Annotated in this window: 49 protein-coding genes (2 of these 49 cut by a window edge); 17 read left to right on the top strand and 32 right to left on the bottom strand. The window is 71.7% G+C overall.

Annotation, left to right across the window (positions count from 1 at the left end; genetic code table 11):
- Positions 1–569, top strand: partial view of a C40 family peptidase gene (locus CP978_RS20570; protein WP_043443160.1) — the final stretch only. 607 nt of this gene lie to the left of the window's left edge; only the last 569 of its 1,176 coding nucleotides appear in the window; its start codon lies off the left edge, out of view; the stop codon is at positions 567–569.
- 106 nt (positions 570–675) lie between these two features.
- Positions 676–1,662, top strand: a complete 987-nt coding sequence (locus CP978_RS20565; RefSeq protein WP_043443158.1) for a tellurite resistance/C4-dicarboxylate transporter family protein — start codon at positions 676–678, stop codon at positions 1,660–1,662.
- On the opposite strand, the gene CP978_RS20560 is transcribed toward CP978_RS20565, so the two are convergent.
- Positions 1,640–1,993, bottom strand: a complete 354-nt coding sequence (locus CP978_RS20560; RefSeq protein ID WP_043443157.1) for a hypothetical protein — start codon at positions 1,991–1,993, stop codon at positions 1,640–1,642. The genes CP978_RS20565 and CP978_RS20560 overlap by 23 nt on opposite strands.
- Positions 1,994–2,430: 437 nt before the next feature.
- Here CP978_RS20560 and CP978_RS20555 point away from each other — a divergent pair, with 437 nt between their 5' ends.
- Positions 2,431–3,498 (top strand): C40 family peptidase, encoded by a 1,068-nt coding sequence (locus CP978_RS20555; RefSeq protein WP_043443155.1) that lies wholly within the window; start codon positions 2,431–2,433, stop codon positions 3,496–3,498.
- 96 nt (positions 3,499–3,594) lie between these two features.
- Here CP978_RS20555 and CP978_RS20550 read toward each other — a convergent pair whose 3' ends face one another.
- Both CP978_RS20550 and CP978_RS20545 read right to left on the bottom strand, forming a co-directional pair.
- Entirely contained in the window at positions 3,595–4,320 is a 726-nt protein-coding gene (locus CP978_RS20550; RefSeq protein WP_043443153.1) for a LuxR C-terminal-related transcriptional regulator, read from the bottom strand.
- Complete coding sequence (locus CP978_RS20545) at positions 4,317–5,606, bottom strand: ATP-binding protein (protein WP_043449082.1); 1,290 nt, start codon at positions 5,604–5,606, stop codon at positions 4,317–4,319. Before CP978_RS20545 ends, CP978_RS20550 begins: the two co-directional genes overlap by 4 nt.
- Positions 5,607–5,795: 189 nt before the next feature.
- Between CP978_RS20545 and CP978_RS20540 the strand changes: the two genes are divergently transcribed.
- Positions 5,796–7,553 carry a PspC domain-containing protein gene (locus tag CP978_RS20540; protein ID WP_311775020.1) on the top strand — a complete coding sequence of 586 codons (1,758 nt, stop codon included), beginning with the start codon at positions 5,796–5,798 and terminating at the stop codon, positions 7,551–7,553.
- Positions 7,540–7,782 (top strand): hypothetical protein, encoded by a 243-nt coding sequence (locus tag CP978_RS20535; RefSeq protein WP_043443151.1) that lies wholly within the window; start codon positions 7,540–7,542, stop codon positions 7,780–7,782. Before CP978_RS20540 ends, CP978_RS20535 begins: the two co-directional genes overlap by 14 nt.
- A gap of 4 nt (positions 7,783–7,786) precedes the next feature.
- Here CP978_RS20535 and CP978_RS20530 read toward each other — a convergent pair whose 3' ends face one another.
- Both CP978_RS20530 and CP978_RS20525 read right to left on the bottom strand, forming a co-directional pair.
- Positions 7,787–8,341, bottom strand: coding sequence for a TQO small subunit DoxD (locus CP978_RS20530; RefSeq protein ID WP_043443149.1), 555 nt, complete (start codon positions 8,339–8,341; stop codon positions 7,787–7,789).
- A gap of 193 nt (positions 8,342–8,534) precedes the next feature.
- Positions 8,535–9,821 carry a hypothetical protein gene (locus tag CP978_RS20525; RefSeq protein WP_043443147.1) on the bottom strand — a complete coding sequence of 429 codons (1,287 nt, stop codon included), beginning with the start codon at positions 9,819–9,821 and terminating at the stop codon, positions 8,535–8,537.
- Positions 9,822–10,155: 334 nt separating this feature from the next.
- On the opposite strand from CP978_RS20525, the gene CP978_RS20520 reads away from it, so the two are divergent.
- Together CP978_RS20520 and CP978_RS20515 are read left to right on the top strand one after the other, a co-directional pair.
- Positions 10,156–10,728: a hypothetical protein gene (locus tag CP978_RS20520; protein WP_052454207.1), complete on the top strand. Its 573-nt coding sequence runs from the start codon at positions 10,156–10,158 to the stop codon at positions 10,726–10,728.
- Positions 10,729–10,795: 67 nt separating this feature from the next.
- Complete coding sequence (locus tag CP978_RS20515; protein WP_043443145.1) at positions 10,796–11,314, top strand: pyridoxamine 5'-phosphate oxidase family protein; 519 nt, start codon at positions 10,796–10,798, stop codon at positions 11,312–11,314.
- A 9-nt stretch (positions 11,315–11,323) separates the two neighbouring features.
- Here CP978_RS20515 and guaA read toward each other — a convergent pair whose 3' ends face one another.
- Positions 11,324–12,913, bottom strand: coding sequence for a glutamine-hydrolyzing GMP synthase (gene guaA, locus CP978_RS20510; RefSeq protein ID WP_043443143.1), 1,590 nt, complete (start codon positions 12,911–12,913; stop codon positions 11,324–11,326).
- 408 nt (positions 12,914–13,321) lie between these two features.
- Between guaA and CP978_RS20505 the strand changes: the two genes are divergently transcribed.
- Positions 13,322–13,627, top strand: a complete 306-nt coding sequence (locus CP978_RS20505) for a chorismate mutase (protein ID WP_043443141.1) — start codon at positions 13,322–13,324, stop codon at positions 13,625–13,627.
- A gap of 571 nt (positions 13,628–14,198) precedes the next feature.
- Complete coding sequence (locus tag CP978_RS20500) at positions 14,199–15,263, top strand: LAETG motif-containing sortase-dependent surface protein (protein ID WP_043443139.1); 1,065 nt, start codon at positions 14,199–14,201, stop codon at positions 15,261–15,263.
- A 182-nt stretch (positions 15,264–15,445) separates the two neighbouring features.
- Here the strand turns inward: CP978_RS20500 and CP978_RS20495 are convergent, their stop codons facing one another.
- From CP978_RS20495 to CP978_RS20465, 7 genes are all read right to left on the bottom strand, one after another.
- A complete protein-coding gene (locus tag CP978_RS20495; protein ID WP_043443137.1) occupies positions 15,446–17,224 on the bottom strand; it encodes a GMC family oxidoreductase N-terminal domain-containing protein in 1,779 nt (592 codons plus the stop codon).
- A gap of 29 nt (positions 17,225–17,253) precedes the next feature.
- Positions 17,254–18,894, bottom strand: coding sequence for a succinic semialdehyde dehydrogenase (locus CP978_RS20490; protein WP_150478265.1), 1,641 nt, complete (start codon positions 18,892–18,894; stop codon positions 17,254–17,256).
- Between the two features lie 142 nt (positions 18,895–19,036).
- The gene (locus CP978_RS20485) at positions 19,037–20,716 is read right to left on the bottom strand and encodes a serine/threonine-protein kinase (RefSeq protein ID WP_043443135.1); all 1,680 of its coding nucleotides are present in this window, start codon (positions 20,714–20,716) and stop codon (positions 19,037–19,039) included.
- Positions 20,717–20,903: 187 nt separating this feature from the next.
- Positions 20,904–22,577: a serine/threonine-protein kinase gene (locus CP978_RS20480; RefSeq protein ID WP_043443132.1), complete on the bottom strand. Its 1,674-nt coding sequence runs from the start codon at positions 22,575–22,577 to the stop codon at positions 20,904–20,906.
- A 259-nt stretch (positions 22,578–22,836) separates the two neighbouring features.
- Positions 22,837–24,486 (bottom strand): serine/threonine-protein kinase, encoded by a 1,650-nt coding sequence (locus CP978_RS20475; protein ID WP_043443130.1) that lies wholly within the window; start codon positions 24,484–24,486, stop codon positions 22,837–22,839.
- A 219-nt stretch (positions 24,487–24,705) separates the two neighbouring features.
- Positions 24,706–27,300 (bottom strand): protein kinase, encoded by a 2,595-nt coding sequence (locus CP978_RS20470; protein WP_150478264.1) that lies wholly within the window; start codon positions 27,298–27,300, stop codon positions 24,706–24,708.
- A gap of 170 nt (positions 27,301–27,470) precedes the next feature.
- Positions 27,471–29,480, bottom strand: coding sequence for a serine/threonine-protein kinase (locus tag CP978_RS20465; protein WP_043443124.1), 2,010 nt, complete (start codon positions 29,478–29,480; stop codon positions 27,471–27,473).
- 273 nt (positions 29,481–29,753) lie between these two features.
- Between CP978_RS20465 and CP978_RS20460 the strand changes: the two genes are divergently transcribed.
- The gene (locus CP978_RS20460) at positions 29,754–30,815 is read left to right on the top strand and encodes a serine hydrolase domain-containing protein (RefSeq protein ID WP_043443122.1); all 1,062 of its coding nucleotides are present in this window, start codon (positions 29,754–29,756) and stop codon (positions 30,813–30,815) included.
- Between the two features lie 133 nt (positions 30,816–30,948).
- Here CP978_RS20460 and CP978_RS20455 read toward each other — a convergent pair whose 3' ends face one another.
- The gene (locus tag CP978_RS20455) at positions 30,949–32,655 is read right to left on the bottom strand and encodes a glycerol-3-phosphate dehydrogenase/oxidase (RefSeq protein ID WP_043449073.1); all 1,707 of its coding nucleotides are present in this window, start codon (positions 32,653–32,655) and stop codon (positions 30,949–30,951) included.
- A gap of 258 nt (positions 32,656–32,913) precedes the next feature.
- Between CP978_RS20455 and CP978_RS20450 the strand changes: the two genes are divergently transcribed.
- On the top strand, positions 32,914–34,122 hold the full coding sequence (locus tag CP978_RS20450; protein WP_043443120.1) for a nucleotide sugar dehydrogenase: 1,209 nt from the start codon (positions 32,914–32,916) through the stop codon (positions 34,120–34,122).
- Positions 34,123–34,679: 557 nt separating this feature from the next.
- Here the strand turns inward: CP978_RS20450 and CP978_RS20445 are convergent.
- From CP978_RS20445 to CP978_RS20430, 4 genes are all read right to left on the bottom strand, one after another.
- Entirely contained in the window at positions 34,680–35,804 is a 1,125-nt protein-coding gene (locus CP978_RS20445; RefSeq protein ID WP_043443118.1) for a GuaB3 family IMP dehydrogenase-related protein, read from the bottom strand.
- A gap of 148 nt (positions 35,805–35,952) precedes the next feature.
- The gene (gene guaB, locus CP978_RS20440) at positions 35,953–37,458 is read right to left on the bottom strand and encodes an IMP dehydrogenase (RefSeq protein WP_043443116.1); all 1,506 of its coding nucleotides are present in this window, start codon (positions 37,456–37,458) and stop codon (positions 35,953–35,955) included.
- A gap of 158 nt (positions 37,459–37,616) precedes the next feature.
- A complete protein-coding gene (locus tag CP978_RS20435) occupies positions 37,617–38,192 on the bottom strand; it encodes a sigma-70 family RNA polymerase sigma factor (protein ID WP_043443114.1) in 576 nt (191 codons plus the stop codon).
- Positions 38,193–38,449: 257 nt separating this feature from the next.
- Complete coding sequence (locus tag CP978_RS20430; protein WP_003948568.1) at positions 38,450–39,061, bottom strand: response regulator transcription factor; 612 nt, start codon at positions 39,059–39,061, stop codon at positions 38,450–38,452.
- Between the two features lie 379 nt (positions 39,062–39,440).
- Here CP978_RS20430 and CP978_RS20425 point away from each other — a divergent pair, with 379 nt between their 5' ends.
- A complete protein-coding gene (locus tag CP978_RS20425) occupies positions 39,441–39,773 on the top strand; it encodes a WhiB family transcriptional regulator (protein WP_043443111.1) in 333 nt (110 codons plus the stop codon).
- Positions 39,774–39,977: 204 nt separating this feature from the next.
- On the opposite strand, the gene CP978_RS20420 is transcribed toward CP978_RS20425, so the two are convergent.
- Positions 39,978–40,925, bottom strand: coding sequence for a LysR family transcriptional regulator (locus tag CP978_RS20420; protein ID WP_052454206.1), 948 nt, complete (start codon positions 40,923–40,925; stop codon positions 39,978–39,980).
- 80 nt (positions 40,926–41,005) lie between these two features.
- Between CP978_RS20420 and CP978_RS20415 the strand changes: the two genes are divergently transcribed.
- From CP978_RS20415 to CP978_RS20405, 3 genes are all read left to right on the top strand, one after another.
- Positions 41,006–41,674 (top strand): MOSC domain-containing protein, encoded by a 669-nt coding sequence (locus CP978_RS20415; protein ID WP_043443109.1) that lies wholly within the window; start codon positions 41,006–41,008, stop codon positions 41,672–41,674.
- Positions 41,675–41,769: 95 nt separating this feature from the next.
- Complete coding sequence (locus CP978_RS20410; RefSeq protein ID WP_043443107.1) at positions 41,770–42,543, top strand: SDR family NAD(P)-dependent oxidoreductase; 774 nt, start codon at positions 41,770–41,772, stop codon at positions 42,541–42,543.
- 150 nt (positions 42,544–42,693) lie between these two features.
- Positions 42,694–43,401, top strand: coding sequence for an ester cyclase (locus CP978_RS20405; protein ID WP_043443106.1), 708 nt, complete (start codon positions 42,694–42,696; stop codon positions 43,399–43,401).
- A gap of 122 nt (positions 43,402–43,523) precedes the next feature.
- On the opposite strand, the gene groL is transcribed toward CP978_RS20405, so the two are convergent.
- The 4 genes from groL to CP978_RS20385 all read right to left on the bottom strand — a co-directional run bounded on the left by groL (position 43,524) and on the right by CP978_RS20385 (position 47,590).
- Complete coding sequence (gene groL, locus CP978_RS20400) at positions 43,524–45,149, bottom strand: chaperonin GroEL (RefSeq protein WP_043443105.1); 1,626 nt, start codon at positions 45,147–45,149, stop codon at positions 43,524–43,526.
- 147 nt (positions 45,150–45,296) lie between these two features.
- Complete coding sequence (groES, locus tag CP978_RS20395; protein WP_043443103.1) at positions 45,297–45,605, bottom strand: co-chaperone GroES; 309 nt, start codon at positions 45,603–45,605, stop codon at positions 45,297–45,299.
- A 306-nt stretch (positions 45,606–45,911) separates the two neighbouring features.
- Entirely contained in the window at positions 45,912–46,706 is a 795-nt protein-coding gene (locus CP978_RS20390; protein WP_174498654.1) for a polysaccharide deacetylase family protein, read from the bottom strand.
- Positions 46,703–47,590, bottom strand: a complete 888-nt coding sequence (locus CP978_RS20385) for a polysaccharide deacetylase family protein (protein WP_052454599.1) — start codon at positions 47,588–47,590, stop codon at positions 46,703–46,705. Before CP978_RS20385 ends, CP978_RS20390 begins: the two co-directional genes overlap by 4 nt.
- Positions 47,591–47,965: 375 nt before the next feature.
- Between CP978_RS20385 and CP978_RS20380 the strand changes: the two genes are divergently transcribed.
- The gene (locus CP978_RS20380) at positions 47,966–49,174 is read left to right on the top strand and encodes a class I SAM-dependent methyltransferase (RefSeq protein ID WP_043443100.1); all 1,209 of its coding nucleotides are present in this window, start codon (positions 47,966–47,968) and stop codon (positions 49,172–49,174) included.
- On the opposite strand, the gene CP978_RS20375 is transcribed toward CP978_RS20380, so the two are convergent.
- The 8 genes from CP978_RS20375 to tsaB all read right to left on the bottom strand — a co-directional run bounded on the left by CP978_RS20375 (position 49,171) and on the right by tsaB (position 56,380).
- Positions 49,171–50,472, bottom strand: coding sequence for an RNA polymerase sigma factor (locus CP978_RS20375; RefSeq protein WP_052454205.1), 1,302 nt, complete (start codon positions 50,470–50,472; stop codon positions 49,171–49,173). The two genes, CP978_RS20380 and CP978_RS20375, sit on opposite strands and share 4 nt — an antisense overlap.
- A 44-nt stretch (positions 50,473–50,516) precedes the next feature.
- Positions 50,517–50,873 (bottom strand): YciI family protein, encoded by a 357-nt coding sequence (locus tag CP978_RS20370; protein ID WP_043443098.1) that lies wholly within the window; start codon positions 50,871–50,873, stop codon positions 50,517–50,519.
- Positions 50,874–51,106: 233 nt separating this feature from the next.
- Positions 51,107–52,477, bottom strand: coding sequence for a glycoside hydrolase family 10 protein (locus CP978_RS20365; RefSeq protein WP_079162227.1), 1,371 nt, complete (start codon positions 52,475–52,477; stop codon positions 51,107–51,109).
- Positions 52,478–52,589: 112 nt separating this feature from the next.
- Positions 52,590–53,651: a LacI family DNA-binding transcriptional regulator gene (locus CP978_RS20360; RefSeq protein WP_043449058.1), complete on the bottom strand. Its 1,062-nt coding sequence runs from the start codon at positions 53,649–53,651 to the stop codon at positions 52,590–52,592.
- Positions 53,652–53,786: 135 nt separating this feature from the next.
- Positions 53,787–54,044, bottom strand: a complete 258-nt coding sequence (locus CP978_RS20355; protein WP_043443096.1) for a hypothetical protein — start codon at positions 54,042–54,044, stop codon at positions 53,787–53,789.
- Positions 54,041–55,204 carry a tRNA (adenosine(37)-N6)-threonylcarbamoyltransferase complex transferase subunit TsaD gene (gene tsaD, locus CP978_RS20350; protein ID WP_043443094.1) on the bottom strand — a complete coding sequence of 388 codons (1,164 nt, stop codon included), beginning with the start codon at positions 55,202–55,204 and terminating at the stop codon, positions 54,041–54,043. The genes CP978_RS20355 and tsaD overlap by 4 nt, the downstream gene beginning before the upstream one ends.
- Positions 55,197–55,730 (bottom strand): ribosomal protein S18-alanine N-acetyltransferase, encoded by a 534-nt coding sequence (gene rimI / locus CP978_RS20345; protein WP_043443092.1) that lies wholly within the window; start codon positions 55,728–55,730, stop codon positions 55,197–55,199. The genes tsaD and rimI overlap by 8 nt, the downstream gene beginning before the upstream one ends.
- Positions 55,727–56,380 carry a tRNA (adenosine(37)-N6)-threonylcarbamoyltransferase complex dimerization subunit type 1 TsaB gene (gene tsaB, locus CP978_RS20340; protein ID WP_043443090.1) on the bottom strand — a complete coding sequence of 218 codons (654 nt, stop codon included), beginning with the start codon at positions 56,378–56,380 and terminating at the stop codon, positions 55,727–55,729. Before tsaB ends, rimI begins: the two co-directional genes overlap by 4 nt.
- Before the next feature lie 182 nt (positions 56,381–56,562).
- Here tsaB and CP978_RS20335 point away from each other — a divergent pair, with 182 nt between their 5' ends.
- The gene (locus CP978_RS20335) at positions 56,563–57,114 is read left to right on the top strand and encodes a hypothetical protein (RefSeq protein WP_043443088.1); all 552 of its coding nucleotides are present in this window, start codon (positions 56,563–56,565) and stop codon (positions 57,112–57,114) included.
- 530 nt (positions 57,115–57,644) lie between these two features.
- Here CP978_RS20335 and tsaE read toward each other — a convergent pair.
- On the bottom strand, positions 57,645–57,671 hold the 3' portion of the coding sequence (gene tsaE, locus CP978_RS20325; protein ID WP_043443086.1) for a tRNA (adenosine(37)-N6)-threonylcarbamoyltransferase complex ATPase subunit type 1 TsaE. It continues 498 nt past the right edge of the window; the window shows 27 of its 525 coding nt (coding positions 499–525); its start codon lies beyond the right edge, outside the window; it ends in the stop codon at positions 57,645–57,647.

The raw sequence follows: 57,671 nt of genomic DNA, 5'->3' as shown, positions 1-57,671 counted from the left end.
TCACCGCGGAGGAGAAGGCCCGGCTCGCCGAGATCGAGAAGAAGAAGCAGGAGGAGGCCCGGCGCCAGGCGGAAGAACTGGCCCGACAGCAGGCGGCGGCCCAGCAGGAGGAGGCAGCCCGGAAGGAAGCCGCCCAGCAGCAGCCCTCGCAGTCGCCCTCCCCCACGACGACCGGCTCGACGGGATCCACCGCCGCGGACCCCTCCTCCACGTCGAAGGCGTCCCAGGCCCTCGCGTTCGCCCGCGCCCAGGTGGGCAAGCCCTATGTATGGGGTGCGACGGGACCCGATTCCTACGACTGCTCGGGCCTGACCCAGGCCTCCTGGAAGGCCGCCGGGGTGACACTGCCGCGCACCACCTACGACCAGGTGAACGTCGGGACGACGGTCCCGCTCGCCTCCGCCCGGCCCGGTGACCTGATCTTCTTCTACGACGACATCAGCCATGTCGGGCTCTACATCGGCGACGGCATGATGATCCACGCCCCGAAGCCGGGGGCCTACGTCCGCGAGGAGTCGGTCTACTACGACGGCACCTCGGCGATCCACAGCGTCGTACGGCCCGCCTGACGTTCCCTCCCGCTCTCCGCACGCCCCGCGCGCGAGCGGGGGCGATTTCGGGTGGCGCGCGCGTGCCCCCTGCGCAACTGGTGCGGGCGTCCCTAGCATCGGGCGCATGTCAGGCACCCCTGTGTTCCGGAGCCGGTGGGCGCGGCGCCCGCCCGCCACCGGCGCCGCCGCGATGGCCACCGGCGTCCTGTCGATCGGGCTGCGCCTGGCCGGGCACGAGGTCCTCTCCGCCGTCGCCCTGGCCCTGACGGTCGTCGCCTGGCTGGGGCTCGTCGGTGATGTCGTGCTGCGGCTGCTCCCGCCGCACGATCTCCAGCCGGCCGATCCGGTCTCCCCGGCCTCGCTCGCCGCGGTCGCGGCGACCACGGTGCTCGGAGCACGGCTGTCGTCCGCGGGGCAGCCGTCGCTCGCCGAGGCGCTGCTCGCCCTGGCCGTCGTGCTGTGGGTGGTCCTGCTCCCGCCCGTGCTACGGCGGTGGAGGCGGCGCCGCACCTCCGGGGCGGTGTTCCTCGGCTGTGTGGCGACGGAGGGGATCGCGGTGCTGGGGGCGGTGCTCGCCACGGCCCTGTCGGTGGCGTGGCTCGCGCACACGGCGCTGGTGTTCTTCTGGCTCGGCCTGGTGTTCTATCTGATCGGCCTCCGGTGCTTCGACCGACGGCAGGTGGCGACCGGCGCAGGAGACCAGTGGATCGCAGGCGGCGCGCTCGCGCTCTCGGCGTACGCCGGGTCGAGGCTCGTCGCCGCCGGTCGCGGCGGGCCCTACCTCTGGGACGGCGACGACGATGGCGTTCTGCGGGTCGTCACCCTCGCCCTGCTCGCCCTCGCCCTCGCCTGGTACTGCGTGCTGGCCGCGGCCGAGCTGATCCGGCCGCGGCTCGGCCACGACGTACGGCGCTGGTCGACGGTCTTCCCGCTCGGGATGACGGCGGTGGCGGCCCTGTCCGTCGGCATGGAACTCGGGGTGCCCTGGCTGCGCGCGCTGGGCCGGGTGCTGCTGTGGATCGCGGTGGCCGCCTGGTGCGCGGTCCTCGCATCGGCCGCCGTGTCCGCCCCGAGGGGGCCGGAGAGCATCAGGTCCAGAGCACCGCGATGAAGATGTTCACGGTGGTCAGCGCACCGACGATGCCGAAGAGTGGCTTCTCGACCCGCTCCTCGTCGCGCTTGACGTAGACCAGACCGAGGATCACGATCAGCAGGGCCAGCTTGATCCCGATCTTGATGTTGTTGACGGTGTGGCCCTCGGCCTGATGCAGACCGACCAGCGCCACGCCCGTGACGAGCATGGTCAGCGCGCCGTGCAGCATCCCGGGGACGAAACGGGCCGTGCCCTTGCCCATCGCCTTCATCTGGGTGAGGAAGCCACCGAGAAGCGCGGCGATACCGACGATGTGCAGGCCGACGAAGAGATGGATGAGTACGTCCATGGCCCGGAGCCTAATCAAGGTGCGGACACACCCCGACACCGCCCCCGGGAACAGGACACTGCCCGCGCCGCGTCCGGAGCATGCATATATGCGGCCATAGCACTCCGTGACGATGCCGCACCCGAAAACCGCCTCTTCGGTCATCTCAGGGTGCACAGTCGGCGCTTCCGGGCCGGAATCACGGTCACATGCGGTCACCGACGGTCTGGTGGGGTCAGTTCCGTACATCACGGCACCGGACCGTGACACCGAGACCTAGCGTCCTCCACCAGGTGACCGGCTCCCCGTCGCCGCCCGGGCCAGGGGCGGCCGCCGGACACCACCGCCGAGAAGGTCCGGCGGCGGCCCGCTGCTCTGTGCGGGCCCCGCCGGACGCCGTGACAGGGCCGCGCCGCGGTCCGCGGCCCGGCGGTCGACGAAAGGAACGAGACGTCCAGGTGGCAGCGCACCGCAAGCCCAGGCAGCGTTCGCTCGGCGGCAGCACGGCCAGGACCGCCGCCACGATCGCCCTCGCGGGAGCGGCGACCGCGACCGGCTTCGACGGGACGGGGCACGCCGCGCCGCCGCCGTCACCGGACGAGGTCAAGGCCAGGGTCGACAGGCTGTACCGGGAGGCGGAGACCGCCACCGAGAAGTACGACGGGGCGCGGGAGCAGGCGGGCAAGGCCCAGGAACGGCTCAACACCCTGCGGGACGAGGCGGCCCGCCGCACCGACCGGCTCGACTCGGCACGCGCGGCCCTGGGTTCCGCCGCGGCGGCCCAGTACCGCAACGGGGGCATCGACCCCGCGGCGCAGCTTCTGCTGTCCTCGGACCCCGGCCGCTATCTCGACGACGCCGCGTTCGCCGAGCGGGCCGGCGACCGCCAGGCCGCGGCCGTGCGACACGTGCGCACCCAGATGCGGGAGATCGCGCTGCTGCGCGGGGCGGCGCGGGTGGAGCTGGCCTCCCTGAAGTCGCGGCAGACGGAACTACGCCGGCAGCGGCGGACCGTCGACCGGAAGCTGGACGAGGCACGCCGGCTGCTGTCCCGGCTGACAGGGGAAGAGCGGGCCCGGCTCATGGGGGACGGGGGCACGGGACGGGCGTCGCGCTCGTCCGGCCGGGACCTGCCGGACTGGATGCCCCCCTCCCTGGCGACCGCGCAGGCGCCCGGCGCGCGGGCCGCGGCCGCGGTGGCGTACGCGTACGCCAAGCTCGGCAGCCCCTATGTCTGGGGCGCCACCGGCCCCCACGCCTTCGACTGCTCGGGGCTGGTGCAGGCCGCGTACCGCTCGGCGGGCGTCGCACTGCCCCGGACGACCTACGCCCAGATCGGCGCGGGCCGGCGCGTCTCACGCGCCGAGCTCCGCCCCGGCGACCTGGTGTTCTTCTACTCGGGCGTCAGCCATGTCGGGATCTACGTCGGACGCGGCCAGATGATCCACGCGCCGAACCCGTCGGCGCCGGTGCGGCTGGCGCCGGTCGACCAGATGCCGTTCGCGGGGGCCGCCCGGGTGGCGTGACCCGCACCGCCACCGCCGTACGTCCCGCACCGTCACCGTCGTATGTCCCGGAGTGCCTCCCCGACGACGCCCGGCGGACGCATCACACCGGTCGGATCACACCAGTCGGCGGGCCGTCGCCCAGCGGGTCAGTTCGTGCCGGTTCGACAGCTGGAGCTTGCGCAGCACCGCCGAGACATGCGACTCGACCGTCTTCACCGAGATGAACAGCTGCCTGGCGATCTCCTTGTACGCATAGCCGCGGGCGATGAGGCGCAGCACCTCGCGCTCGCGCTGGGTGAGACGGTCGAGGTCCTCGTCGACGGGCGGGGCGTCGGTGGAGGCGAAGGCGTCGAGGACGAAACCGGCCAGGCGCGGCGAGAACACCGCATCGCCGTCCTGGACACGGAAGATCGAGTCGACCAGGTCCGCCCCCGTGATCGTCTTGGTCACATAGCCCCGCGCGCCGCCGCGGATCACACCGATCACGTCCTCTGCGGCGTCCGACACGGACAGCGCCAGAAACCGGACCGGCCGCTCGGCGTCGGCCATCAGCGGGGCGCAGCGGCGCAGCACCTCGACACCGCCGCCACCGGGCAGATGGACGTCGAGGAGGACGACCTCGGGGCGGGCGGCGGTGATGACACTCACCGCCTGGTCGACGTCCGCGGCCTCGTCGACGACCTCGACGCCGGTCCGCTCGGTCTGCCCGATCTCCGCTCGCACGCCCGTACGGAACATGCGGTGGTCGTCGACGAGCACGACCCGCACGCGCCGCTCCCCCGCGCCGTCCCCGGCGTGCTCCTGTGCCACCGGGCCGGCCGACTCGTTCGCGTCGCTCATGCCGTCTCCTCCACCCTCTCCATCTCCAGTTCGACCTCCGTGCCGCCGTCCGGGACGGCCCGCAGCCGTGCCGTACCGCCGTTGCGCTCCATCCGGCCGATGATCGATTCTCTGACACCCATACGGTCGGCGGGTATCGCGTCGAGATCGAAGCCGGGGCCGCGGTCACGGACGGACACAAAGACCGATCTGCCCTCGACCTCGGCGTAGACCTGGACGGCGCCGCCCTCGCCACCGTACTTGGCGGCGTTCACCATGGCTTCGCGTGCGGCCTGCATCTGTGCGCCGAGCCGTTCGTCCAGGGGGCAGTCGCCCACGACGACGACCTCTATGGGGACGCCGTGCTTGTCCTCCACCTCCGCCGCGTTGCGCCGGACCGCCTCCGCGAGGGTGGCGGGTTGCTCGTCCTCGTCCTTGCCGGTGCCCTCCGGCTTGTAGAGCCAGGCGCGCAGGTCACGCTCCTGGGCACGGGCGAGACGGCGTACCTCGCCCGCGTTCTCCGCATTGCGCTGGATCAAGGTCAGGGTGTGCAGGACCGAGTCATGGACATGGGCCGCGACCTCGGCGCGCTCCTGGGCGCGGATGCGCATCAGGCGCTCCTCGGACAGGTCCTGGGTCATCCTGATGACATAGGGGCCGGCGAGCAGGGTGATGCCGACGAGGACGGCGAGCGTGGCCTGGAGGACCGAACCGAGATGGGCCGTGGAGCCCTGCAGCACGAAGATGGCGGAGACGCCCGCGGTGACCAGCAGCACCCCGGCCGCGGAGCGCAGCAGGGTGAGGGTGCGCCGACGGCCGCCGACCTCCATCCAGCGGGCCCGGCGCGCATTGTCCGCCTGACGCCAGACCAGGGCGACACCCGCGGCGACGAGGACGGCGGGTATGAGATACGCCTTGGCCCCGCCGCCCATGTTCACACTGCCCACGAAGGTGAGCGCCAGGACGACCATGAGCAGCAGCGCGACGATCTGCCCCCGGTCGGGTCTGCGGGCGACCAGTCTGCGCCGGCCGTCCTGTGTCTCGGTGGTGACCAGGGGCGGGGGGCGCCGGTCGTCGACGCCGCCGACGCCGAGCGGGACGAAGAACCAGAACGCGGCATAGACCAGCGCGCCGAGGCCGTCCGCCGTCATCAGGCCGATGAAGACGAGGCGCACCCAGATCACGGGAAGGCCGAGATGCCCGGCGAGCCCCCGCGCCACGCCCCCCAGCCAGCGTCCGTCGCTGCTGCGGTAGAGCTTGCGCGGTGCCCACGGGTCGGCGAGGGGTGCTGTCGAGGCGTCCGGCATGACATCGATGGTCACATGACTGGCGCACCCGGACATCAGGGTCCGCCCCTTAGACTCCCCTGATCTTCGAATCCGGTGGTCGAATCCGGTGGTCGAACACTTCCCCCGGCAACTGTCAGGGCAGATTTCAGGGTCGGGCCAGGGTCGTCCCGACTGCCGCCGGGCGTCCGGGGCGGAGACCATGGACACATGACAGATCAGCAGCGCGGGGCGGAAGGACAGGGCCTCGACGCCGGTCACGCACCCGACACCGGCCGTGCCGCCGGTGCGGGCCCCGGTCCGGGCGCGGCCCGGAGCGTCCCGGCGCCGGGCGACGGTCCGCTCCGGGCCGGCGCGCTCGGTCCTCAGGGGATCGGCCCGCGCGAGGGCGGGGTGCGGCAGGCCGGGGTCCCGGACGCCGAACCCGGCTCCGGCGGCACCGTGCCCCCCGCCCGGGAGAGGGAGCCGCACACACCCGTGGACACTGCCGTAGGGCAGGATGCGCCCGTGCGGGAGAACGGGACCGAGGACGAAGCGGCGACCGTGCGGGCCGACGGCGCCGTGGGGGAGGACACCGCCGCGCCCGGGGGCGCGGGCGGACACACGGACGGACGGCGGTCGGCCGGGCGGCCCGGCACGGTCGGTGACCCGCCCCGGGGCGGGGGCGCCCCCACGGACGAGGACACGGACCTGACCCGGGACCAGGGGCCCTTCCGTCGTGACCGCCGGTACAAGGTGCTGGGCGGGGTCTGCTCGGGTCTCGCCCGGCACTGCGACATGGACCCCGTGATCTTCCGGATCGTGCTCGCGGTGCTCTCCGCGACCGGAGGCATCGGACTCATCTTCTACGGCTTCGTCTGGCTGCTCGTCCCCTACGAGGACGACGAGGAGAACGAGGTCCGCAAGCTGCTGACGGGCCGGGTCGACGGCCCGGGCCTGGCCGCGGTCCTCTTCGCGCTGGTGGGTTGCGGGGCCTTTCTGTCGATGCTCAGAAACGGCGGTCTGCTGACCTTCGCCGCGATTCTGTCCCTGCTCCTGGCGGGCGCGGGCTACTGGTCACGGCAGCGCGGCGCCCCGGACCCGGATCCGCTGGCCGCCCAGGCGGCGGCCGAGGCCCCGCCGGAGGCCACGGCACCGCCCGCTCCCACCGCCCGTCCGTCCTGGTGGCGCGATCCCATCGTCAAGGACGGCACCCATGTGGGCGGCACCGGCTATCTCTGGGGCCCCAGTGACCTGGACGGCCGTGACGCCACGACGGCGGTCGCCGATCCTCCAGACCCGCCGTTCGGACAGCGGACGGAACGCAGGGCCACCCCGCGCCCGCCCGGACGGCGGGGGCCTCGCTGGATCGGCGGCTGGGTGACCCTGCTCGCACTGCTCGCAGGCGCTCTCGGCACCGCTCTGACCTGGCAGGTCCGACCGCTCGGCACCAGCCTCGAGACGGGCCTGGCGAGCGCGCTCGTCGTCCTCGGTCTGGGCATCGCGGTCAGCTCGTTCCTGGGGCGTACGGGGGCGGGCTCCATCTTCCTGGCGATACTCACGGCAGGGCTGCTCGCGACGGCGGCCGCCCTGCCGAAGGACATCGGGACGCACTGGTCGCGTACGACCTGGACACCGGCCTCGGTGGCGGCCGTGCGGGAGTCGTACGACTTGGGGGCCGGCGTCGGCACCCTGGACCTCAGCCATATCCGGCTCTCCGAGGACCGGACGGTGACGACCCGGGCGGAGGTGGGCGTGGGCCGGCTCAAGGTGGTGCTCCCGAAGGACTCCACGGCCGAGCTGAAGATCGACACGGGCATCGGCGACATCCAGTTGCCGGGCGACGCCCAGAAGGACGTGGATGTGCAGCCCGGCAGGCACCGGCAGATCACCCTCCGGCCCGCGCCGGGCACGAAGAGCGTGGCCACGTTCGAGCTCAGCCTCAACGTCGGTCTGGGCCAGGTGGAGGTGACCCATGCTGCGTCATGAGTTCCAGCCGGGTCGGCTGATGGCCGGTACCGCCCTGATCGCCGCGGGTGTGATCGCGCTGGGCAATACGGCCGGCGTCTGGAAGACCCCGTGGTACGTGATCATCCCCGTGGTCAACGGGGGTCTCTGCCTCGCGGCGGTGACCGGACTGCTGGCCCGGGCGATACGCAGGGACCGTTCGGCCCGCGGGCGCCCGGGGGCCGAACGGGACGAGGTACCGACCCGATAGCCCGTCAGCCCTGGAAGTTCCGCCCTACCGGTCCTCGCCCACGCTGCCTCCGCCGGGCGCGGAGGACGGCGTCCAGGGAGAGGAACGGGGCGCCGACGAGAATCAGGGGAGTCCAGGCCATCAGATAGGCCAGGTCATTGCCGTAGTAGTAGGGGGTGGCCGCCCAGCTCATGGTCAGCCAGAGGCTCAGCGAGATGAGCGCCCCGCCCAGCGCGGCAAGCCTGCCGAACAGTCCCAGCAGCACGCCCAGGCCGACGGCGATCTCTCCGAAGGCGATGGCGGTGCCGAAGCCGACCGGGTTCTTCAGCGCCACGTCTACCAGGGCCGGGATCGCCGACGAGTCACGCACGGAACGCATCAGATCACCGATGGAACCGGAACCCGAGTCATGCATGAACGCGCTGTCGGTGAGCTTGTCCAGGCCCGCGTAGACAAAGGTGACACCGAGGAAGGCGCGCAGCGGGAGCAGCGCGTACCGGGCGGCGGTGTCCCGCCATGAGCGGTCCTCGTCGAGATGGAAAGGAGAAGTAGGGGAGTCCGTACGAATGTCGTGAGCCATCGTGTCGCCGCCTCTCGCCCGCCATGCCGTTGGCCCCTCGACAGACCATACGTACGAAAGGGGGCGGGCGCTCAACCGCTGTGCGCCGACTTTTCCCGCTTTCAGACGCCAGGGAGTGCCACTGTCGGATCCGAGGGGCCGCGCCCGCGGGACGAAGAAAACGGCTCCCCCGACTCGTCCGTTGGAACGTCCGTCACTCCGTCACATCGATCGTCACCCGGTTCGTCTCCACTCCCGCGGCCGTCACCACCTGGACCTCCACCCGTCCGGGCTCCACGTCCGCCGGTACCGGGACGGTCAGCAGGCTGTCCGTCGGGTTGCTGAAACCACCCGCGACCGGTACCAGGGGGACATGGACATGGACCGCGCCGATGCGGACCACCATCCGGGACAGACGATCCGCCGTCCGGGCACCCGGCGGCAGAAAACCGGCGCCGCGGATCTCGATGTCGTCGCCCGTGCGGATCGGGGCGTCCAGGTCGCCCGCCTCCCGGGCCCGGACCACCGAGAGCACCACCGGACGGCCACCCTCCGCGTACTTCCCGGCGAGATAGGTGGCGGCGGAGACCAGCACCAGCAGCGCAAGACCCCACGGCAGATCGGGGAGCTGATCGGGGCGCCGGGCAAGACGCACCATCGCGAAGACCAGGGCCACCACGCTGATCACCACATACTGCGTGTCCGCGAAGTCGCCCCGCCCGGAGTCGTCCGTCAGCAGGTCCGCCGCCCGCGGACGGTCGGCCCGTGTCTTCTGCAACCGCTGTCCCAGCACCCGGGTGCCGACCACCCGCCGCACCAGGACCGCGACCATGGACACCACGGCGACCACGGTCACCGCCCCGGCCCCGCGCGCGAGGCCGAGCCCGGCGATCAGTTCGTCGCGTCGGCCGGGCGCCGAGGCCGTCGCCAGCTCACCGACCAGCACCAGTACCGCATAGACCAGGAACAGCACCCAACTCGCTGCCATCGCCCGGGAGGTGGACAGCCGGTTGTCCTCGCCGACGACGGGCGCCAGCGCCCCGCCGCGGGCCCGGTGCAGCCGTGCCGCGGCGGTCAGTGCCGCGGCCATCAACACGGCCGCGACCAGTCCCGCGGTCCGGGCCGCGGTCCAGCCCACGCCGATCGCCGTGAGTGCCTGGGTCAGCAGCAGCACGCCCACCATCACCCACACCGTGACCGCCGTACGCCGCCACAGCAGCCCCAGCCAGGCCGCGCCGTCGGCCCGGCTGCGCTCGGCGACCACGTCCGCGGACTGGGTCAGTTCGTCGGACACCCACTGGCGGGACGCGGACACGGAGTGCGCGACCGCCACGGGCAGCCCCCGCCCGGATGCGAACTCCTCCCGTTTCGCGAGGAATGCGGCGACCGCGCGCCGATGCCCCTCGCGCGCACCGTGCGGGCAGTCGCCGCAGGTGCAGCCACCGTCGTGGGCACCGGGACCGCCCTCGCGCCCCACGCCCTGCCTCGCCTGCACCGCCACGTTCGCCGCCGCCTTCCCCGCGCCAGATCACCACGCCGCACCGCTGCCGCAACCAGCGTGCCCCGAAAGCGAATTGTGCCGTACGGGACACGGCCCTCGTCCGTCAGGTCGGGTCAGCGCGGGTGAAAGAACGGCCCCCCGGTTGACGACCCCCCGGCATGCCCCCGACGCCCCGCTCGAACCGGCCGTGCGCAGGTGCGCGGCAGAGCGGAACCGTTGGAGGAGGGGAGTGCACAACCGTTGTGCGCGGTGATGGGTCTGCCTTGTCGGAACCACCGGGCTTCCTTTGCCGGAACCCTCAGGGTCCATGCGAACCGAAGGTGTGAGGAGGGACATGAACGGCGCGGAGAAGCAGATCGCCGAGCTGCTGGGACAGATCGAACGGCGCGACTTCGCCGTCGTGGACGATCCGCGCATCGGCCGGCTGGCCTCGCTGGTGCACATCGCCGAGCAGTACGGATTCCGGTACGAGCAGTCGCGTCATGTGGGCAAGGTGATGCAGGTCCATATGGTGCGCGATCCACGCCCGGAGGCGGCCGAGCGGGCCCTGGCCACACGGGCGGCCTTCCCGTCGGCCGGGCGGGCGAGCGGCACCGTGCCGGGGATGCGCCCGCGCAGGCTCACCCCGCTGCCGGAGGCGGCCGAGCGGGTGCGGGCCCTCGGCAGACGGATCGAGTACGACGCGATGGACGATCCCGAGCTGCGTGCGAAGGCGGCCATCGTCGGCGTTCCCGCCGTGGTGTCCGCCCTGCTGGTCCTGCCCGCGGGTACGGGACCGGCACTGCTGGTCGGTGCGCTCATGGCCGGCTTCGCGGCGGCCGTCCTCGGCTGGACGGCGGTCCGGAAGAACTGGCTGAAGCAGCGGCTGCGGGAGACCGAACCGGAGTGGGTGGCCGCACCGAAGTAGGGGAAGCTCCGCACCCGTGCGCCGATACCCGACAGAAGATGTCCGGTATCGCCACCACACTCGCCCCATGACTTCGCGCCGCACGCCGTGGAACTGGGCGGCCTTCGCCGCCGCCGAACCCGCCCTCGCCGGGACGGTCGAGAAACGCTTCGGCGGCGGCACGCCGCGGTCCCCCTCGGAAACCCATGGCCCCCACCACGTCCTGGCGACGCTCCGCAGGGACGGCTCGCCGCGCACCTCCGGCCTGGAAGTGCGTTTCCTGGCCGGCGAGTTGTGGCTCGGCATGATGCCGGACTCGCTCAAGGCCCGCGATCTGCTCCGCGACCCGCGCTTCGCGCTCCAGGCGAATCCCGGGCCGGGCACCGGGATGGGTGGCGGCGACGTACGGATCAGCGGGCGGGCGGCCGAGGTGGCGGACGCCCCGACGAAGGAGGCGTATGTGAAAGAGGTGGAACCGCCGCAGCCGTTCCACCTCTTCCGCACCGAACTGACGGAGGTCGTGAGGACCTACGTCGAGGACGACGCCTTTCTGGTCGTCCAGGTCTGGAAGCCCGGAGAGCCGGTGCGCACTCTCAGGCGGAGATGAGCCGGGGGCTCACTCCCACTCGATGGTCCCCGGCGGCTTCGAGGTCACATCGAGCACGACACGGTTGACGTCCCGCACCTCGTTGGTGATCCGCGTGGAGATCTTCCCGAGCAGGTCGTACGGCAGCCGGGACCAGTCGGCGGTCATGGCGTCCTCGGACGAGACCGGGCGCAGCACGATCGGGTGGCCGTAGGTCCGGCCGTCGCCCTGGACACCGACACTGCGGACGTCGGCGAGCAGCACCACAGGGCACTGCCAGATCTCACGGTCGAGACCGGCCGCGGTCAGCTCCTCGCGGGCGATGGCGTCGGCCTCGCGGAGCAGGTCGAGCCGCTCCTTGGTGACCTCGCCGACGATCCGGATGCCGAGGCCGGGGCCCGGGAAGGGCTGGCGCTGGACGATCTCCTCCGGCAGGCCGAGCTCCTGGCCGACCATGCGAACCTCGTCCTTGAAGAGCTGGCGGAGCGGCTCGATGAGCTGGAACTCCAGGTCGTCGGGCAGACCGCCCACATTGTGGTGGGACTTGATGTTGGCCGTCCCGGCGCCGCCGCCGGACTCGACCACATCCGGGTAGAGGGTGCCCTGGACGAGGAACTCGACCGGCTCCCCGCTCTCGCCGGCCTCGGCGATGATCTCCGCCTGGGCCTGCTCGAAGACGCGGATGAACTCCCGCCCGATGATCTTCCGCTTCTCCTCGGGGTCGGAGACGCCCTGCAGCGCGGTAAGGAACCGCTGCTCCGCGTCGACGACCTTCAGCCGCACCCCGGTGGCCGCGACGAAGTCCTTCTCGACCTGCTCGGTCTCGCCCTTGCGCATCAGGCCGTGGTCGACATACACGCAGGTCAGCTGGGAGCCGATGGCCTTCTGCACAAGGGCGGCGGCGACGGCGGAGTCCACACCGCCGGACAGGCCGCAGATGGCGCGCCGGGTGCCGACCTGCTCACGGATCGCCTCGACCTGCTCCTCGATCACATTGCCGGTGGTCCAGGTGGGGGTGAGGCCCGCGCCGCGGTACAGGAAGTGCTCCAGCACCTGCTGGCCGTGCGTGGAGTGCATGACCTCGGGGTGGTACTGGACGCCGTACAGCTTCTGCTCGTCGTTCTCGAAGGCGGCGACCGGGACGACCTCCGTGGACGCGGAGACGACGAAGCCCTCGGGGGCGGCCGAGCAGGCGTCCCCGTGGGACATCCAGACGGACTGCTCGGCGGGAGTGCCCTCGAAGAGGGTGGAGGAGGGCCTGGAGACGTTCAGCGCCGTTCGGCCGTACTCGCGGGCTCCGGTGTTGTCCACCGTGCCGCCGAGGGCGCGGGCCATCAGCTGGAAGCCGTAGCACATGCCGAAGACCGGGACCCCGGCCTCGAACAGGGAGCGGTCGACGGTCGGGGCGCCCTCCTCGTAGACCGACGAGGGGCCGCCGGAGAGGATGATCGCTGCCGGGTTCTTGGCGAGCATCTCCTCGACCGGCATGGTGCTCGGCACGATCTCGCTGTAGACCCGGGCCTCACGGACGCGACGGGCGATGAGCTGGGCGTACTGCGCGCCGAAGTCGACGACCAGAACGGTGTCGGGGGCGGCGGCAGCGTGAGTCGCTGATGACACGGGTTGCCTTCCGGCGGCTTGACAGGGGGCTGTGGGACCGATTCTAACGGGGTGGCCGGGAGTGACCTCCGTCTCCGTCCGGGCCACCGCTCCGGCACGAGGTCCGGCCGGCGCAAGGACCGGTTCACCGGCCCCGAGGCGCACCGGCCGGCACCGCAGGCACCCGTCTCGGCATGCGAGCCGCCTTGGACACCGCCCTCCCGCGCGGCATACTGGCCCCATGCTCATGCACACGATCTTCGTCTTTACCTATGGCAACCGGCCCGCCGGCTGCCATGGTCGTGCTGCTTGAACTGACAAGCGACTTCCCAGGCGCCCCGGGCCGATACGGTCCGGGGCGTTCTGTGTGCGCGGACCGTGTCGCTCCGGGGCACCTCATCCCGACCATGAACCCGAGGAGCCCCCGCCATGACCACCACCACCGAGAAGTCCGCCACCACCGCCGAGAAGACCGGCGCCCGCACCCCCGAGGCCGCCTCGGTGATCACCGGTGCCCGTGAACGCATCGACACGCTCGACGACCGCATCATCGGCCTCATCCAGGAGCGCATGGCGGTCTCCGCCGTCATCCAGGACGCCCGAATCACCTCCGGGGGCCGGCGGGTGAACCTCTCCCGTGAGATGGAGGTTCTCGGTCACTACCGGGACGCCCTCGGCAAGCCCGGCACCGGCCTGGCGATGACCCTGCTCGAACTGTGCCGGGGCCGTGTCTGACGGCGCGCGGACCGGCCGCTACGGGTGTCCGGCGCACCCACGTTCGCATGCCCTCTCACCCGTACGGCGGATGACCGGGGCCGTGCGGACTTCGTTGGTCCCGATGTCCGCGCCAGCCAGGGGCGGGCCCGAAGAACCACGCGTGGCTCCGCTGGAGCGGTGAGGCGTACGGATCGCCGTGCGCCGTGGGACCCCGCTCCAGGGGTGTGACCGGACGGCAGGGGACAGCAGTCCGGTCACCTGAGAACGGCCGGCTCCGGGGACGCCCGGGGCCGGCCGGCGGACCCCGTCGCCGCACCACCCGAGCGAGCCGAGCGCCCCCGGGAGATCGCGCAGCCCCACGGCGCGCCCCGGCGTCGGTGCCGGACGCCCCCATCGGAGGCCTTCACCGAACCTCCATCGATGTGACCGGGCTCACATAAGGAACCTGTGAGTACCCCACAACCCTTCAGGGATTTCACAGGTCACACGTAGCGAATCCAGGGCCATAACCCCGCGCCCCACACGCGGAGGCCTCCTTCAATGAGATGCGCCGCCACCGTCGTGGCGCACCAAAACTTTCGAGGTCTTCATGAAGCTTCGCCGCGCAGTGGTCGTCACTGCGGCCACGGCTGTCATAGCCCCGCTCGCGCTGCTGTCGGCGCCGGTCGCGTTCGCCTCGGACGGGCCGGCGAGCACGGTGGTCGAGGAGAGCGACAAGGGCACCTCGGACACCCCCGAGGACACGACTCCGGCCACGGAGGAGGACACGGACACCACCGGGACCGCCACCCCGCCGGCCGACGACGAGGAGAAGGGCGAGGAGCCCACCGGGACCGCCACCCCGCCGGCCGACGACGAGGAGAGCCCCTCCCCCACCGCGACGCCGAGCAGCTCCGCGTCGCCCAAGCCGAGCCCGACCACCGGTGGGGACGACTTCGACCCGTACACCGACTGCCAGTCGGTCAAGCTGGACGACAACCTCTCGGCCTCGATCTCCGGGCTGCCGAACAAGGTCGTCGCCGGTTCGGGTTGGCACAACTTCAAGTTCGTCGTGACGAACAACTCCGACAAGGCCCTGAAGAACGTCTGGGTCAACGCCTTCACGGAGTACAACGACGACGTCAACCTCGACGACTCGCTGGCGCTGAACCTGGCCACCATCCAGGTCAAGCAGGACGGCAAGTGGAACGACTCGTACCACGAGGCCTTCGGGGACACCACCCTCACGGGTACCTTCACCGCCCTGTTCGGCAACCTCGACGCGCACACCACGGCCGAGCTCGACCTCCGGGTGAGCGTCAAGGCGTCGGCCCCGGCGGGCTCCTCGTTCGCGATCAGCCAGGCTGTGTACGCGGGCAAGGGCAAGACCTGCTACATGAACGGTGACTACTACGACTTCGAGATCGTCGCGGCCGGCAGCAAGGCGCCGGGCGGCGTCGGCGACTCCAAGCCGAACGGCAAGAAGCCCTCGGGCGTCGTCAACCAGGACGTGAAGCCGCAGGGCGGGGTCAAGGAGGTCACCGGCAGCCTCGCCGAGACCGGTTCCTCCTCGGCGCTGCCGACCATCGCCCTCGTCGGCGGTATCGCCGTGGTCGTCGGCGGCGGTGCGGTCTTCGCGATGCGGCGCCGCAAGTCGGCCGGTCAGCTCGCCTGAGACCCGAGGTTCCGTGACCGGGCCGCCAGGTCGCCCATGATCTGACGGCCCCGCGGGTCACGTCAGGCGTCGCGCACGCCTCGCACCACACACAGGAGAAGGACCTGAGCTCGGAGGGGGGCACAGGTCCTTCTTTCTGTGTACGGCCGCGCCCGGGCCTCTTGGGCGCGGCCACCCCCCGATCACCGCTTCGGCGGCAACGGCGGCATCCCGAGGAACGGCAGCCGCAGCTCCCCGAACGCCCCCGCGGGCACCGCCGGATGCCGTGGTTCCACCGGCCTGAGGCGCCGGTACGCCGCCCCCTGCTCCGGACGCGGGTCCGGCTCACCCTGGTTCGGCCAGTACGACATCGCCCGCTCCGCCTGCGCCGTGATGGTCAGCGACGGATTGACCCCCGGATTGGCCGAGACCGCCGCACCGTCGACCACCGAGATGCCGGGATGACCGTAGAGCCGGTGGTACGGGTCGATCACACCCGTCTCGCGGGAGGCGCCGATCGGGCAGCCGCCGAGGAAGTGCGCGGTCAGGGGCATGCCCATCAGTTCGCCCACATTGCTGCCCGCGAAGCCGTTGATCTCCGCGGCGATCGCCGACGCCGCCTCCGAAGCCGCCCTGATCTGCTGGGGGTTCGGGGTGCCGTGTCCCTGGCGGGCCGTCAGCCGGCCCTTCCCGGCTCCCCTCGGCTTCAGATAGGTGGTCAGCGAATTGTCCAGCGACTGCATCACCAGACCGATGATGGTCCGCTCCGACCAGTGGTGGTTGGACAGGGACCGGACCAGCAGCCAGGGATGTCGTGCCGCGTGCGCCAGCCAGGCCAGGAACCGCGAGGAGCCCTCGGCGTAGGGCACCTGAAGGATGGACAGACTGCCCATCGCGTTCGATCCCCTGCCGTAACGGACCGGCTCGACATGGGTGTTCTCGTCCGGGTGGATCGAGGACGTGATCGCCACACCCCGGGTGAAGTCGGCCTTCGCCGCGCCGTGCGCCCTGCGGTAGCGGCGGTCGTCGGTCTGCGCGCCCACCAGCGCCTCGGAGTTGGTGCGGGTCAGTTCGCCCAGCCGGTCCGAGGTGTGCGGCAGCAGGCCGTTCGCCTTCATCCGGTGCAGCAGGGTCTGTGTGCCGTAGGTGCCGGCCGCGAGGACGACCCGCCGGGCCGTGAAGGTCCGCCCGTCCCGCTTGCGCCACCCGTCCGTCGGCAGGGTCGCCACCGCATACCCGCCCCGCGAGTCGTCCGTGACCGACACGACCGTCGTCAGGGGGTGGACGACCGCGCCCGCCTGCTCGGCGAGGTGGAGGTAGTTCTCGTTGAGGGTGTTCTTCGCACCGTGGCGGCAGCCCGTCATGCACTCCCCGCACTCGGTGCAGGCACGGCGCGCCGGTCCGGCCCCGCCGAAGTAGGGGTCCGGGACCTCCTCGCCGGGCCGGGCCCCGGCCGTGCCCCCGGCGTCGTCACCGTCGCCGAAGAAGACACCGACCGGCGCCATGTGGAAGGTGTCGGCCACGCCCATCCGCCGGGCGGCCGCCTCGAGATGGACGTCCGAGGGCGTGCGGGTCGGGTTGAGCCGTACGCCCAGCATCCGCCGCGCCTGGTCGTAGTACGGCTTCAGCTCCTCCTGCCAGTCGGTGATCTCCTTCCACTGCGGGTCGTCGAAGAACGCCTTCGGCGGTACATAGAGGGTGTTGGCGTAGTTGAGGGAGCCGCCGCCGACCCCGGCGCCCGCGAGCACCATCACACGGCCCAGCAGATGGATGCGCTGGATGCCGTACAGGCCGAGGGCGGGCGCCCACAGATAGTTTCTGAGGTCCCAGGAGTTCTTCGGCAGGGACCCGCGTGTGAAGCGACGGCCCGCCTCCAGGACGCCCACGCGATAGCCCTTCTCGGTCAGGCGCAGGGCGGTCACCGAGCCGCCGAAGCCGGAACCCACGACGAGGACGTCGTAGTCGTAGCCGTCCTGTGCCACGTGCCTTCTCCCCCTCGTATGTCACAGCACTAGCGGAGCCCCAGCGCCTTCATCAGGCGCAGCCCGCGGCTCATCAGCGCCGCGTAGGCCTCGTCGTCCATGCCGAACGACGGTGCCATCGGCAGCAGCCGCTGCTGGGCGACGGTCTGGGCCTCGGTGTATTTGAGGATCCCCTCGGAGCCGTGGCGGCGGCCGAGGCCGGAGTCCTTCATGCCGCCCATCGGTGACCCGACGCTGCCGTAGGCGGCCGCATAGCCCTCGTTGACATTGACCGTGCCGGTGCGCAGCCGGGCGGCGATCGCGCGACCGCGCCGTCCGTCGCGGGTCCACACCGAGGCGTTCAGTCCGTACGGCGTGGCGTTGGCGCGCTCGACGGCCTCGTCCTCCGTCCTGAAGCGATGGATCGACACCACCGGTCCGAAGGTCTCCTCCGTGCACACCGCCATGGGCGGCTCGACGCCGTCGAGGACGGTGGGCTCGAAGAAGTACGGGCCGATGTCCGGACGGGCGACCCCGCCGGCCAGTACCCTCGCGCCCTTGGCCACGGCCTCCTCCACATGCCGGGTCACGGTCTCCAGCTGCCGCGCTCCGACCAGCGAGCCCATGTCGGCGCCATAGGCGAGGGAGGTGCCCAGCCGCATCGCCCTGGTGCGGGCCACGAACCGCGCCACGAAGGAGTCGGCGATCGCCTCATGGACATACAACCGTTCGATGGAGATGCAGAGTTGTCCCGCGGACGAGAAACATGCCCGCACCGCGCCCGCGGCGGCCTTCTCGATGTCGGCGTCCTCCAGGACCAGCATGGCGTTCTTGCCGCCCAGTTCGAGCGAGACACCGACGAGGCGGGCGGCGGCGCCCTGTGCCACCTCGCGACCGGTGCGGGTGGAGCCGGTGAAGGAGACATAGTCCGCGTGTTCGACCACCGCGGGGCCGACGACCGGTCCTTCGCCGATGACGACCTGGAAGACCTCGGCGGGCAACCCGGCCTCGATCAGCAGATCGCGGGCCCACAGCGCGGTCAGACAGGTCTGGGTGTCGGGCTTCATCACCACCGCGTTGCCCGCGACGAACGCCGGGAGCGCGTCGCCGACCGACAGTTCTAGCGGGTAGTTCCAGGGGGCGATCTGGCCGATGACCCCGCGCGGGTGACGCAGCTCGGTGACACGGGTGAGCGACGGCAGCGCGCCCTGGTGCCGCCTGGGCCTCAGATACCAGGGCGTCTTGCGGCCGTAGTGGCGAGCCGCCACCGCGACGGCCTGCACCTCCTCATGGGCGTGCAGCCGGGCCTTGCCCGTCTCCAGCTGGATCAGGTCGAGGACCTCGGCCTGACGGGCCAGCACCAGGTCGTGGAAACGGAGCAGTACGGCCGCGCGCTGCCGCACGGGAGTGGCGCCCCAGGCGGACTGGGCCTTCCGGGCCCGCGCGAAGGCCCCCGCCACGTCCTCGGGCGTGGACTCGGGCAGGTCCGCCAGCTTCTCGCCGGTGAAAGGCGTCCGGTTGGCGGTGCGTCCGGAGCCGGCCACCCCCTTGGTGAGCTGGGCGATCAGCTGGGGCGTGACCACATCGACGGCGGTGCGGACGCCGGCGGGGGCGGGGGCGAGCGGGTTGGTGCCGGCCGTGCCCGTACCGGCCTGGTCGGTGGTGTTCTCCGGGGCCTGCGAGTCCGTCATGAGGCGCAGGGTATGCCGGGCCGGGGGCTTTGGGTACCCGTCGGTAACGACGATTCACCGGGTGCTCACATGCCGCCAGCGATCACTGGCGGCAAAGGCCTGATCAGGGCGTTGTTCGAAGACGTCCCGGCCCCGTGCCGTCCTAGAGCTTGTCGATGCCCAGGTTGTCGATCGCCGTCCTCGCCACCTCGCGCCCCCGCTCGGTGAAGTCGCCCTTGCCCGGATAGCTGATCATGAGCTTGTACATATTGCCCGCGGAGTCCTTGTAGTAGAAGATCCTCAGCTCGCGGGGAAGCGGGTTCCGGCTGTCGTCGGTCGGATAGGTGACCGTGTTCTCGGCTGCCGGTCTGCCCTGGTACGTACTCTGCTGCGGATCCGTCTTCGGCCCCTTGGGCATGTCGAGCGCATAGGCGCCCCGGTCCTTGAAGTCGCCGTTGTCGGCGTACATCTCTGCCGCCGCCGAGTCCTTGATCTGGTGCAACGAGTCCTCGGACTTCCGTGCGAGGCGCAGGCCGACCGAGATGCTGCCGCTCCAGTCGGTGTAGGTCACCCAGTTCTTGTCGGTGTCGTCCTTCTCGGGCCGGCTCACGTGATACTTCGCGGGCACCGCGAGCGTCGCACCCAGCGCCTTCTCCGGGCGCTTCGTCCAGCCGTCCGGCAGCGGCCCCGCGAACGGGTCCGCGACGACCACATAGGCCACGACCGCCGCGGCGACGACCGCCGCGCCGATCCCGAGCAGCGTCCCACGGCCGAGACGGACGCCCTTGGTGCCGGGGACGGCAAGCTCACCAGGCGCGGTGAGCTGGACCGGCTGGGTCTGCTGCGGCGGACGCGCCGCCTCCTCCAGCAGCCGGCGCACCTCGGCGGCGGCCGGGCGGCGCGCCGGGTCCTTGTCCAGCAGGCGGTTGATGGCGTCGGCGAGCGGACCGCGGGCCGAGGCCGGGGCGGCCGGGACGGAGTTGAGGACGGACTGGAGCGTCGCGGGCGTGTTGGTGCGGCGGAACGGCGACACGCCCTCCGTCGCCGCGTACAGCACCACACCCAGGGACCACAGGTCGGACGCCGGGCCCGGTCTCCGGCCCAGCACCCGCTCCGGCGCCACGTACTCGGGCGAGCCGACGAAGCCGCCCGTGTCCGTGAGACTGGTCTCGCCCTCGATCTGCGCGATGCCGAAGTCGGTGAGAACGACCCGGTCGTACCGCCCGAGCAGGACGTTGTCGGGCTTCACATCGCGGTGCAGGATGCCCGCGGCGTGCGCGGCCTCCAGCGCGCCCAGCACCTGAAGACCGATCCGCGCCGCCTCGCGCGTCCCGAGCGTGCCCTCCCGGAGGACATCGCCCAGGGAGCGGCCCTGCACCAGCTCCATCACGATCCACGGTCGGCCGTCGACCACCGCCACGTCATACACGTTGACGACGGCCGGGTGGTCCAGACGCGCGGCGGCCCGCGCCTCACGGCGCATCCGTTCATAGGCGTTGGCCTGTTCACGCTCGGGAAGGTGATCGGGGACCCGGGGCTCCTTGACCGCGACCTCGCGGTCCACCGTCTCGTCCTTGGCCCGCCACACTGTGCCCATGCCTCCGTGGCCGAGCTTGGCGAGCAGCCGGTAACGCCCGGCGACGAGCCGCCCGGCCCCGGGGTCCCTCGGCTCCTCGGGCACGGCCTGGGTGGGGAGCCCCTGGGGTCGGGGGTCCGCCTGTGCGGGCTCCGGCTGCGGCTGGGCATAGGGGTTGCCCGGATACGGGGCGGCCGGTTGCGGCGGTTGCAGTCCGAAGGTCGTCGGCTCGTCGGACCGGTTCGGCCCTCCCCCGTGGTTGCTCATGGCTCATGCATACCGTGCACGACTTCCGGTCAGCCACCCCGGTCCCGCACCGGTCACACATCCGTGACGCACCGTGCGGCGTTTTTCCCCTTTGACCCCGTACGCATCGGACCGACGGCATGTGCACCCGGCCACCGCATCGGTGCCGTCAGGCCGTCACGACCCGCCGTGCGAACAGGCCCGGTGACTACGCCGGTACGAACGTGCCGACCGCCACGTCGAAGTACTCCTTGGCCTCCCGGGCCCTCCCGACCGGTGCCGACACCCATACGTCGTACATCCGTCCGTTCTGCTCCCAGCACAGGTCGTAGGTGTGCCGTGGGCCCTCGGCGGCGCTGAAGCCGTTCCAGGTGAACTCCCAGAGTGCGGCCGGGTGTCCCTCGTGCGAGGTCTCGGTGACCCGTCCGTCGCGGTAACCGGGGTTGTCGGCCGGGCCGTCGGCGTCGGCCTTCCGCATCACCGCGAGCGGTCCCCCTTCGTCGGGTTCCGCCGTCCTGACGCCGATGCGGAAGGTCTCCCCCGGCGACATGTAGAAGATCCGCACACCTTGCGGACTGCGGGTGAACCCCTCCGGCACGGCGAGCGAGAAGCCGTCCGGATCCCGCACCGACCGGTAGCCCGAGGGGGCCCGGCGCGCCGTACCGGTCGTGGACTCCGACGCCGGGGCCGAGTCCGGCGGGCGGGTCACCGTCACCGTGGGCGCGGGTCCCGGCGCGGACCGGCCCGGGGTGTGCCCCGGACGCGACACGCCCGTACTCGCCGTCGCGCTCGGCGGCCCCGGACTCGCGTGCGGATCGTCGCCGTCGCCGCCGTCGCTCATCAGCAGCACCGCCGTCGCCACACCCGCGCCCGCCAGGGCCGCGACCAGGGCGGCGGCGACGAGCACGCCCCGGGCCGGAAGCCCTCCGGGCCGCGGTGCCGCGGTGGCCGGCGGTGCCCCGTCGGGCGCCTCCCGCGAGGAGGACGGCGCCGGGTGCCGGAGCACATTCCGCTGAGTCGGCGTGTACACCGCGGGCACCCTCGGGGTGCGGCCCGTCTCCAGGAACTCCCGCAGCAGACGCTCGGCCTCCGCCGCGTCCAGGCGTCGGCGCGGATCGCGTTCCAGCAGCCCTCTGACGACGGGCAGGATCGGCTGTGCCTGCGCGGGCGGGCGGATCTCGTCGACGACCACCGCATGCAGGATCCCGCCCAGCGAGTCGCGACGGAACGGCGACTCGCCGCTCAGCAGGGCGCACAGCAGCGCACCCAGCGACCACAGGTCGGACTCGGGGCCGGTCCGGTCGCCGGACATCCGCTCGGGTGCGGTGTACTCGGGCGAGCCCACGAAGGACCCGGTCTCGGTGAGCGTCGTGGCGCCCGCGATCCGGGCGATGCCGAAGTCGGTGAGGACGACCCGGTCGGTGTCCGCCTCCACCAGCACGTTCGCGGGCTTCAGATCGCGGTGCAGCACACCGGCGTCATGGGCGCGGCGCAGCGCGCCCAGCAGGGCGATGCCGATCCGCGCGGCCTCCTGTGCGTCGACGGGGCCGTGCTCGGCGATCCGTTCGGCGAGCGAGCCTCCTTCGATCAGCTCCATCACGATGTAGGGGCGTTCGCCGTGCTCCACGACGTCATGGACGACCACGATGTGCGGGTGGTGCAGCTGTGCGACCGCTCGCGCCTCGCGCAGGGTGCGCTCGCGCTGCGACCGGGATTCCTGTGCCGAGAGCGTGTCGTCGAGGAGGAGTTCCTTGACCGCCACCGGCCGGACGAGCAGCTGGTCGGTCGCCCGCCAGACCACGCCCATGCCACCTCGGCCGATCCGCTCCTCCAGCCGGTAACGGTCCGCGATGACACGGACGTTCTCCCCCTGGCTCCCCATGCGCCCCATCATGCCCCACCGCGTGTCGCCCCTCGGGGACGCCGCTGCCCCGGTGGCCGACAAGCGACGTACAGGGGCGTACGAGCGGGTACGGCCGGCATGCCGGGGCGTACGAGCGGGTACGGCCGGCATGCCGGGGCGTACGAGCGGGTACGGCCGGCATGCCGGGGCGTACGAGCGGGTACGGCCGGCATGCCGGGGCGTACGAGCGGGTACGGCCGGCATGCCGGGGCGTACGAGGGGCGCGCCGGTCGGGCCGTCAGGCGGCCGGCGGGCGCCACGCCCGCAGCAGCACGTCGAACTGCTCGCGCGTGACGCTCCAGTCGTCCGCGGGTCCCGACATATAGATGGCGTACTCGGTTCCGTCGCGGGCGGTGTACATCTCCTCGACGGCATGACGTGGCCCGGGGAACGGCGTGTCCTTGGCCAGCGCGGTCCAGGTGTACTCCCACAGAGAACCGGGACAGTCACGGTAGACGTTGTTCTGGAGTGTCACCCGCTCGTAGTCGACCAGTCGCTGGAGCTGCTGTTCCAGGTCGACCTGGTGCGCGTACGCGTCGTCGAAGTCCGGTGCGGTGTCGAGCGCGATGCGGATGAAGTGCTTGCCGCCGTCGGGCGTGTAGTCGGTCTGGAAGGCGCCGAACGGCTCCCGCTTCCACCCCTCGTCGGGAAGGGCGAGGGTGAAGCCCGCCGGATCCTCCGTGCGCACCCAGCCGTCGGGGATGCTGTTCGCGGTCTTCCGTGGGGCCGGGGTGGACGCGTCGGACTGTGGCGTGGACGCATCGGACGGCGAGGTGGACCCGTCGGGCGGCGAGGTGGACGCGGACGTGCCGGTACCGGTGTCCCTGTTCTCGAACCGGTTCGCGGCCACCGCGCCCCCGGCACCGACGACCGCGGCCATCGCGAGGACGAGGGCGATCTTGCGGCCGTTCCGTCGGCCCCAGGGCGCGGCCGACGGAGCGGGCTGGGGCTGGGTGCCCCCGGAGGCCTGCGGATCGGGCGCCTCCCCCGGGTGCGCCACGGTCGGGGTCCTGTCCTCTTCGCCGCCGAGGTCCATGCGCAGCGTCGCCACGTGTTCCTGCGCCGCTTTCGGCCGACGGCCCTCCGCGGCCTCGGCCAGCATCTGTTCGAGCTGTTCCGCCCCGGGCCGCTGCGCCGGGTCCTTGTGCAGCAGCGCCGCGATCACCGGCTCCAGGGCGCCCCCGAACTGCGGCACCGCGGGCTCGTCGTCGACGACGGCCTGCATGGTGGTCAGCGGCGAGGTCCGCCGGAACGGTGACCTGCCCTCCACCGCCGTGTACAGCGTGGCCCCGAGCGCCCACAGATCGGATGCGGGGCCCGGGTCGTGACCGCGGACCCGTTCGGGCGCCAGGTAGTCGACGGACCCGACGATCTCTCCCGTACGGGTGATCGTGGTGTCGCCCTCCACCTGTGCGATGCCGAAGTCGGTGAGCAGCACCCGTCCGTCGGCGGCGAGCAGGACGTTTCCCGGCTTCACGTCCCGGTGCAGCACGCCCGCCGCATGCGCGGCGCGCAGAGCGCGCGTCACCCACAGCCCGATACCCGCCGCCTCCGCGGCGTCGAGCCGACCGCGCTCCTTGACCGCGTCGGCGAGCGAGTTGCCCTCGACCAACTCCATGACGATCCAGGGCCGGTTGTCGTGCTCGAGGACGTCATGGACGGTGACGACGGCGGAGTGGTTGATGCGTGCGGCGGCCCGTGCCTCTGCATGCGTGCGGGCCAGAAGTACGGCACGATCGCTCTCCATGGCGTACAGGGCGGCCGTCAGTTCCTTGATGGCGACATCCCGGTGCAGAATCTGGTCGTGGGCGCGCCATACCCGGCCCATGCCGCCGCTGCCTATGGATTCGACCAAGCGGTAGCGGCCCGCTAGGAGCAGGCCCTGCATCTGATTCACGTTCCCCCGCAATGCTCTTGACGAGGCCAGACTAAAGAGCGGTTCCCGGCCGGGGAACGGGCGGGGCCCTAACGGAGATCGCACTGTGACGGATCTCCCCTCGTGCACGGGACGGAACCACCGCACTTTCAGCGCAATCGGACTCCGGTGCACGCCTGTTGAGCCGGCGGCCCGGCGGGTGACACCGAGGCGCGAGACGCCGCGGAGCGGTCAGCCGGTCGCCCGGTAGCTCTGTTCCGCCTGCTCGTACAGCCGGGTCACCTCGTCGCGTTCGGCCTCCGGGCCACGCACCTGCACCACGTGATAGGCGCCGCCGACCACCACGGCGAGGTTGCGCACGTACAGCTGGCGTCCGTCGCTCCCGGTCCAGGTGAACTGCCCCTCGGCCATGGTCAGTCCGCCGACGTCGATGCGCCGCATCCCGCTGGAGGTGGCCCAGGTCGAGTCGCGGAACGGCTGCAGTTCCGGCTCCGACTCCCGCTGGTAGCTCAGCGGATCGCCGCCGAACGTCCGGGTGTTGTCGCGTCCCGGCACCACGATCAGCTGGAAGTCGCCCTGGGAGTAGATCACCTGGCCCCGGCCGTTCTGCGGTGTGCGGTTCCAGCCGTTCGCCACGGCCACCCGGAAGCCCGCGGGGTCCTCGCGCAGGGTGAAGCCCTGCGCCACCCGGGTCTCGCCGGCCCCCGTCTGTGCGGCACCGGAGGACGGGGAGCGGCTCCCGGAGCCCTCCTCGGCGGGCTGCCGGGTGCTGGTCTCACCGGAGGGGCGCGGGGCGGGACCGGCCTCTCCGGCGGCGCCGGTGCGGTCGGCCACCGCGCCGCTGCCACCACCGCCGTCGCCGTTCCCGGAACCGGATCCGGCCTTCGGCATGAACACCATCGCGTAGACGACCACGGCGGCCAGGGCGAGCAGGATCAGCAGAAGCAGACTGCGGCCGAGCCGGTGCGGACGGGTCCGGCGGTCGTCCCTGGCCCGCTTGTGGCGAGCCGGACCGGCCGCGGACTGCCGGGTACGGCGCCTGCGGACCAGCTCGCCCCGGCGCCGTACGATCGGCAGCCGTCGAGGGTCGACGGGCGGGGCCATGACCACATGCGCGCCCGCCTCGGGCTCGGGTGCGGACCGGACGAGGGAGCGCAGCCAGCCGCGCAGCTCCTCCACATCGGGCCGCTCGGTGGGGTCCTGGCGCAGCAGCGACTCCACGACCGGGCGCAGCGGCCCGCACTCCTCGGCGAAGGCGGGCGGTTCGGCGCAGACGACCTGGACCAGCTCGGCGGTGTTCTCCTCGGGGTACGGGGCGTGCCCCTGCACGACCCGGAACAGCAGCGCGCCCAGCGCCCACAGATCCGTCGCGGGCCCGATCGGCGCGGCCAGCTGCCAGTTCTCGTGCACCGGACCGGCCTGCTCGGGCGCCCACCTCTCGGTGACGGGTCCGACGACGGTCATCCGCACCTGCCGCGCACGCTCGGCGGCCAGGGGGGTGGCGGGCCCCCCACGGCTCCAGGGGTCCGCGGGGGCGCCGTGCGCCGTGCCCTCGTACCCGCCGGGGGCCGTCCCCGGACCGGGCGTGTCGCCTCCGGTGCCCTGGGGCGCGGGCGCGCCGCCGGGCGGTGCGGCGGCGCCCCGCTCGTCGGGGACGGGCGCCGCGGGGCGTGGCACCGCGCCGTGCCAGGAGGCCGTGCCGCCCACCCCGTACGGGTCGGCGATCTGCCCCGGCGGTGTGCCGGGGGCGCCTTCCGTTCCCTGCCCGGGCACCTGCGGCGGTGGCGCCGCGCCGGTGCCGGCCGGGCGGGGTGGCGGCAGCGCCGTCCGGCCGCCGCGCTGTTCCTCCTGCACCCGGGCCGCGGCCCGGGCACCGGCGCGGTACGCCGCGATGGCCCCAGCCCGTGCCGCCCGTACGTCCGAGGCGGAATCGAGCGCACGGGGTCCCTGCGCGGGGACACCCCCACCGGGTACGCCGGTTCCGGGCGCGCCTCCGGCGGGGGTACCGCCACCCGGCGCCCGGCCACCGGCCCGGGCCTCTATCGCGGCACGCCGCGCTGCCTCCGGATCCAGGGCCCCCGCGGATCCGGCCGGACCGGCCGGGCCGACGGCGGGGACACCGGTGCCCACCCCACCGGGGCGGTCGCCCGCGGCGGCCCCGGGAGCGTCACTGCCCGGCCGGAATGTCCCGTCCCGGTCCTCGAACTCCTGCTCGGGCACCGGGTCGTACCCGCACAGCGCCTCCTCCGCCGCCCCGGCGGCCAGGCCGGTCAGCATCACCCGGCCGTCGTCGCAGATCAGCACCGTGTGGGTGGTGATGTTCCGGTGCACCCAGCCATGGGCGTGCAGCACCCGCAGCGCCATCAGCACATCGGAGGCGACCTCGGCCGCCCGGTACGGCGTCAGCGGCTCCTCCGCCAGCAGGGCGGCCAGCGGCCGGGCGGGAAGCCGTTCGCTCACGATCCACAGCGAACCGCCCTCCGCGAACACATCGAAGACCTGGTCCAGCCGTGGGTGGTCGGGTATCTGCGCGGCCGCCTGCGCCGCCTCGACGGCCCGCCGTACGAGCGGGTCGGCGGGTCGGCGTGTCGCCGTACGGGAGGACATGCCGCGCACCCTGCCGTCCCGTGCCACGAACCCCTCGGGCAGCCCGTCCGCGTCGAGCACCTCCGCCTCGACGACCTCGGGCAGCGGCACCTGCCGCACGGACACCTCCTGCCCGCTGTAGGTGTCGAAGGCCCGGGTCTCGGCGAGTTCAGGCTCGTCGGAGGGGGGCAGCGGCAGTCGATAGCGGTCGGCCAGTACCCGTCCCGCGTAGTCGTCCATGACGCCTCCCCCGGCCGCTCGGTCCATCAATTCCGTTCGCCCAGCGTCCCGTTGTGGATGCGCCCGGTCCGCGAACCCTCACGATACGTGCCGGAGGCAACCCGCAACCCGGGGATGTCATATCTCCCCGCGACACGCCCGTGGAGAAGGCCGGCCGGGCGTGCGATACGTCATGGCTTGGACTGGAAGGTCTCGGTCAGCGTCTTCCAGGTGTCCTTGCGCAGATCGCCGTCCCAGCCGGACGCCTTCGCCTGGTACATCAGCGCGTACCCCTGGTGGGAGTTGACGACGAATCCGCGGTCGATCACCCGGTAGGTGGTGCCGCCGTCGGCATAGGTGAACTCCCAGTCGGCGGTGTTCCAGTCGTGGTAGTCCACCTTGCGGATCTCGATCCGCTTGTACTGGGGGCGCGTCATGCCGCGCTCCTGGTTGTTCCAGTCCGCCACCGGGTCGCCCTTGGGCGTGGACGTCCAGGCGATCAGCAGCCGCTGCCCCTCGGGACCGGTGAACCGGTCCCCCGCGGAGTCCGACGACCGGTACGACCATCCGGCCGGCAGCCCTATCGAGTACCCCTGGCCGCCCTTGTAGGTCGTCACGGCGTCGTCGCCGCCCGGCGTGTCGTCCGAGGCGCCGGACGACTTCCCGGGGTTCGCGTCGGCCCCCGCGGCGGGCGTGTTGTCGTCGGCCTTGTGCTCGTCCGACCCCTTGGCCGCCGTGTCGTCGGTGCCGCCGCCGTCGGTGTGCGAACCGCCGCCGGCCCCGTTCCGGCTCCCGGTACCGGCCCCCGCCGTGGCACTGCTGGACGAGGCGGCCTTGGTCGAGCCCTTCTTGTCGTCCTGCGAGGCACCGTCATCGCCCCGGACGGTCAGCGCGAGCACCGTCCCCAGCACGGCGAGCACCGCGACGACGGCGACGACCAGCACCGTCCGCTTCGGCACCACATCGGTGAGCGACGCCCGGGGCGCCGAACGCGGCGGGCGGTCCGGGTCGGGCACCACGGGCCACCCTGAACCCTGCTTCGGGGAACCTGAGTTCGACCCGACGACGGCCGTCTGCTCGGCCGGCACGGCCCCCGGGCGGGCGGCACCCCGCGATCCGGCGCCGGACACCCCCCCGGACGCGGCTCCGGACACCGCGCCGCTCGCGGAGGCCCCCGCGGCGGCCTCGGCCGAATCCGTCGACGCCGCTTTGCGCACCGAGCGCAGCGCACCGCGCAGCCGCTCGGCGGACTCCTCGCCCCGCTTGCCCCTGGTGCCCGAGGACTCCTCCGGGACCGGCGGCAGCGCCACGACCCGGGTCGCGTCCAGCGGCGCCTCCTCCTCGGGCTCGGCGGTGCGGAGGACCTCGTCGAGCATCGCCCGGGCACCCTTGTCGTCCAGCCGCTGCTGGGGGTCCTTGGTGAGCAGCCCGTAGACGACGTTCTTCAGCGGCCCCGCGTTCTTGGGCTCCTCGACCGGCTCGGTCATCACCGCGGTCAGCGTGGCGATCGCCGACCCCTTGTCGTAGGGCGGTACGCCCTCGACCGCCGCGTAGAGCAGTCCGCCGAGCGACCACAGGTCCGCCGCCGGGCCCGGCTTGTGTCCTCGGGCCCGCTCCGGGGAGATGTAGGAGGGGGCGCCGACGAGCATGCCGGTGGAGGTGAGGGAGGGGTCGCCCTCGACCTGTGCGATGCCGAAGTCCGTGAGCACGACCCGGCCGTCCTCGGCGATCAGCACGTTCGACGGCTTCACATCGCGGTGCAGGATGCCCTCACGGTGTGCCGCGCGCAGCACATCGAGAATCGCGAGCCCGACCTCGGCGGCGCGCTTCGGGTCCAGGACGCCGTCCTCGCGGATGACCTCGGCGAGCGACTTGCCCTCGATCAACTCCATGACGATCCAGGGCCGGTCGTCCTCCTGGACCACGTCGAAGACCGTCACCGCACCGTTGTTGCGGATCCGGGCGATCGCCTTGGCCTCCCGCAGCGTACGCGTGATGAGGCGACGCTTCTCGTCCGCGTCGATGCTCGACGGGAACCGCAGCTCCTTGACGGCGACCGTACGGCCCAGAGTCTCGTCCTTGGCGCGCCACACGGTGCCCATGCCGCCGCGGCCGAGTACGTCTCCCAGCCGGTACCGCCCGGCGAGGAGACGTTCGCTCTTGTCCTGACGGGATGTCCCCGCCCGCTCCGCCTCCGACATGCGTCCCCTCTGCAACCCGCCCTGACAGAGCCTCCATTGTCACTCACGCACGGACCGTCCGACGCCCAGGGGTGCCCCTGATCCTGCCGTTCGCACCGTGTTCTGGGACACCTCGGCACAGCGGACGACCCGACGCCGGGGTCCGCGGGTGCGGCACTGTGCCCGATGTGCGCCGCCGCTTCCCGCCCCGCCGCCGAAGCCGCCGGTGAGCGGTCCTGCCCGGCCCCTCACAGGGTCCTCTCCCATGATGGTCCGCGACAAGGAAGGATTCCGATGCCACTGCGCCGGACACCCCGGACCCGGACCCTATTGGGCGTACCGGTGGTGTGCCTGGTCCTGCTCGGGCTCGCCCCGGCCAGTTCCCCCGCCCACCCGGCCCCGTCACCGGACGCCCTGCTCCCCCTGCTCGTCTCCGAGGGCGGGGCTCCGGCCGCCGCGCTGCTGGCCCGTGAGGGGACGGAAGCGCACTTCGCGCTCGCGGGCCATGACATCACCTCCGCCGACCATTTCCGCGCCGGCAGCATCACCAAGACCTTTGTCGCCACGGTGGTGCTGCAGCTGGAGGCCGAGCACCGGCTGTCCCTGTCCGACTCGGTGGAGGACCATCTGCCGGGACTGGTGCGCGGCGCGGGCAACGACGGACGGGCGCTGACCCTGCGCGCGCTGCTCACCCACACCAGCGGTCTGGCCGACTATGTCGCGGACACCGGCGGCGTCGTGCCGCTGACTCCGCTTCAGGCCGTACGTATCGCGCTCACCCACCCTCCGGCCGCCCGGGGCCGCTTCTCGTACTCCAACACCGACTACATCGTGCTCGGCATGGTCATCCAGCAGGTCACCGGTCGCTCGTACGCCGTGGAGGCCGAGCGCCGCATCATCACCCCTCTCCGTCTGACGGACACGTCCTTCCCGGGTGCCCGGACCACGCTTCCCCGTCCGCACGGCCACGCGTACGCCGCCGACGGCTCCGATGTCACCGAGCTCGACCCGCGCGTGGCCGGCGCGTCGGGTGAGCTGGTGACCACGCTCGCCGATCTGGACCGCTTCTATGCGGCGCTCCTGAGCGGTGAGCTGCTGCCCCCGCGCCAGCTGCGCGAGATGCTCGACACCCGTACCGCACACGGCATGTACGGCATGGGCCTGTTTCCCGAGAGACTCCCGTGCGGCACCACGGTGTGGGGTCACGACGGCCGGATCCCCGGCAGCCATGTGCGCACCGCGGCCACCGTCGACGGTCGTCGTGTCCTCACCTTCCGGGTGAACACGGACGGGTTCAGAAACTCGGGACTGGAGCGGGACCTGCTCACCGCCGAGTTCTGCCCCCGCATCCGGTAGAACGGGCGGGCTCCGGGCGGAGATCCCGAGCGAGGTCGCTCGTTCGGGTGATCCCTGGTACCGCGGGGACGGTCGGCACCCTGAGCCCGCCGCCATCCCGGTCGCGGTCCGGCCCGCCGTCCCGCCCCGGCGTCTACAGCGGGACTATGTCCGGCGCACCCAGCCTCGCCGCGTCCGCCGTCAGATCGTCGGGCTGGCGCTGTGACTCCCGCTCCGCCTCCACCCGCTTCTCATAGTGCTCGACCTCGCGCTCGATCCGGTCGTGGTCCCACTCCAGCACCGGTGCCATCAGTTCGGCGGCCTCCCGGGCGCTGCGCGTCCCGCGGTCGAACGTCTCGATGGAGATGCGGGTCCGCCGGGTCAGCACATCGTCCAGGTGGCGCGCTCCCTCGTGCGAGGCGGCATAGACCACCTCGGCCCGCAGATAGTCGTCGGCAGCCCGGAGCGGCTCGCCCAGCGAGGGATCGGCCGCGATCAGGTCGAGCACCTCCTCGGCCAGCGCCCCGTAGCGATTCAGCAGGTGTTCCACCCGCGCCACATGCAGCCCGGCGCGCTCCGCCATGCCCGCCCGGGCGTTCCACAGCGCCCGGTATCCCTCGGCACCCAGCAGCGGGGTGTCCTCGGTGACGCATGCGGCGACCCGCCGGTCGAGGGCGCGCGCCGCCTCGTCGACGGCGTCCTTGGCCATCACCCGGTAGGTGGTGTACTTGCCGCCGGCCACCACCACGAGCCCGGGGACCGGATGCGCCACGGTGTGCTCGCGGGACAGCTTGCTGGTGGCGTCCGACTCCCCCGCGAGCAGAGGCCGGAGCCCCGCGTACACGCCCTCCACGTCGTCGCGGGTGAGCGGGACCGCCAGGACCTCGTTCACATGGTCCAGCAGATAGTCGATGTCCGCCCGGGAGGCCGCGGGGTGGGCCTTGTCGAGGCTCCAGTCGGTGTCGGTCGTCCCGATGATCCAGTGCCGGCCCCAGGGGATCACGAAGAGCACGGACTTCTCGGTCCGCAGGATCAGCCCCGTCGACGAGTTGACCCGGTCCTTGGGCACCACCAGGTGGATGCCCTTGGACGCCCGCACATGGAACTGGCCCCGCTCGCCGACCAGCGCCTGGGTGTCGTCGGTCCACACCCCCGTCGCATTGACGATCTGCCGGGCGCGGATCCGGATCTCCCCGCCCTCCTCCATGTCCTGCACGGTGGCGCCGACGACCCGCTCGCCCTCCCGCAGAAAGCCCGTCACCCGGGCGCGGTTGGCGACCCTCGCCCCGTACCACTGGGCCGTGCGCACCAGGGTGGCGACATAGCGGGCGTCGTCCACCTGGGCGTCGTAGTACTGCAAGGCGCCGACCAACGCGTCCCTCTTCAGACAGGGTGCGGTACGCAGAGCCTGACGGTGACTCAGGTGGCGGTGCAGCGGCAGTCCACGGCCGTGGTCGCGGGCCATCGACATGCCGTCGTAGAGCGCGACGCCCGAGCCCGCGTACAGCCGCTCCCAGCCCTTGTGCCGGAGCGGATACAGAAAGGGGACCGGCTTCACGAGATGGGGCGCCAGCCGCTCCAGCAGCAGCCCACGCTCCTTCAGCGCCTCCCGCACAAGGGCGAAGTCGAGCATCTCCAGATAGCGCAGGCCTCCGTGTATGAGCTTGCTGGACCTGCTGGAGGTGCCCGACGCCCAGTCACGCGCTTCGACCAGCCCCGTGGACAGACCGCGCGTCACCGCGTCCAGAGCGGTGCCCGCACCCACGACGCCCGCGCCCACCACCAGCACATCCAGCTCGTGCTCGGCCATCGCCGCGAGTGACTCGGCCCGCTGCACCGGCCCCAGTGTCCCTGTCCTCACCGCCGCCTCCCGCTCGGTCGCACCGGCCACACCCGTCGGGCGAAGCCCGGCTCGCATCCCCCTGCCCAAAGTCTGACCGGGATGCCCGACTTCGGCCACCACGCATCCGCGGCCTGTGGACAACACGCAAGAAAACACGCCGAGTCAATCCCGCAAATCGGTCATATTTACTCCTAGTCTGACATTGCGCTCCCTCATTCTGTCCACAGGGCTTGCGCACCTCTCCCGCTTCGGCTACTGGGAAGGATCGCCCACTCCATGCCCGCAGACCTCGCCGTCATCGGACTCGGTCATCTCGGCCTGTCCCTGGCTCAGGCCGCCGTCGCCGCCGGCGTCTCCACGCTCGGATACCGGACGGGCCCCGAGGCCGGTTCCCTCACCGCCGCCGAACTGCGCCGCATGCTCGCCCGTGGCTTCCGCCCGACCGCCGACCCCGCCGAGCTCGGCCGCGTCCGCACCGCCGTCATCTGCGCGCCCGTCCAGCGCGGGGCCGACGGGGCGCCCGACCTCAGCCAGGTGGAGGCGGCCGCCCGCACCCTCGCCGGACGGCTGCGCCCGCACACCACCGTGGTCCTGGAATCGCCGGTGCCGCCCGGCACCACGGAGAGGTTTCTGCGTCCGCTCCTCGAAGAGGGGTCGGGTCTGCGCGCGGGACGCGACTTCCACCTCGCCTCTTCCCCGAGCCGGGTCGACCCCGGCAACCGCGACTTCGGCGCCGCCAACACCCCCAAGGTCATCGGCGGCCTCACCCCCGCCTGCACCGAGTCCGCCGCCACCTTCTACGGGCGCCTGACCGACAAGGTGGTCCGGGCGCGCGGACCGCGCGAGGCGGAGACCGTCCAGGTCCTGGAGACGAACTACCGGCAGGTCAACATCGCCCTGGTCAACGAGATGGCGGTGCTCTGCCACGATCTGGGGGTCGATCTGTGGGACGTCGTCCGCTGCGCCGAGACCAAGCCGTTCGGCTTCCAGGCCTTCCGCCCGGGACCCGGCGTCGGCGGCCATGCCGTCCCCCAGGACCTGGCGGGCCTGACCGGGCGCACCCTCCGGATGGTCGAACTGGCGCAGCAGGTCAACGACACCATGCCCCGGTACGTCGTCCAGCGCGCCGCCGCCCTCCTCAATGAGCACGGCAAGTCGGGCCGCGGTGCGCGGGTGCTGCTGCTCGGCGTCACCTACAAGCCGGACCTCGCCGACCAGCAGGGCTCCCCCGCGCACGAGATCGCACTGCGGCTGATGCAGTTGGGTGCCTCCGTCAGCTACCACGACCCGTACGTCCCCGCCTGGAGCGTCCTCGACCGCCCGATCCCGCGCGCCGACTCCCTCTACGAGGCGGTCGCCGACACCGACCTGACGATCCTGCTCCAGCAGCACCGCACCTACGACCTCCAGGGCCTGTCGGTGAAGGCCCAGCTGATGCTCGACACACGGGGCGCCGCGCCCACGGGGGCGGCGCACCGGTTGTGAAGGGGGCGCGTGGGGGCGGCTGAGCCCATGTCCCGGGGACACCCGACGGCGGATCCAGTACCGTACAAAAAGCGGAGCCCACCGCAGCGGTCACTGCAGCGGGCTCCCAGTCGCTCAGCAGAGTGTCCACCCCTAGTCTCTATAGGGGTGGCCGCTCAGCGACCGTACATCCGCAAGATCCACCTCCTCCGGAACTTCACCAGCCGAAGCCGAGTACGGTCCCAGCGGGTGGGCTTGCGATGACGGCCCATGGGCGCGCCCCCTTCCACGATGCCGCCCATTGACCCGGTAGGCGGTTCGTCGGCATGCGGGCCGGGCCCCGCGGGCCGGGGTCCGGAACCATGTCCTTGGAAGGGGGCGCCCCGGAGAACCGGGGTCGCCACGCAGGGACACTATCGGCCCAATATGGCCGCATGAGGCATATTCAGCCCGAAAGCAACCATGCGCCCCCTGCCGCAGAACGCGCCCCCGCCCGCGGGGCTCGGGCATACGAAAGGGGCCCCGGTCCCCCCATCGGGGGGACCGGGGCCCCTTCGCCCAGGCCGGGCGCGGCGGTGTCACCGCCTGTGCTGCGAGTCCCCCACGGTCACCTCGACGCGCTGGAACTCCTTCAGCTCGCTGTAGCCGGTGGTGGCCATGGCGCGGCGCAGGGCGCCGAAGAAGTTCATCGAGCCGTCCGGGGTGTGCGACGGGCCGGTGAGGACCTCCTCGATCGTGCCGACCGTGCCGAGGTCGACCTTCTTGCCGCGCGGCAGCTCCTCGTTGACGGCCTCCATGCCCCAGTGGTGGCCCCGGCCCGGCGCGTCCGTGGCCCGGGCCAGCGGCGAGCCCATCATGACGGCGTCGGCGCCGCAGGCGATCGCCTTGGGGAGGTCGCCGGACCAGCCGACACCGCCGTCCGCGATCACATGCACATACCGGCCGCCCGACTCGTCCATGTAGTCGCGGCGGGCCGCGGCCACGTCGGCGACCGCGGTGGCCATCGGGACCTGGATGCCGAGCACATTGCGCGTGGTGTGCGCGGCGCCACCGCCGAAGCCGACCAGCACACCGGCCGCGCCGGTGCGCATCAGATGCAGGGCCGCGGTGTAGGTGGCACAGCCGCCGACGATGACCGGGACGTCCAGCTCATAGATGAACTGCTTCAGGTTCAGCGGCTCGTGCGAGTGGGAGACGTGCTCCGCCGACACCGTGGTGCCCCGGATGACGAAGATGTCCACGCCCGCGTCCACGACGGCCTTGGAGAACTGGGCCGTGCGCTGCGGGGAGAGCGCCGCCGCGGTGACCACGCCGGAGTCGCGCACCTCCTTGATGCGCTGCCCGATCAGCTCCTCCTTGATGGGAGCCGCGTAGATCTCCTGGATGCGGCGGGTCACGGTGTCGGTCGGCAGCCCTGCGATCTCGTCGAGCAGGGGCTGCGGGTCCTCGTACCGCGTCCACAGGCCTTCGAGGTTCAGCACGCCGAGGCCGCCCAGCTCGCCGATGCGGATGGCGGTGGCCGGGGAGACGACCGAGTCCATGGGGGCGGCCAGGAAGGGCAGCTCGAAGCGGTAGGCGTCGATCTGCCAGGCGATCGAGACCTCCTTCGGGTCCCGGGTACGCCGGCTGGGGACGACGGCGATGTCGTCGAAGGCGTACGCCCGGCGGCCGCGCTTGCCGCGCCCGATCTCGATCTCAGTCACGTCTGTGGCCTTTCCCTCTGCGTTTCAGCGTCTTCCAGTATCGCCGACGGTCGGGGCGAAGGCCGCCCCGGAGCACGTCCGAGGGCGGCTCCGGAGGTATCCGGAGCCGCCCTCGGACGTACCTACCCGTGTTTCAGGCGCGTGTGGATCACTTCTTGCTGTAGTTCGGCGCCTCGACCGTCATCTGGATGTCGTGCGGGTGGCTCTCCTTGAGGCCCGCGGAGGTGATCCGGACGAAACGTCCCCGGTCCTGGAGCTCGGGGACCGTCCTGCCGCCGACGTAGAACATCGACTGGCGCAGCCCGCCGACCAGCTGGCGGACGACCGAGGAGAGCGGGCCGCGGTAGGGCACCTGGCCCTCGATGCCCTCGGGGATCAGCTCGTCGTCGGAGGCGATGCGCTCCTGGAAGTAGCGGTCCTTGGAGAAGGACTTGCGGTCGCCCCGGGACTGCATGGCGCCCAGCGAGCCCATGCCCCGGTACGACTTGAACTGCTTGCCGTTGATGAACAGCAGCTCGCCCGGCGACTCCTCGCAGCCCGCGAGCAGCGAGCCCAGCATCACCGTGTCGGCGCCCGCGACCAGGGCCTTGGCGATGTCGCCCGAGTACTGCAGACCGCCGTCGCCGATGACCGGGACACCGGCCTCCTTGGCGGCGAGCGAGGCCTCGTAGATGGCGGTGACCTGGGGGACGCCGATGCCGGCGACCACGCGGGTGGTGCAGATGGAGCCGGGGCCGACGCCGACCTTGATGCCGTCCACGCCGGCGTCGATGAGCGACTTGGCGCCGTCCCGGGTCGCGACGTTGCCGCCGATGACGTCGATGCCCGAGGCGTTCGACTTGATCTTGGCGACCATGTCACCGACCAGCCGGGAGTGGCCGTGCGCGGTGTCCACGACGATGAAGTCGACACCCGCCTCGACCAGGGCCTGGGCCCGCTCGAAGGCGTCACCCGCCACGCCCACCGCGGCGCCGACCAGAAGGCGGCCCTGGGAGTCCTTGGCGGCGTTCGGGTACTGCTCCGCCTTCACGAAGTCCTTGACCGTGATCAGGCCCCTGAGGATGCCCCCGTCGTCGACCAGCGGAAGCTTCTCGATCTTGTGGCGGCGCAGCAGCTCGATGGCCTCCGAGCCGGAGATGCCGACCTTGCCGGTGACCAGGGGCATCGGGGTCATGACCTCGTGCACCCGACGGGAGCGGTCGTTCTCGAAGGCCATGTCGCGGTTGGTGACGATGCCGAGCAGCTTGCCCGCGCCGTCGGTCACCGGGACGCCGCTGATGCGGAACTTGGCGCACAGGGCGTCGGCCTCGGCGAGTGTGGCGTCCGGATGGATGGTGATGGGGTCGGCCACCATCCCGGACTCGGAGCGCTTGACCAGGTCGACCTGGTTGGCCTGGTCCTCGATGGACAGATTGCGGTGCAGTACGCCGACGCCGCCCTGGCGGGCCATCGCGATCGCCATGCGCGACTCGGTGACCTTGTCCATGGCGGCGGACAGCAGCGGGACACTGACCCGGACGTTCTTGGAGACGTACGAGGCGGTGTCGATCTCGTCGGGCGCCATGTCCGACGCGCCCGGCAGCAGCAGCACGTCGTCGTAGGTCAGCCCGAGTGTCGCGAATTTCTCGGGCACTCCGTCGACGTTGGCAGTCATGACACCTTCCCCAAATGGCCTTGATCGGTGCGGATGTCCATGCTAACGGGAAGTGTGAGTCCCTCATTCCACGATGCGGAGTGACCCAGGGCTTCGTACGTTCATACGGAAATCACTCTCGCCCCTCGCCCTCGGCCGGGAAGGCTGCTGCACCGCGCCTACTGCTCGGCGAGCGCCCGCAGTCTGCTCAGTGCTCGATGCTGGGCGACTCTCACCGCCCCCGGTGACATTCCCAACATCTGACCCGTCTCCTCCGCGGTCAAGCCCACCGCGATCCGCAGCAGCAGCAGCTCACGCTGGTTCTCCGGGAGGTTGGCCAGGAGTTTCTTGGCCCATGCGGCATCGCTGTTGAGCAGCGCCCGCTCCTCCGGGCCCAGGGAGTCGTCGGGACGCTCCGGCATCTCGTCCGAGGGAATGGCCGTGGAGCCGGGGTGGCGCATCGCCGCGCGCTGCAGATCCGCGACCTTGTGCGCGGCGATCGCGAAGACGAACGCCTCGAAGGGCCGCCCGGTGTCCTTGTAACGCGGCAGCGCGAGCAGGACCGCGACACAGACCTCCTGCGCCAGGTCCTCCACGAAGTGCCGGGCGTCGCCGGGCAGTCGCGACAGCCTGGTGCGGCAGTAGCGCAGGGCGAGGGGGTGCACCCGGGCGAGCAGGTCATGGGTCGCCTGCTCGTCGCCTTCGACAGCGCGATGGACGAGCGCAGCGATCACCGTTGTCTCGTCGTCGCGCATCGGTCCATGGTGCCTTGGCGTGCTTCGATCCGTGACACCGCGTCCGTCGTTGTGCACCGAAGCGTTATGAGCAGGTGCGCCGGAACTCATCTCCTGCGCCCTCCCCTTCCGCTCGATCGACTCGTCCCCGAGGAACTCCACACCTCCAAGGATGCGGCATCCACGCCGAAACGAGCACCGGGCACCCGGCGAGCCCCGTTGCCAACCCCGCCCACCGTGCGGTAGGCGGGGATCCGCGCACCCCCGCGGAGATCCACTTAGCGGACCAGGCCCCAGCGGAAGCCGAGCGCCACCGCGTGCGCGCGGTCCGAGGCGCCGAGTTTCTTGAACAGCCGCCGGGCGTGGGTCTTCACGGTGTCCTCGGAGAGGAACAGCTCGCGCCCGATCTCCGCGTTGGAGCGGCCGTGGCTCATTCCTTCGAGCACCTGGATCTCCCGCGCGGTGAGCGTGGGCGCGGCGCCCATCTCGGCCGAGCGCAGCCGCCGCGGGGCCAGCCGCCAGGTCGGGTCGGCGAGCGCCTGGGTGACGGTCGCCCGCAACTCCGCGCGCGAGGCGTCCTTGTGCAGATAGCCGCGTGCGCCGGCGGCCACCGCGAGGGCCACCCCGTCGAGGTCCTCGGCGACGGTGAGCATGATGATGCGTGCACCGGGATCGGCGGACAGCAGCCGCCGCACCGTCTCGACGCCGCCCAGGCCGGGCATGCGTACGTCCATCAGAATCAGATCCGAACGGTCGGCCCCCCAGCGGCGGAGGACTTCCTCGCCGTTGGCCGCCGTCGTCACGCGCTCGACACCGGGCACGGTCGCCACCGCGCGGCGGAGCGCCTCTCGAGCAAGCGGGGAGTCGTCGCAGACGAGGACGGATGTCATGACCGCCCTCCGCAGCTGATGCGCGTCACCTTGAGCCTCCAGGCTGGTACGAATCGTCACCTGTGCGGTCGACACCCTCGGACGCCTGCCCGAGCGCTTGTTGTTTCAACCGCCTCCGCACTCTCAACGATGGTCACTCGAAAGAGTTACGGTGCAGCAAGCCGTCTTCGGCACTGTACGTGAGGGCACGGACACGCTGCCGACACGCGCGGCGGACCCTCGAACTTTCATCACAACCTATGCCCCATTTAGCCGCTTTTCTTCCCGTTAGGTGGTGTCTGGAGCTAGATTCGCAATGAGTCATATTTTCATCTCCTAAGATCATCGATGTACGGTCGGGTGCACATATCCGCCCAAAACGGCGACAAGGGGACACGCAATGGCAGATTTCTCTCGCCTTCCCGGTCCGAACGCGGATCTATGGGACTGGCAGCTCCATGCGGCCTGCCGTGGGGTCGACAGCTCGCTCTTCTTCCATCCGGAGGGTGAGCGCGGTGCAGCCCGGAGTGCTCGCGAGAACTCGGCCAAGGAGGTCTGCATGCGGTGCCCCGTGCGCGCGGAGTGCGCGGCTCACGCACTCGCGGTGCGGGAGCCGTACGGCGTATGGGGCGGGCTGACCGAGGACGAACGGGAAGAGCTCATGGGACGAGCACGGAACCGGCTGGTGTCGGCATCGACGACCAACGGAGGCACCGCCGGCTCGAACAACTGAAGGAACGTTTCTTCACCACGGGCACGCAGAGGTGTGCCCATTTTTGGGGTGCGGGCACCCTTCCAGGGGGCGGTGTTCGGGGCGACGAACACCCAGGGGGCAGGGGGTTACCGCCGCAGGGGGCGGCAAGGGCGACGGATCGCCCGCCGGGGGTCAGGTCCAGGGGGCCGACAGAGGCTCATGGGGTCGGGGCCGCATCGAGCGTCAGCCGCGCAACGCCCCGGAGGCACCCGCTTCCCCCGTCGCGGCACTTTCCTGTCGCACGGCCGCCCGGGCCAGTTCTCCCAGCGTCTCCGCCACGGCGGGCACCTGCGCCAGATCCGGCAGGGTGAGCGCGACGATCTCCCGCCGCACCGCCGGTTCCAGCGTGACCGGCCGCACCCCCCTCGGACGTACGGGCTCGATCGCGAGCTGCGGCAGGACGGCCACCCCGAGTCCCGCGCCGACCAGGCCGACCACCGCCGGGTAGTCGTCGGTCGCGAAATCGATACGGGGCGTGAAGCCCGCGCTCTCGCACGCCTCCACCAACTGGCCCCGGCAGCGCGGGCAGCCCGCGATCCAGGGTTCCTGGGCGAGTTCGCCGAGGTCGACCGAGTGCGCGCCGGCCAGCCGGTGCCCCTCGGGGACCAGTCCGACGAGCCGGTCGACGAGCAGGGGGCGTACGACGAGGTCGTCCCACTCCTCGGCGCCCGCGGCGCCCTCGTAACGGAAGGCGAGGGCGATGTCGCAGTCCCCCGCGCGCAGCTTCTCGACCGACTCGGGCGGCTCCGCCTCCTCCAGGGAGACCCGGGTGCCCGGATGCGCCGCGCGCAGGGCGGCGAGCGCGGTGGGCACCAGTGTGGAGCTGCCACTAGGGAAGGAGACGAGGCGGACGCGGCCGGCCCTGAGACCGGCGATGGCGGCGACCTCCTCCTCGGCGGCGGTGAGCCCCGCGAGGATGCCGGCCGCGTGCCGTACCAGTGCCTCGCCCGCCTGGGTCAACCGCATCTCACGGGCGCCCCGGATCAGCAGCGGGGTGCCGACGGACGCCTCCAGCGCCTTCATCTGCTGGCTGACCGCGGGCTGGCTGCAGCCCAGCTCGCGCCCCGCCGCCGAGAAGGAACCGGTCGCGGCCACGGCGCGCAGCACACGGAGATGTCGGGCCTCGATCACGCTTTGAGCATAAGCGATTCTTGGATGCTGCGACGAATACTGCATCGACGCTTTGACCAGCTGTCCCCTATCGTGCGGTCATGAAGCTTCTGTCTCTCAATCTGGGCCGGCCGGAGCCCGTCGAGTACACCGACCAGCCGGAGGGGCTGACCGGTATCGACAAGCGTCCTGTGGACGGTCGGGTGCGGGTGGCCGCTCCCGGCCCCAAGGGGACCGGCGCGAGCGGGGTGGCCGGGGACGCCGTGTGCGACCTGCGGCACCACGGCGGTGACGACCAGGCGGTGTACGCCGTCGCCCGTGAGGATCTGGACGGCTGGGAACGGGAGCTGGGGCGCTCCCTGCCGAACGGCTCGTTCGGCGAGAACCTCACGACCGAGGGGCTCGACGTCTCCGGCGCGCGGATCGGCGAGCGTTGGCGCATCGGCCCCGAGGTGGTGCTGGAGGTGACCTCCGGCCGGATTCCGTGCCGTACCTTCCAAGGGCACCTGGGCGAGCGCGGCTGGGTGAAGCGGTTCACCCGGAAGGGGGCACCCGGCGCCTATCTGCGCGTGATCGAGCCGGGTGAGGTGCAGGCGGGCGACCCCATCACGATCGTGCACCGGCCCGACCACGAGGTCACCGTCGCCCTCCAGTTCCGCGCGACCACCACCGAACGGCACCTGCTGCCACTGCTGTTGGCGGCGGGCGACGCCCTGCACCCGGAAGGCGCGGCGAAGGCGCGGGAGTACACGCGGAAGCACCTGGCGTAGAAGGTGCGCGGAACCTGGGGCCGTTGGCGGCGGAGCTGGTGAAATGCCCGGTCGGGCAGGCGGACTCCGTCAGTCCGGGTCACTATCGTTGGGCCATGACAACGGCTCTGATTACGGGATCGACCGCGGGCATCGGCGCCGCGTTCGCACGGCGCCTGGCCGCCGACGGCCATGACCTCGTGCTGGTGGCCCGGGACATCGAGCGGCTGCGGGAGCAGGCGACCGAGCTGCACGACCGGCACGGCATCGAGGCGGAGGTGCTGAGCGCCGATCTGGCCACCGAGAAGGGCATCGAGGCGGTGGCCGCACGTCTGTCCGAGCTGAAGAACCCGGTCGATCTGCTCGTCAACAACGCCGGCTTCGGCAACAAGGGCCGTTTTCTCGATGTGACGATGGCCGACGAACTGCGGATGATCAAGGTGCACTGCGAGGCCGTGCTGCGGCTGACGAGCGCGGCGGCGGAGGCGATGCGCACCCGGGGGCGCGGCGGGATCGTCAATGTGGCCTCGGTCGCGGCGTTCGTCCCGCGCGGCACCTACGGCGCCTCCAAGGCCTGGGTCGTGCAGTTCACCCAGGGCGCGGCGCGGGATCTGGCCGGGTCGGGCGTACGGCTGATGGCGCTGTGCCCCGGCTTCGTCCGGACGGAGTTCCACGAGCGGGCCGGGATGGGCACGGACAACATCCCGGGCTGGATGTGGCTGGACGCGGACAAGCTGGTCGCCGCCGCCCTCCAGGACCTGGCCAGGGGCCGGACGCTGTCCATTCCGGACCCCCGGTACAAGGCGCTGATGGGCGTGGTGAAGATGATGCCCCGCGCCCTGCTGGGCGGGGTCACCTCGCGGACGGGACGCAAGTACGGACCGCAGTAGAAGACGCCCCGGTCCGGAGCGGACCGGACCCGTCCGCCGTCACGGTCATGGCCCTCGATGCCGTGCCCGGGCCTCGGCAGACGGGTGACGCCGCCCCTGGGGTGGGAACATGGGCATATCGACGGACCCAGGGGGGCCGGAGGCGGCGTCATGACATTTATGCAGCTCATCGACTGCAGGACCAAGCGGTTCGACGAGATGGACCAGCTCATGAACACCTGGGCCGAGCAGACCAGGAGCACCCGGACCGCGACCCACAGTGTGATCGGCAAGGACCGGTCCGACGATTCGCACTTCATCGAGATCGTGGAGTTCCCGTCGTACGAGGAGGCGATGCGGAGCTCGACCCTTCCCGAGACCAACCGGATCTTCCGCGAGATGATCGCCCTCTGCGAGGAGACGCCCGTGTTCACGGATCTGGACGTGGTGCGGGACGAACAGGTGTACGCGGCGAACGTCCGGCGGTTCTTCGAGGTCCTCGGCACCCTGGGCGGGCTTCCCCCGCTGGACGGTCTCCTTTGCGAGAACTACCACGACCACGATCCCGCCACTGCGCAGGACGCCATCGGGATGGACGCGATGCGCCGCGAGATCGAGATGTGGCGGGACGGCTTCGACTTCGTGTTCACCGTCGAGGACCAGATCGCCCAGGAGGACCGGGTGTGCACCCGGTGGAGCTGGCGGGCACGGCACACGGGCGATTTTCTCGGCATCCCGGCCACGGGCGACGAGGTCGTCATGACCGGGACGACCGTCTTCCGTTGTGACAGGACCGGAAAGATCGCCGAAGGCTGGTGGCAGTACGACAGGCTCGGGCTGATGTCCCAGCTCGGGGCGCTGGAGGCGCTGGAGGACTGAGGGCTCAGGGCTCAGGGGTGACGGCGCGTCCCGGCAGACGCCCGGGGGCGTCCGGAACGCGTGGTGCCCGGTGCCCCCTTGGGGCACCGGGCACCGTTGCTCGGCTCAGTTCAGACCGGTGGTCAGTGGGCGTGACCGTGGCTGTGGCCCGCCGCGGCCGGCTCTTCCTCTTCCTTCTTCTCGACGACCAGGGTCTCGGTCGTCAGCAGGAGGGAGGCGATGGAGGCGGCGTTCTCCAGGGCGGAGCGGGTGACCTTGACCGGGTCGATGACGCCGGCCTTGAGCAGGTCGCCGTACTCGCCGGTGGCGGCGTTGTAGCCCTGGCCCTTCTCCAGCTCGGCGACCTTGGAGGCGATGACATAGCCCTCCAGGCCGGCGTTCTCGGCGATCCAGCGCAGCGGCTCGACGACCGCGCGGCGGACGATGGAGACACCGGTGGCCTCGTCGCCCTGCTTGCCGAGGCCGTCGGCCAGCACCTTGGAGGCGTGGACCAGCGCGGAGCCACCACCGGAGACGATGCCCTCCTCGACCGCGGCGCGGGTCGCGGAGATGGCGTCCTCCAGACGGTGCTTCTTCTCCTTCAGCTCCACCTCGGTGGCGGCGCCGACCTTGATCACGCACACGCCGCCGGCCAGCTTGGCGAGGCGCTCCTGGAGCTTCTCGCGGTCCCAGTCGGAGTCGGTGTTCTCGATCTCGGCCTTGATCTGCGCCACGCGGCCGACGACGTCCTCGGACTTGCCGCCGCCGTCGACGATGGTCGTGTCGTCCTTGGTGACCGTCACGCGGCGGGCGCCGCCCAGCACGTCCAGACCGACCTGGTCGAGCTTGAGGCCGACCTCCTCGGAGATGACCGTGCCACCGGTGAGGACCGCCATGTCCTGCAGCATCGCCTTGCGGCGGTCGCCGAAGCCGGGGGCCTTCACCGCGACGGCGTTGAAGGTGCCGCGGATCTTGTTCACCACGAGGGTGGACAGGGCCTCGCCCTCGACGTCCTCGGCGATGATCAGCAGCGGCTTGGAGGAGCCGGCCTGGATGACCTTCTCCAGCAGCGGCAGCAGGTCCGCGATGCCGGCGATCTTGCCCTGGTGGATGAGGATGTACGGGTCGTCGAGGACGGCCTCCATGCGCTCCTGGTCCGTCACGAAGTACGGCGACAGGTAGCCCTTGTCGAAGGCCATGCCCTCGGTGAAGTCCAGCTCCAGACCGAAGGTGTTGGACTCCTCGACGGTGATGACACCGTCCTTGCCGACCTTGTCCATCGCCTCGGCGATCAGCTCGCCGACCTGCTGGTCCTGGGCGGACAGCGCGGCGACGGCCGCGATGTCGGACTTCTCCTCGATCGGGCGCGCGGTGGCCAGCAGGTCGTCGGAGACGGCCTTGACCGCGGCGTCGATGCCCTTCTTCAGGGCGGCCGGGGAGGCACCCGCGGCGACGTTCCTCAGGCCCTCGCGGACGAGCGCCTGGGCGAGCACGGTGGCGGTGGTCGTACCGTCACCCGCGATGTCGTTGGTCTTGGTCGCCACCTCCTTCACCAGCTGGGCGCCGAGGTTCTCGTACGGGTCGTCGACCTCGACCTCACGGGCGATGGTGACACCGTCGTTGGTGATGGTGGGAGCGCCGAACTTCTTGTCGATGACGACATTGCGGCCCTTGGGGCCGATCGTCACCTTCACCGTGTCGGCAAGCTTGTTGACGCCGCGTTCAAGGGCGCGACGGGCGTCCTCGTCGAACTTCAGGATCTTCGCCATGGAGCGTTTCAGTCCTCTCGTTGCGATCTCGGCCGCCCTCCCGGAACGGCCGCACATCGCGGTGAAAAACGAACCGCGCCCCCGGCGCCCGGCTGATCATCTGTCGGGGTGCCAGGGGCGCAGCCAGAAGCGGTCTGCTTCGGTGAATTACTTCTCGATGATCGCGAGCACGTCGCGAGCCGAGAGAACGAGGTACTCCTCGTTGTTGTACTTCACCTCGGTGCCGCCGTACTTGCTGTAGAGCACGACGTCACCGACCTTGACGTCGAGCTCGACGCGCTTGCCGTCCTCGACGCGGCCCGGGCCCACCGCGAGGACGACGCCCTCCTGGGGCTTCTCCTTCGCGGTGTCCGGGATGACCAGGCCAGAGGCCGTGGTCTGCTCGGCGTCCAGCGGCTGGACCACAATGCGGTCCTCAAGCGGCTTGATGGCAACCTTGGAGCTGGCGGTCGTCACGATCCGACCTCCCCCTTCGGAGATCTCGGGGTTAACTGTCTGAGGTGGCGACCAGGTCGATCCGTCGTCGCGGGTGCCGGACCTGCCCGTCGCTGTATTGGCACTCTCCGGTGGTGAGTGCCAGAGCCGAGACTATGACCGGGATTAGCACTCGGTCAAGCGGAGTGCCAATCGTCGGCGGCGCGGCGCCGAAACCGCGGCTGTCCGGGGGCGATCCGCGCCCGGGTTCGGCGACCGCTCGGCGGGCTGTTCGACCGGGCGCCGCCGGTTCCCGGGCCCCGTGCCACACCGGGATCACCGCCCTCGCTACAGGTAGTCCTCCAGGCGTGCCACCGTGAACCCTCGCGCCTGGATGCGGCGCAGGACATGGGCGGTCTCCTCGGCCTGCGACGCCGACGAACGGCCCGCCTCATGGGGGCGGATGATGTCGCCGGGGCGGAGGGACCCCCTCCAGAACCGTCCCGCCGCCGGGCGCCACAGGATCAGGGCCCTGACACCGCAGTCACCCGCCGCGCGCAGCGTCGTGCGGTCGTACATGCCGTACGGCGGCCGGAGCAGACGGGATGTCGGACGCTCCCGCCGGTCCCGCCGGCCGCAGATCTCGGCGCGCTGAGCCGGGTACGGACGGCCGCGCAGCACGGCGCCGTCCAGAGTGCGGTTCTCGATGGCCGCGCCGGCCGCCCGCAGGCGCGCCACCCCCGGGGACCCCGGCAGAACGGCACGCTCCATGAGGAACACGCTCACCGGCAGCCGCAGTTCACGGACCATGTCGATGAACCGGGGGTCGTTCTCCACGCCCTCGTCGTAGGTCAGGAAGACGACCTTGTCGGAGGTGGGGACCCGGTCGAGGACCAGGGGCGGCCCCGCGGACGCCGTTCCGGCCGCACCGCCGAGGGGCCGGGCGGGGCGGGGTGCGGGCGCGAGCGGTGCGGCGAGGCCCCAGCGGCGAAAGGTCCGGTCCAGCCGCCCCCTCGGCCGGTGCACCTTCTGTGCCGCCTTCTTGCCCAGCCGTTCGATGGGGTCGACGGACTGGGCGCAGCCGGACAGGAGTGCGACGGTGAGCAGACCGGCGAGCACCGTCAGAAGGCGTGATGTCCTCACAGGTAGTCCTCCAGGCGGGCCACCGCGTAGCCCTCGTCCGTGGCCCGGTCCAGGAACCGGCGGATCGCGTCGGTCGTGGTGCCCTGCCCGTCCGGCCCGCCCCGGAGGTGGGCCAGGACGATGTCACCGGGATGCAGCCGGTGGTCCCACTCGCGGTACTCCCAGTGGTCGGCGAAGACCTCCTCGTTCCAGATCGGCGCGTATCTGATGCCGCAGGATTTCGCGGCGCGCAGGGTGTCCGCGTCGTAGACGCCGTTCGGCGGCCGGAAGAGCGTCGGGCGCCTGCCGAACTCCCGGGCCATCACGTCCTGCATGCCGCAGATCTCCTGCCGCTGCTCCTCGTACGGCATTCCGGGCAGATAGGGGGTGTGCAGGGTGTCGTTGTTCAGCGTGACGCCGAGATCGCGCATCCTCCGGAAGTAGTCGTAGTCGTCGTTGATCAGGTCGTCGCTGAGGAACGCCGAGTAGGGGACCTTCAGTTCGCTCATCATCCGGAGGAACTCCGGATCCTTCTCGGTGCCCTCGTCGACGGTGAGAAAGACGATCTTGTTCCTGGTGGGGACGGTGGTGAAGACCGGCGGCAGATCCTTGCCGCCCTCCACCTCGAACCCCTTGCGGAAGGTGATCGGCGGCTTGCGCGCCGGGGCCGAGGGCGGCACCGGCGGCACCCGGCCCAGGGCCCAGCGTTTTGCGGCCACCGCGCGCTCGGCGTACCGGGCGCCCAGCCGGGTGGCATAGGCGTCGAGGGCGCGCGCCTCCGGGGCGTTCAGCAACCCCGGGCCGTGCCTGTCGTGCTCCCCGGCGGTGCAGCCGGTCGCGAGGGCGGTGACGACGAGCAGGGTCAGGGCCGCGCCCGCCGCGACCGCCGGCCGGAAACGGCGCACACCACCCGGGCGGGCGCCCCGTGCGGGCACACCCCGCAGACACGCACTCCCGACACCGGCAACCCGTACACGCACCACCCGCACACCTGCACCCTGCACGTTTGCACCCTGCACGTTCCTGCGTCCCGGGTGTGCGGACCGCACCCGTGGCTGCCCCGGACGCCCCAGTCGTGAAGCCCGCACGCGTGAACGCCCTGCGCCCGGACGTGCGGCCCGCCCTGTGCCGCACCGTGCGCGCCGCACCCACGACGGATACTTTTCGTCATCTTGTCGTACCAGCCGCATGGCGCCGGATCCTTTCAGCCGTCGAGGGGCCGGGCGGGCCGACACTGCGGCCGGGCGCACGCCGTCCACCGACTGGCCGACAATGACCGGGTGAACGACCTCTCCTTCGCCTCTCTGCTCACCCCCGAGGGCCGCGCCCTCCTCGACGAGGTGCGTGGCACCGCTCCGGCACAGGAGCTGGCCGTCGCGACCCGGCTGCGCCGCGAGCACCCCGCCGAGCTGGTCTCGGCGGCCCTCACCCAGGCGCGGCTGCGCGAGCGGGCGGCGGCGAAGTTCGGCGCCGAGGACGCCCGGCGGATGTTCTTCACCCCGAACGGCGTCGAACAGTCCACCAGGACCGCCGTCGCGACCCACCGTGCCGAACGGATGCAGGCCCTGGGCGTGACCTCCGTCGCCGATCTGTGCTGCGGCATCGGCGGGGACGCCCTGGCGCTGGCCCGGGCCGGCATCCGGGTCCTGGCCGTGGACCGCGATCCGCTGACGGTTGCGGCGGCGCGCGCCAACGCCGAGGAGCTGGGCCTGTCGGCACTGATCGAGGTGCGCGAGGCGGACGTCACGGAGGTGGACGTCTCGGCGTACGACGCCGTCTTCGTCGATCCGGCACGCCGGGGCGGCCGGCCGGGGGGTGGCGCGCGAGGAGGGAGCGGGCGGATCTTCGACCCGGAGGCCTACTCGCCCCCGCTGTCCTGGGCCGTGGCCACGGCGCGCCGGGCCCCGCACGCCGCGCTGAAGGTCGCTCCGGGCATTCCGCACGAGGCGGTGCCCGACGAGGCCGAGGCCGAGTGGATCTCGGACGGCGGGGACGTCAAGGAGGCGGTGCTGTGGTTCGGCACGGAACCGGGTCTCGTACGGGCCACCCTGCTGCCCGGCCCCCGGGTGCTGCGCGGCCGGGGCCTGCCCGATCCGCCGGTGCGCCCGGTCGGCCGCTATCTCTATGAACCCGACGGCGCCGTCATCCGCGCGCATCTGGTGGCGGAGGTGGCCGAGGAGCTGGACGGCGGGCTCATCGACGAGACGATCGCCTATGTGACGGCGGACGAACGCCGCGACTGCCCCCACGCCACCGCGTACGAGATCACCGACCGGCTCCCCTTCCATGTGAAGAGGCTGAAGGCGCTGCTGCGCGAGCGGGAGGTCGGGGTCCTGACCGTGAAGAAGCGGGGCTCGGCGGTCGAACCGGATGAACTGCGCCGCAAGGTGCTGCCCAAGCCGTACGGTCCGAACGCGGTGACCGTCTTCCTGACCCGGGTGGCGGGAGCGCCGACGATGCTGCTGGGGCATCCGTCGGACAGGGCCTAACGACCTCCTCCGGAAGGTCCGGTCGCCCGGTGTTCCTCCGCCCGTGCCCGCAGCAGCTCCCGTTCGCGAGCATTGCGGGCGAGCCGGGCGGCGCGCTCGAACTCGGCGCGGGCCTCGGCCGTGCGCCCCAGTCGGGACAGCAGGTCACCGCGGACGCTGGGCAGCAGGTGGTAGTCGCGCAGAGCGGGTTCGGCGGCCAGCCGGTCCACGATCTCCAGGGCCGGGCCGGGGCCCTCCGCCATCGAGACGGCGACCGCCCGGTTCAGCTCGACGACCGGGGACGGTGACCGGGCGGCCAGCAGACCGTACAGGGTGGCGATGCGCGCCCAGTCCGTCTCCTCGTAGGTGTGCGCATGCGCGTGACAAGCCGCGATCGCGGCCTGGAGGGCGTACGGGCCCAGAACGGTGGCGGCCGCATCGGCGCGCCCCAGGGCGGTGACGCCGCGGGCGATGAGCATTCGGTTCCAGCGGGCCCGGTTCTGTTCGCCGAGCAGGACGGGCTCGCCCGAGGGGCCGGTGCGGGCGGCCGTCCGCGACGCCTGGAACTCGAGCAGCGAGGCCAGTCCGTGCACCTCGGGCTCCTCGGGCATCAGCTCGGCCAGCACACGGGCGAGCCGGAGCGCGTCCTCGCACAGCGCGGGGCGCAGCAGGTCGTCCCCGGCGGTGGCCGCGTACCCCTCGTTGAACACCAGATAGATGACGTCCAGCACGGACCCGAGCCGGGCCTCCCGCTCGGGTCCGTACGGCACCTCGAAGGCGACACCCTTCGTCGCGAGCGTCCGTTTCGCCCGCACGATGCGCTGGGCCACGGTGGCCTCGGGCACCAGGAACGCGCGGGCGATCTCGGCCGTGGTCAGCCCGCCGAGCAGTCGGAGGGTGAGCGCGATCCGGGACTCGGCGGACAGAACGGGATGGCAGGCGGTGAAGACGAGCCGCAGCAGGTCGTCGTCGATGTCGTCGGGGTCGGCCGGATCGTCGAGGTGGGGCGGCGCCGCCTCCAGGTCCCGCCCGACCTCCGCCAGCTTGCGCGCATACCGCTCCCGGCGGCGTACCAGGTCGATCGCGCGGTGCCTGGCGGCGGTCATGAGCCAGGCGCCGGGGTTGTCGGGCACGCCGTCGCGGGGCCACTGCTCCAGCGCGGCGACCAGCGCGTCCTGAGCGAGCTCCTCGGCGATGCCGACGTCCCGCACGATCCGGGCGACACCGGCGATGATGCGGGCGGACTCGATCCGGAAGACGGCCTCGATGGCGCCCGTGGCGCCGTCGGGGGCCGGGGCGGCGGTGGGCTGCTGTTCCACAGCCCACCACTCAACACCTCCGGCGAACGGACGCCAAGCCGATCTCACCCCTCGGCGATCTGCCGCACCTCGCAGGTGATCCCCCAGTAGTCCTCGTGCACGTTCACGAACCGCTTGGCCCACTCGACCGCCTCGGCCATGTCCTTGCACTGCATGAGGGCATAGCCGCCGATGACTTCCTTGGACTCGGTGAACGGCCCGTCGGTGACGGAGATCTTCCCGCCCTGACGGCTCACCCGGGTGCCCTGCGCGGACGGGGTGAGGCCGGCGGTGTCGAGCATGACCCCCGCCTTGGTGATCTCCTCGATCAGCTCCCCCATCCGCTGCATCAGCTCGGGGCTGGGGCCCTCGGCGGGGGCGGTGGTCTCGTCGATGCGCACGAGCGACAGATAACGCGGCATGGTGGCTCCTTGCTGGGCGGCCGGGCTCTTCCCGGCCTCTCACCCCAGCGTCGAACGGGGACCGCGCGGATCGACACACCTCGGGGATTTTCTTCGAGATTTTTTCTCTGGATCCGTTCCCGCAGGTCACAGGGCTGACACGCTCCTGCGAAAAGCCTTGAGGGAGGGCCCTGAGGGGAACGTGAGTCCGAGAGCCGTCGCTCCGGCGGTCCCACGTTCCCCTTGCCAAGCACTCAGCCCAGGGTCACCGAGGGCAGGGGGTTGCTTCCGCTCCAGGAGGCGTTGAACCCGAAGGTCACCGAGCCGCCGTTCGGAACCGTCCCGTTCCAGGAGGCGTTCGAGCAGGTCACGGCCGCGCCGGACTGGGTGCAGTCGGCGTTCCAGGCCTGGGTGATCCGCTGGCCGGCCCCGAAGGTCCACTTCGCCTTCCAGGAGCTGAGCGAAGCGCCCGAACAGTTGATCGTCACCTGGCCCGTGAAGCCGTCGTTCCACTCGCTGGTGACGCTGTACACCGCCTTGCAGCCGTCGGACGGCGGCGGCGTCGTCCCCCCGGATCCACCGAACGCCTCCGCGATGCCGTAGTACGCGGGCTTCGGCGCGAAACTCTCGTTGTACGGCGTCGCCGCCCCGTACCCGCTGAAGACGTCCGGCACCCAGGAGTCCGAGTCGGTGAAGCCCCAGACGGTGAGGCTGACGCAGCGTGTGACCGCCGCGCACGCGGACGCCACGTTCTTGTAGTCGGCCTTCTGCTGCGCCCCCTTGGCGTCCGTGTAGGGGAGCTGCATACGGATGTCCAGCTCGGTGATCGCCACATCCACGCCCAGGTCGGCGAAGCGCTGGATGTTCTTCTGGATGTCGGTCGGCACCTGCCCGAGGATCAGGTGCGCCTGGAGCCCGACCCCGTCGATCGGGACCCCCCGGTCCTTGAGCGACTTGACCAGGTTGTACAGGGCGGTGCTCTTCGCGTTCACGCCCTCGACGTTGTAGTCGTTGATGTACAGCTTGGCGCTCGGGTCGGCGGCGCGGGCCGTGGTGAGGGCCTGGGCGATGTAGTCGGAGCCGAGGTTGTCGTACCAGATCGTCGAGCGGTAGGTGCCGTCCTCGTTGAACGCCTCGTTCACCACGTCCCAGGCCGCCAGCTTGCCCTTGTAGCGGGTGACCTCGGTGGTGATGTGGTCCTGGAGCACGGTGCGCAGCTGGGCCGCGGTCCAGGAGCCGTTGGTCAGCCAGTTCGGGTTCTGGCTGTGCCAGACCAGGGTGTGGCCGCGGACCTGCTGGTTGTGCGCTTGCGCGAAGGCGACGATCTGGTCGGCCTCCGCCCAGTTGTACGAGCCGCGGGAGGGCTCGACCGAGCCCCACTTCATGGCGTTGTCCGGGGTGACGGAGCTGAACTGGCCGGACGCGATGTCGGCGTAGGTGCCGTTGAGCTTGCCGCCGGAGACCGCGGTGCCGACGACCTTGCCCTTGGCGGCGGCGAGGTCGCGCAGGGGCGCGTCGGCGGCATGGGCGGTGGTCGTACCGGCGGCCAGCAGAGCACCGACCGCCGCGGTACCGGCGAACAGGGCGATGAGCCGGGTCCGCAAGGGGGTTCTGGAGGTTCTCATGACGGGGGGCCTCCGAAAGTTTCGATTATGTAACCGATTGACTTCGGAGGAGTGTGGAGGGAGTCGGCCCACCCGTCAATACCTCAACTTCCGGCCAAGATCGCCCCGTATGTCACGCGGGAGGCGCCCCGGTGCTGCTCCGCACCACCAGACTGGTCGCCAGCTCCACCCGGGTCGCCACCGTGGCGCTCGACGAACGCCCCAGGTCGAGCACCAGCCGGGCCGCCGCCTCCGCCATCTCCATCAGCGGCTGCCGTACGGTCGTCAGCGGCGGTCCGACCCAGTGGGCCACCGGCAGATCGTCGAAGCCGACCACGCTCAGGTCCTCCGGAATCCGCAGCCCCAGCTCGCGCGCGGCCTCGTAGACACCCAGCGCCTGGAGGTCGTTGCCCGCGAAGACCGCCGTCGGCCGGTCGGGCCGGCGCAGCAGATCGAGGCCGATCCGGTAGCCGGCCTCATGGTGGAAGTCCCCGCTGCCGATGAGCTGCGGGTCGGCCGGCAGGCCCGCCGTCTCCAGCGCCGCCCGGTAGCCGTCGAGCCGCGCCCGGCTGCACATCATCCGGGTGGGACCGCTGATCGCACCGATCCGGGTGTGCCCCAGTTCGATCAGATGCCGGGTCGCGGCCAGTCCGCCGTGCCAGTTCGTGGCGCCGATCGACGGCACGTCGTCACCCGGGTCGCCCGCCGGGTCCAGGACCACGAACGGGATGGAGCGGCTGGTCAGCAGGGCCCGCTGGGACTCGTCGAGGCCGGACAGCACGAGAATCACCCCGTGCGGGCGGCGGGCGGCGACCTGGTCGGCCCAGGTCCGGCCGGGGGTGAGCCTGCCCGCGCTCTGGGAGAGCACCACGCTCAGCCCCTCGTCGCACGCCACGTTCTCCACGCCGCGGATGACCTCCATCGCCCAGGAGCTCTCCAGTTCGTGGAAGACCAGGTCGATCAGGGGCGAACGGGTCGCCTCGGCCCGCCGCCGCCGGTAGCCGTAGGCGCGCAGCAGTTCCTCGACACGGGTGCGGGTCGCCGGGGCGACATCGGCACGGCCGTTGAGGACCTTGGACACGGTCGGCGCCGACACCCCCGCCTCGCGGGCGATCTCGGCGAGCGTGGCGGTCCCCGAGGACCGTGTCGCGGGCTGGGGGTTCGCGTTCGTTCCGGCGGTCTTGGGGGGAGTCATGAGCGGGATGGTATGCCGGGAACATTCGCCGCACCACCCGAAACATTCGACGACAGTGAGGGCGATGCCCGCGAGCCCCGCACCGGCGGCCACACGGACCTCATGCCGTGGAACTCACGGGACCTGACCGGGAGTTCAGTCCTCGGCCACCTGTTCGAAGCGCCAGCGGTGGACCGGCCGGCAGACCAATTCAGCCACGGGGTCCGGGAGTTCGGGAAGTTCAGCACGGTGGTCCGCGTCCCACCAGGTGATGACCAGAACGCGGTCCTCGGGCGCCCGGAAGGTCTCACGGCGCAGGGGCGCGGGCGTCAGCTCGTGGGCCCGCGCCCAGGACAGCAGTTCCTCGCCCCGCCCAGCGGCCGCCCGGGCCTCCCACATCAGCGCGACCGTCACGAGTACAGGTTCTCCTTGCTGATCTCATGCACGTGGTCATGGGAGTGGGAGTGGCCGTGGGCGTGCGCCGGGGCGTGGGCGCCGCCGTGCCCCCGGTCCTCGTCATGGGCGTGCGGCCGGCCCGGCACATGCGGGTCCGTCACCGGCAGCGAGGAGTCCGCCGACAGGTCCCAGTCCGATGCGGCGCGCCCCCGGGCGACCATCTCCGCGCCCAGCGCCGCGACCATCGCGCCGTTGTCCGTGCACAGCTTGGGGCGGGGCACCCGCAGCCGGATCCCGGCCGCCTCGCAGCGCTCCTGCGCCAGTGCGCGCAGCCGGGAGTTCGCGGCCACACCGCCGCCGATCATCAGATGGTCGACGCCCTCGTCCTTGCAGGCCCGTACCGCCTTGCGGGTCAGCACGTCCACCACCGCCTCCTGGAAGGAGGCCGCCACATCGCGCACCGGCACCTCCTCCCCCGCCGCGCGCCTGGCCTCGATCCAGCGGGCCACGGCCGTCTTCAGACCGGAGAAGGAGAAGTCGTACGCGGGGTCCCGCGGACCCGTCAGACCGCGCGGGAAGGCGATCGCCCCCGGGTCGCCCTCGCGCGCATAGCGGTCGATGACCGGGCCGCCCGGGAAGCCGAGGTTCAGCACCCGCGCGATCTTGTCGAAGGCCTCGCCCGCCGCGTCGTCGATGGTCGCGCCCATCGGCCGTACGTCCGCGGTGATGTCCGTGGACAGCAGGAGGGAGGAGTGGCCGCCGCTCACCAGCAGCGCCATCGTCGGCTCCGGCAGCGCGCCGTGCTCCAGCTGGTCCACGCAGATGTGGGAGGCAAGGTGGTTGACGCCGTACATCGGCTTGCCGAGCGCATAGGCGTACGCCTTCGCCGCCGAGACGCCGACCAGCAGCGCGCCCGCGAGGCCCGGCCCGGCGGTGACCGCGATGCCGTCCAGGTCCCGCGCGCTCACCCCTGCTTCCTTCAGCGCCCGTTCGATCGTCGGCACCATCGCCTCGAGGTGCGCCCGGGAGGCGACCTCCGGGACCACCCCGCCGAAGCGCGCGTGCTCCTCGACGCTGGAGGCGACGGCGTCCGCGAGGAGGGTGGTGCCGCGCACGATGCCGACGCCGGTCTCGTCGCAGGAGGTCTCGATCCCCAGCACCAGTGGTTCGTCAGCCATTGTTCTCGGTTCCTTGCACTGAGGTGGAGCCCGCAGCGGAACCGCTGTCGGGCGCTGCCGTGGTCAGCCGCATCACCAGGGCGTCCACGTTTCCCGGCTGGTAGTAGCCGCGTCTGAACCCGATGGGCTCGAAGCCGAAGCGCTCGTACAGCTTCCGGGCGCGCACATTGTCGACCCGGCATTCGAGCATCACCTCGGCGCATTCGAACGCGGTCGCCGCCCGCAGCAGCTCGGTGAGCAGCCGTCCACCGAGTCCGGTGCCCCACTGCTCGCGGGCGACGGCGATGGTCTGGACGTCACCCAGGTCCCCCTGAGCGGCCAGCCCGGCGTATCCGACGACCCGCTCGCGCTCCACGGCGACGACATACCGACGGGTCGCCCCCGGGCCGCGGGAGTGCGCCAGCTCGGACCAGAACATGCCCCGGGACCAGGCGTCCTCGGGGAAGAGGTCCTTCTCGAGGTCCAGTACGGAATCGATGTCCCACCAGCGCATCTCGCGCAGCGCGGGCGTCAGTGGCGCCGTCACTTCGGGGTGACCACCTTGTAGTTCTTGGGCACCTGCGCATCGGGCCGGCGCAGATACAGCGGACGCGGGGCGGCCAGTTCCTCGCCCGCCCTCAGCTTCTCCGCCGCCAGCGAGGCGAGCGCGGCCGCCGAGACATGCTCGGGCTCGCGCGCCCGGGGGAAGGTGTCCGGGTAGAGCAGCGCCCCGGCTCCCACGGCGGGCAGGCCCTCGACCGCCTCCGCGATGTCGGCGGGCCGGTCCACGGCGGGCTCGGTGGCCCGGGTGCGGGAGTCGTCGTACCGCGCCCAGTAGACCTCCTTGCGGCGCGCGTCCGTGGCCACCACGAACGGGACGGTGAGGTCGGAGGCGTAGGCGAGGCCGTCGAGGGTGCACACACCGTGCACCGGCACACCGAGCGCGAGCCCGAACGTGTCGGCGGTCATCAGTCCCACGCGCAGCCCGGTGTAGGGGCCGGGGCCCACACCCACGACGATGCCGGTGACGGCGTCGAGCCGGGTGTCCGACTCGGCGAGGACCCGGTCGACGGCGGGCAGCAGAAGTTCCCCGTGCCGGCGCGCGTCCACCTGGCTCGACGAGGCGACGACGGAATCGCCGTCGTGCAGGGCGACGGTGACGGCGGGGGTTGCGGTATCCAGAGCGAGCAAGAGCACGCAAACAGCGTACGGCGCCCGCGCTCGGCACACGGCCGCCCCGGCCCGGCCCACGCCTGCTGCTACCGTCACAGCGAAGACGTACGACACCATCGGCGGACAAGTGGACGACAGGCCGTGTCGTACGAGTCGGATCCGGGTGACGAGTGCTTCCGCGTGCGGGGGCGAGAGGTGGGCACAGGGTGGCTAGGAGCAGCTCGGGATTCGTGGCCGGGCTCACCGTGGCAGCGATCGCCGCGGTCGGATTCCTCGCCTACCAGGCGTCGGCGAACGCGCCGGACGACCTGGGGAAGCCGCAGGTGAAGCCGTCGCCGTCCGCCACGGCCGACAAGCCGCCGCGGCCCAAGAAGGACCCGAACGCGCTGCCCCTCGGCTCCGGCACGGGGGAACGGGTGGTGTACTCGCTCGCCAAGGACCGGGTGTGGCTGGTGGGTGCGGACGACAAGGTCCAGCGCACCTTCGAGGTCGTACCGGGGACGGTGGACCCGCAGCCGGGGACGTACGACGTGACCTCCCGCAACCCCCTCGGGACCGGTTCGGACGGTACGCCGGTCGAGCACGTCGTGCTGTTCACGACCACCCCGGCGGTGATCGGTTTCAGCGCGGCGACCGACGGCTCGATGCCCACGCCCGACCCCTCCATGAAGCTGGGCGGGATCCGGGAGAGCCGCGAGGACGGCACCGCGCTGTGGGAGTTCGCGACGTCCGACCAGAAGATCGTCGTCGTCGGGTAGCCGCAGCGGGGAACACGGCCGTACGAGGCCGGTAGCACCGCTCTGCGGTTCCTGCCGCTCTTCACGGTCCCGAGGCCGTTCTTCGCGTTCCCGGGACCGTTCTTCGCAGTCTTTCCCGGTGCCTGTGGCGTTCCTCGGGCCGCTACGCCGCCCTGCCGTGTTGCTCGGCCGGCCGGACCGCTCGCGGCATCCGGGGCGCGGGATCCCCGGGCGGGGTCGAGACCGCCTTGGCCGCGGCGCACGACGCCAGCAGTTCCCGCATCGACACTCCGGCCGTCCCGGCCGGCGGGCGCGGCGGCGACTCGTCTCGTTCTGAAGCCGGCATGGACGCCTCCTGGTGTCGCGGGGGCGGCGTGGTTAGGTAGACCTAACCACTGACCGACATCCATGTGACCACGCCCGGCACCAGCGACGCAACACTTTGCCGACGACTTGTCGGAACGATCGGCCGAAGGTACCAACGCCCTGTCCGGTGGTTGACGCGGCGTGCTCCGGCCCCTCCCGCGCGACGGCGCGAAGAGGGCCCGGGATCAGACCGAGAGCAGGCCCGGGTCCAG

Origin of the sequence: Streptomyces nodosus, from assembly GCF_008704995.1 — a bacterium.
In the GTDB taxonomy this organism is placed as follows: domain Bacteria; phylum Actinomycetota; class Actinomycetes; order Streptomycetales; family Streptomycetaceae; genus Streptomyces; species Streptomyces nodosus.
The sequence above is the reverse complement of the archived record's forward strand: the minus strand, read 5'-3'. Positions and strand labels throughout refer to the sequence as shown.

Coding starts and splice junctions, on each gene's coding strand:
- CP978_RS20470 (WP_150478264.1), bottom strand. CDS start 27,300: ATGGACGACTACGCGGGACGGGTACTGGCCGACCGCTATCGACTGCCG.
- CP978_RS20475 (WP_043443130.1), bottom strand. CDS start 24,486: ATGCAGGGCCTGCTCCTAGCGGGCCGCTACCGCTTGGTCGAATCCATA.
- CP978_RS20565 (WP_043443158.1), top strand. CDS start 676: ATGTCAGGCACCCCTGTGTTCCGGAGCCGGTGGGCGCGGCGCCCGCCC.
- CP978_RS20450 (WP_043443120.1), top strand. CDS start 32,914: ATGCCCGCAGACCTCGCCGTCATCGGACTCGGTCATCTCGGCCTGTCC.
- CP978_RS20405 (WP_043443106.1), top strand. CDS start 42,694: ATGACATTTATGCAGCTCATCGACTGCAGGACCAAGCGGTTCGACGAG.
- CP978_RS20430 (WP_003948568.1), bottom strand. CDS start 39,061: ATGACATCCGTCCTCGTCTGCGACGACTCCCCGCTTGCTCGAGAGGCG.
- CP978_RS20505 (WP_043443141.1), top strand. CDS start 13,322: ATGACCACCACCACCGAGAAGTCCGCCACCACCGCCGAGAAGACCGGC.
- CP978_RS20535 (WP_043443151.1), top strand. CDS start 7,540: ATGCTGCGTCATGAGTTCCAGCCGGGTCGGCTGATGGCCGGTACCGCC.
- CP978_RS20460 (WP_043443122.1), top strand. CDS start 29,754: ATGCCACTGCGCCGGACACCCCGGACCCGGACCCTATTGGGCGTACCG.
- CP978_RS20545 (WP_043449082.1), bottom strand. CDS start 5,606: ATGCCGGACGCCTCGACAGCACCCCTCGCCGACCCGTGGGCACCGCGC.
- CP978_RS20540 (WP_311775020.1), top strand. CDS start 5,796: ATGACAGATCAGCAGCGCGGGGCGGAAGGACAGGGCCTCGACGCCGGT.
- CP978_RS20490 (WP_150478265.1), bottom strand. CDS start 18,894: ATGACGGACTCGCAGGCCCCGGAGAACACCACCGACCAGGCCGGTACG.
- tsaD (WP_043443094.1), bottom strand. CDS start 55,204: ATGGCTGACGAACCACTGGTGCTGGGGATCGAGACCTCCTGCGACGAG.
- CP978_RS20520 (WP_052454207.1), top strand. CDS start 10,156: ATGAACGGCGCGGAGAAGCAGATCGCCGAGCTGCTGGGACAGATCGAA.
- CP978_RS20515 (WP_043443145.1), top strand. CDS start 10,796: ATGACTTCGCGCCGCACGCCGTGGAACTGGGCGGCCTTCGCCGCCGCC.
- CP978_RS20465 (WP_043443124.1), bottom strand. CDS start 29,480: ATGTCGGAGGCGGAGCGGGCGGGGACATCCCGTCAGGACAAGAGCGAA.
- CP978_RS20530 (WP_043443149.1), bottom strand. CDS start 8,341: ATGGCTCACGACATTCGTACGGACTCCCCTACTTCTCCTTTCCATCTC.
- CP978_RS20370 (WP_043443098.1), bottom strand. CDS start 50,873: ATGCCGCGTTATCTGTCGCTCGTGCGCATCGACGAGACCACCGCCCCC.
- CP978_RS20500 (WP_043443139.1), top strand. CDS start 14,199: ATGAAGCTTCGCCGCGCAGTGGTCGTCACTGCGGCCACGGCTGTCATA.
- CP978_RS20550 (WP_043443153.1), bottom strand. CDS start 4,320: ATGAGCGACGCGAACGAGTCGGCCGGCCCGGTGGCACAGGAGCACGCC.
- CP978_RS20415 (WP_043443109.1), top strand. CDS start 41,006: ATGAAGCTTCTGTCTCTCAATCTGGGCCGGCCGGAGCCCGTCGAGTAC.
- CP978_RS20560 (WP_043443157.1), bottom strand. CDS start 1,993: ATGGACGTACTCATCCATCTCTTCGTCGGCCTGCACATCGTCGGTATC.
- CP978_RS20410 (WP_043443107.1), top strand. CDS start 41,770: ATGACAACGGCTCTGATTACGGGATCGACCGCGGGCATCGGCGCCGCG.
- CP978_RS20360 (WP_043449058.1), bottom strand. CDS start 53,651: ATGACTCCCCCCAAGACCGCCGGAACGAACGCGAACCCCCAGCCCGCG.
- CP978_RS20485 (WP_043443135.1), bottom strand. CDS start 20,716: ATGAGCAACCACGGGGGAGGGCCGAACCGGTCCGACGAGCCGACGACC.
- CP978_RS20435 (WP_043443114.1), bottom strand. CDS start 38,192: ATGCGCGACGACGAGACAACGGTGATCGCTGCGCTCGTCCATCGCGCT.
- groL (WP_043443105.1), bottom strand. CDS start 45,149: ATGGCGAAGATCCTGAAGTTCGACGAGGACGCCCGTCGCGCCCTTGAA.
- guaB (WP_043443116.1), bottom strand. CDS start 37,458: ATGACTGCCAACGTCGACGGAGTGCCCGAGAAATTCGCGACACTCGGG.
- CP978_RS20365 (WP_079162227.1), bottom strand. CDS start 52,477: ATGAGAACCTCCAGAACCCCCTTGCGGACCCGGCTCATCGCCCTGTTC.
- CP978_RS20425 (WP_043443111.1), top strand. CDS start 39,441: ATGGCAGATTTCTCTCGCCTTCCCGGTCCGAACGCGGATCTATGGGAC.
- CP978_RS20480 (WP_043443132.1), bottom strand. CDS start 22,577: ATGGGGAGCCAGGGGGAGAACGTCCGTGTCATCGCGGACCGTTACCGG.